This is a genomic window from bacterium (genome assembly GCA_021372535.1).
Taxonomy (GTDB): domain Bacteria; phylum Latescibacterota; class Latescibacteria; order Latescibacterales; family Latescibacteraceae; genus JAFGMP01.
Genome location: JAJFUH010000009.1, coordinates 1 through 43,176 on the forward strand (window position 1 = coordinate 1; position 43,176 = coordinate 43,176).

The window sequence follows — 43,176 nt, forward strand, 5'->3', positions numbered from 1 at the left end:
ATATACTGTGCCATCTGCACCAATTGCCGGTGAGGATTTGATTATACCTCCTGACTGGAATTTCCATTTTACCGTGCTTGACGCAGCTACGGTGGCAATCCCTCTTCCCGTGTGCTGGAGGTTCTGGCCTCTCATCGGCCAGGGTGTGTCAGCGAGTGTCACCGGAGGAGCGTTTTCAGCCTTTTTAACTTCATAGTTGTAACTATAACTATCACCCGAGGTGTTCGTACAGGAAGTTACGAGGACAGCCTTATCCCATGTTCTATGTAAGGCGATATTCTCCTGTTCCGAAGAGAGCGTATGTATCTCATAATCGTAGGGATCGTTGTACAACACGACGGAGCTTTTAAATGTACCTGTTCCGTTCGGCGTGACACGAACATCGAGCGCATCGCCTTCACCCAGCTCACCGGTGACCGAAAGCTCGATATACCTGCTGGTCAGATACGGTGTCGAAAGCGAATCCGCTGCCGGCAACGTATCGTACTGGGCTGCCATGCCGACAGTCGAAGAAAAGAGGTCGCCTTCACGGTAGAAATCCCTGGTGTTCGCACGGTCGCCGGTGAAGTAATTCCAGACCGCGAACTCATGATACGCCGAAGCGAGACCGATGGGAATGACATCATCGAATGTATCGATTGAAATCTCGCCGGTATTCCCTATTTTTTCCCACAGTTCCCTGAGAATGGAATCCCCGAACCGTTTCGAAAGGTACATCGGCCATACGACAGCGCCGAACATGAATATGCCATCGGAGTTATCGAGGGATTTATTCTGTTCATCGAAAAAGAAGTGTATGTAACCGAGGTAGTCGTTAACATCATCCCAGACTCTGTTTTCCATCCAGACCGCCGACTGCTGCATCCACCACATCATATCAAAAGTATCGAGATATCCATATTCAATGGCCAGGGATAACACGTTGGCCGTGGTGACACGTAATGCGTTATAACCTTTGGTATAGTATTGGCTCTCGGAAAAATCGTTATCTATTACCATATAGCATGTATAGTTTTTTTCAACCTTCTCAGGATATGCCGCCCCATACGCCCCTGTGCCAAAATTCTTTATATACACATCGATCTCATTTCCTCCGCCGGTGCCTCCATCGGAAGGAGGGAGAGCAAAACCAAATTCATTGATCTCAATATTCCATGCGTATTCGAGGTAAACGAGCACCGAGTCGATATAATCAGGAATACTGTTCGAATTCTTATCGGACAGTTCCGGCATATTGGTGCCGGTCGTATCATAATGAACGCGGAAATGTCCGCCGGAGGACAAAACCGATGTACCCAGGGTTGTGCCGATCGTCGGACGGGCAGCCGGTTTCGCCAGATTCAGCATGAGGTCAATGCGCGGGTGTTCGGCGGACAAGGCAGATAGATCCCCGGACATGGGGGATATTTTGCTTGTTCCGAAATCCTGAGCAGATAAACCCGGAGATAAGAAAAGCAGAAACAGGATTATAAAGAATGTCGTAATCGTTCTTATCATATAAACCTCAACATCCATTGCATGTGAGGATACATGTCATTAATGCTTACTTCAAATAAGTTTACCGGAGCAGCAGCATCTGTTTTTCCTCTTTACCCGCAGATGTCAGTAACCGGTAAATGTAAACTCCCGAACTGACACGGTATCCGCTTTCGTCGGTACCGTCCCATGTTACCGTATGCAATCCCGGTTGTTCATTACTGCTGATGAGCGTTTTTACTTTCTGGCCGTTGATGTTGTAAACAGTCAGAAGTATGTTTGACGGTTTTTCAATGGCATAGCTGATCGATGTTGCAGGATTGAACGGATTCGGAACATTCTGATGCAGTTTTACGGGAACAGGGAAAACAATGGTATTCGTATCGAAAGGATTGATAGCTTCGATTGAAGGTGTCATCTTTGCGAACGTTTCGGCTTCGACAGCTTCGAGTACTTCAACCGATATTGGAAAGTCCCCTTTATCGCTGACCGGTCGCATTCTCATTCCCGGAAACGATACCGTTTCAAGGCCAGCAGGTTCCATTCTCAACATGCGCAGTTCTCCCGAGGATACGGAACGATCGTTAATCAGGGCATTTTCCGGCGGTCCGGTAATACCCGCATACCGGTAAGCATCAGAATTCCACCTGACAACGACTGATGCCGCGCCGATAAGAACTCGTGATTCTCCCGATTCTATCGAGACTGTGAGAATTATGTCATCTGCTTCCCCCGGATGAACCTGAATATGAGGAAAAGCTGTAGCGCGTGAGAATATCGGAGGCGTCAGAACCAATTTAGCGACCGCGCTCCTCTGCTGTCCGACCCGGGCGGGAAGGCTTGGATAATCCGGCTGGATACCATACCGGGCGCAGATCAATCCGTCGGCAAGATCCGGTTTGCCGTCCGCGTTTACATCTCCATAGTTCAGCACATTGTTTTCATAAGAACCGACCGGTATATCGATGCCATAACTCCCGATGATGAGCCCGTCCGCGCTGTTCACTGTGCCGTTGCCGTTCACTTCTCCCCATATTCCCGATGGCACGATGGAGAACGACTGGTCGCTGACATCGTATATGGCGGCATCTGCGGTCGAGCTTATTCTTATCCTGCAGTTCGAGGATGTTATATCGGGAACCGTCCAAGTATATGATTTGTTCGAGGCACTGACACTCGCGGTTACAACAGACCATGTACTCCCGCCGTTCTGGGAATATTCGATTTTTACTCTGTCGACATTCTGGGATGTCCATGTAATCGCATACTGTGATCCCGCAACCAATGTCTCCCCGCCATTCGGCAACCCCACAAGAATCGAGGTTTGCCCCGTTACGATATAATCATAATTGTCCGTACTGGTCAAAGGTATGAGATCGGTATATGTTCTGGCAGCGGAAAGACTCAATACATCCAGATGAATCACACCGGTTGTATTCGCGTTTCCGATAACATCGAGAACAACATTGAACACATTCACTTTCCCGGTCGAACCCTGCGAATAGATATTCGAACTTTTCAGAATCCCCTGGCCTGTGTTCGTTTCGTTCAACAGCGGATCGCTCCATCCGGTTGTCGAACCGCCGTTCGTTCTGATATATCTCAGCGAAGCGGCAGACCATGACAATGCAATCGAATATTCGCCGAGCGAATAGGAACTGCCCGTCATGTCGATCACTACGGGTACAACGACCTGCTGACCCGATATCACGGGATTCTTTTCGGGATATATCTTTACTTCCTCATTTGCCCACACGTCCGCGGAAATCACCCCTTTGAAGGAGTCCTCTCCGACCCAGAACCATCCGGTGCGTTCGTCAGTATTCTCAGCAGACTGGTTTGTCACCAGAAGACCATCATAAGGCGATTCATATGAAATGACAGCGGTATCATATTTCTGACCGGTTGTCTCTCCGGCGAGGGCCAGATAACCGACTCCGGTACCGTCCGGAGCAAACATGCCGAATGACACGGCGCCCAAATCATAACAGGGGAAAAAGGAAAATCCGTTGTTATCGAAAACAAAATTATATTTATAAGGACCGACATTATAATCATTGCATACCCACGGCTTGGGTGAATCAATCTCGAAATTGTGATCGCCGATATAATCGCCGTTCTGGTTTACCCAGAGAACGGCTTCATTTTCAGAAATGTAGAGAACGTCAAAGAGCATATTGACACACGATGCAAGCGATCCGAGAGCAGCGGCATCACCCCACATGGAAATAAGCGCCGGCCCGTTGTTTGCCTGGGCACCGGCTTCCGCGTCACCCATATTAACCCACCAGGATGACAGATCGTACCGTTTAACCTCTGCTCCCGTATCGACATCCACATAGATCAACTCGGGTTTGGTAGTATTTCCAGACATATCACCCTGTGTTACGAGAAGGTAATCTCCGCCGTTACTGACCACACCGGGTCCATATTCCCATCCGGCCAGGTTAGGTACCGCAAATATATATTCGCCGTCCTCACCCCAGTCCATCTGTTTCTCTGCCTGACCGTTGGGGATCCATTTCCATGCATACAGGACCTTATTTCCATTATTATTGAGACTGCATTTGAAAAATTCCCGGTGATCATCGGGATGCCACGCCAGCCCACCGGGATCGCAGACTTCCCACGATGCGCATGTTTCCAGAAGGGTCGCGTCATAAGGATCATACCCGACAATCCATTTTTTATTGCTGTGTTCCCTGAGAGCCGTATTCGAGGCACTTCCTCCGCCCCGGTCACCGCTGCCTGCCCAGATCACAGGGTGGACAAGAGGAGAACCCTGCTCATCGTGTGTTTCGAGCGTTATGCGGTTCCATGGATTGGGAGTAATCTGCTTTGTCAGCAGTGTCTTGGCACTGAAAGAATCATAACCCCATATGTAGTATGTATATTCTCCTGGAGGAACAATATTTCCATCATTATCCTTGCCGTTCCAGTAAAGAACATTCGTCCCGGTCGCAAGATTGGTCAGAGCCGACATGTAGATACAGGTATCGATCTTGTTGACATAATGCCAGCCCAGATACCCGTTTCGTATATTCCTGATTGACGATGCCTTGTCTTTCGTAAAAACACAAAACAAGGTTGTAGCCGTAGTGCCACTGACATTCAGAGGTATCGTCAGGGTGGAACCATCAAAATTATACTGAATGTTGCCCGGTGCCGATATTTTAAGCTGAGTAGGGACAAAACTTGCGGCGTATGCACAGTGTGAAAGAAGAATGACTGCGATCTGGGCACATATGAGCCTGTACATGGTCAGCCTCCGATATATAAATGGGCTCTTTATATTATTCTATGTTGGTTCAAAAAAAGAATACGATATCAGAAAGCCAAACAAGATAATCATCACTTTATATAAGCCCGTGGATCACACCCCGGATTACCGGAGCAACAGCATCTGTTTCCGGTCACTCCACCCGCTTGTGACAAGCTGATAGATATACACTCCGGAACTGACAATCCTCCCGTCATCATCGGTACCGTCCCAGATAACTTCATGGGTTCCGGAAGATTCGTATCTGTCGGCGAGGATTCTCACTTTCTGTCCATAAACGTTATATAACGTGAGCACTACATGTGCAGGCGCGGATACCGTATATGATATCGATGTGACAGGATTGAACGGATTCGGTACATTCTGTCTGAGTTTAAAAGATACGGGTGACATGCCGGTTAACCCGTCATCGGGATATACCCGCCGGTGATCGGTCTCAAGATATGCAAACATTTCGGCATCAACGGCATCGAGTACTTCCAGACTCACGGAACCTGCATGATTTTCATGGAGAGACTGCAGCCTCACACCGGGAAACCCGAACGCGGTTTCGCCATTAACTCTTATACGTGCTATCCGAAGCTCGCCTTCGCCGGTAAGGGAATCGTTGATAATTATACTTCCCGTAGAATTCTCGTCGATACCGTTATAACGGAATACGTTCGGATCCCATCGGAGTATGACGGAAGCCGCTCCGATAAGAGTTCGCCGTCCCGCCGTACTGACCGATGAGTCGATAATGATATCGTTTGTCTCGGAAACATGCGCTTCTATGGTTGGAATCGCCCGTTCATGCAACACGCGGGCCTGTTCGGGGACCATTTTAGCTACGGTGCCCAGACGTCGTCCGATCCTCGCGGGAAGACCGGAGTAATCCGGCTGAATACCATACCGTGCGCAGATCAGCCCGTCCGCCAGGTCTTTTTTCCCATCGGCGTTGACATCCCCGCATTTGAGAACACCGGATTCGAATGAACCGGCCGGTATATTGATACCGTAGCTTGCAATTATCAGCCCGTCCGCGCTGTTCACCGTTTCGTTGCCGTTCACATCACCCCAGATTCCCTCTTCGGCTGCTCCGGCAATAGTGTATGTATATTCGCCTATCGTCGTTATGGATAAAAGATTGTCATACGACTTCGCAGCCGACAGGCTGATGAGTTTCAGATCAAGCGTTCCGCCGGACCCGGCGCTTCCGATGACATCGAAAACGATATTGAATACATTTACGTTCCCCGAAGAACCCTGAGCGTAGATGCCGGAACATTTCAGCTCTCCCTGCCCCGTTCCGGAATCGTTTACGAGGGGATTGCTCCATCCCGATGTTGCGCCGCCGGATGTACTCACATAGCGGAGCCGTGATGTCGACCATAACACCGACACCGAATATTCTCCGAGGCTGTATGAGCTTTTTGACATATCGATATACACAGGAATGGTGATACGGCTGCTGGCGGCGAATGAAGACTCTCCGAAATATGCTGATATTTCTTCATCGGAAGACGGCACTTCCGCCGACGTGACAACCGATGAGGTGATCGTTCCCTTGATCGAATCCCAGCCTGAATACCAGGTTCCGTCTTCGGTTTTAAGAGTGCCGTCACTCGTTGTTTTAGCGACTGTCGAATAGATGCCGTCAAAAGCAGAGCCGTTGTCACATATGTCAATCCCGTACTTGTAGGCGGCGGTTTCTCCTGCGAATGCATAATAACCCATGCCGGTTCCATCGGGCGCCAAAAGACCGAACGAAACTGCTCCGAGATCGAAAGACGGACTCAGAGCAAAATAATTGGCGTCGGAAACGAAAGTATAGGTATACGGCCCGACATTGTAGTCATTACATACCCATGGCATAGTTGCATCCGGCGCAAAATTATGATCCAGAATGTAATCGCCGTTGCCGTTGACGTAAACGACCAGATCGTTAAAATCATCCAATCCCCTCATCGGATCGATCACCTGTTTGAGACATGAACAGTGACAGCCGAGGAAAAGGAGGTTATTTCTGATGGACATCGTTCCGGGCCCGCCATGCATCTGTCCACCCCTGTCATAATCTTCAATACTTGCCCAGAATTCCGTTATATCGAAAAGTTCCATCAGCATTCCGGAATCGATGTCCACTATCCAGAGTTCATCATGGAAATAGTTTTCCTGGTATGGATTGGCTGTAACATAGAGGAAGATACCATCGGTAACCGCGTTCATTTGCCTGTTCTGTGTCTGATCCCATAGAACAACGCCGCCGTCTCCCCAATCCTTCTCTACCACTGCCTCACCGTTCGGGACCCATCTGTATTTCCAGATGCCTCCTGTATTCCAATCCGGGTTATGCATAGGAAAGAATACATAGTTCCAGTCATCCGGTTGAATGACATACCGTTGCTTCTGAACCCATCCCGATTCGCTGTAAACAGTCATGGTTTCCAGTAACTGTGCATCCACAGGATCGTTACCGATTTTCCATTTGTAATATTTCCCGGCAAAAACAGGATTGGCGAGCGGAATACCATTTTCATCCTTTTCGAGTATCTGAGTATCATAAAACGGGCGAATATTGACTGCATTCGAATTACCGGCCGTGATATTGATTGCCGCAACTCTCGCATTGACAGCGTCATAACCCCACAGATAGTAGGTATAATCTCCGGAGGCACATATTTTCCCGTCGTTGTCACGGCCATCCCAGGTTATTGTATTATTTCCTTCCGACATCATGACGGGAGCCGCGACATATACACAGGTATCGATCTTGTTGACATAATGCCATCCGAGAAAACCGTTTCGTGTACTTATAATTTCCGAAGCCTTGTCCTTCGTGAACACGCACAGGGTCACCAGCGCCGGAGTGCCGGAAACCGTTACCGGTATCGATAGCTGCGTATGATCAAAAGCATAATGAATGGTTTCAGGAGACGATAATGTGAGAGCAGACGGAGTGAAAGAACCTGATGGAGTTGAAATTATCGAGAATGTGCCGTTACTCTTGTCGAAAACGGAGGAATTGTTGCTGTCGGTGATGCGAACAAGACATTTTGATGCGTTATTATTGGGAACCGACCAGGGATAATATCCCTTCGAAGCATCAACATGCGATCCTATTGTTGCCCATGAACTCCCGTTATCGGCAGAGTATTCGATATTGACGGAATTTACCGATACAGTCTGCCATGTTATTACCTTGCGCGTATTCCCCTGCCAATGTTCGCCGCCATTGGGGGAAAGAACGTTTATCGGGTAAACCGTCTGATTGACCGAAAAAACTCGCGATCCTAAATCACGTAATATTCCACTATCATTAGTAATTTTGATATGGACATTTATATTTAAAATATCCTGCGCCGTAAAAGAGGCGCCCGTTTTGAACACACACATGTGAAGAAGCCCGTAATTGCCGGTATTAATACTGCTTCCCTGCCGTACAAAATCTCTTGAATATTTTCCGGTCTGGTTTATTTCCCCTGCCGTTAACAGGTTTCCCCCCAGTACATTCGTCTCACTGGCGAACGTCACGGTCGATCCGTTGAAAACCATGGTGTTTTCCTGCACATCGGTCCCGGAAGATGTCGTTCTATACTCTGCTTTTGAGCCATCCCATGTACATTCAATCGAGAAACCTCTCAGGCTGTCCACATTTTTTACATACACAGCAAATCCGATATAGCTGTTCGGGCCTATACCGGTCGGATTATTCTGTCCCTGATATCCCGCGGATGAAATAACCGTATCAAGCGCAAAAAAAGCCTCGCTGTTATTCTGAGCGACTGCAACATTATGGAAACAGAAGAAGAAAATCAAACCGAGAAATACTCTGATATTGTTCATATATTTCCTCTCGAATAAACGAAGACAGCCGGTTGATCAGAGGAAAAAAATAACTATAATGACATGTTCATGTACCCGCACCTGAACTGAATAATCCCGAAACAACACCAGGAGTGATATTATACAGCCCGAACCGTTATACCATCATCAATCCGGAAGATCCGGGCCCGGGCCGATCGGGGGCAATACCGGTGTTTCTTCCTTGCCGGGCTGTAAAAAATATCCGGCACCTGCAAGACCGACACCCCCGAGAAGAACCTGATACTTTTTCTGGCGGTACCATGGGCTTCGCTTAATGAGCTCATAGGTCATTTCGTTCGTGTTATCAGGTTCTGCCGAAAACGTTGTCATATAATCCTTGTGGCCGGGATTTTTAACCGTGAGAGTATGCATCCCGAGAGGAATTCTGACAAGTTCGAGCGGCGCCCTTCCCAATTCTTTATCATCCAGGAAGACAATCGACTGTTCCGGCGTTCCACGGATCGACAAGAAACTGTAATTGATAACCTTAAGATCGTATGTCAGGGAAGTGAGTATACCGGGGGTTATTTCAGTATTGGTTGTATATTCCTCAAATTTATCCTTCCGGATTTTAACTTCGTAATATCCGGCCTTGATCCTTCTATTCTGTATTGGAGTATTTCCGACGGGCTGCCCGTTGATAAAAACAGAGGCATCACCCGGGTATCCTTCGATATTGAGAGTACCGAAGGTCGGTTTCAAGGAATATATTATTTCATTTGTTTTGCGGCCTTCGATTATGATGATTTTGGCGTATTCTTCATATTCATCTTTTAAAATACGTAACTGATATTCACCGGTTGGAATTTCTCTGAAACGAATCGGTGAAAAACCGAGGTCTTTTTTATCGAGATATACCCGGGCTTCAGTGGGAAGGCCGATAACATTCAGGCTTCCGATTTCATTTGAACCCAGCCGTCTTGATGCCATTTCAAAACGTGCTTCTGCAGAAAGCTGTTTGTTCAAATCTGCCCGCGAAGCCCAATGGATATATTTCTCTTTCCCGGGAGATATACCCTTACCATAATCACCGGTAACCGTTTTGGGGGTATAGTATGATGAACCCCCGTCCTCGGTAACCTTGAACGTAACCTCAAAAAAAGCGTTTGTATCATTATCCAGGAGATCATATTTAATTTCATACCCGTTGTTGTTGCTTTCGGGAATTATCATAATATTTGTAATTTCTTCACAATGGAGTATGGAAAAAGATGTCTGCATCATCATTAAAACAACGGACAAACACCATAGTGATTTCCCGCCCATGGCAATCTCCAGTTATATCGGTATATTATAATATATCACATAGACCGACTTTGCGAAAAAAAACACCCAAACTGGTTATCGCGTTGTAAACATGATTTCAGGAACAAGAATAAACAACAACCAATAACTCTAAGGGTGTATTAAAATAATGAAAAGAAAACAGATGAATTGCAAGGAAAAATTGCTCATAATCTGTATACAGAAAATATTTTTCATACTCTCGTAAAATTAAGTAGAGATATAATCCGGGTTAAGTATACTATACCAAACGATTCTCGAATCAAATCCGAAGCAGGGAGGGATGGCAAGCGATGCAAAACCGACCCATGTGGCATTTCTCAGCGATTCGAATCATCATCGCATCCGCACTTCTGTTTTTTCTTGCACATACAGTCTTTACGCAAAACTATTGCAGTCTCGTGTACCCGGGCGTCGATGGAAAGCTTGTATACATTCCGGATGAGCGGGGCAACATCATTCCCGATTTCTCCCATGCCGGCTATATGGGCGGAGGAGTCGCGCTTCCTTATGTACCGGTCAGGGAAACCGTATGGCCTGTGGAAGGGGACAACACACCTGTTATCCAGGATGCCATCAACCGTGTCTCGAATATTCCATTGGACAAAAACGGCTTTCGTGGAGCGGTACTGCTGAAACAGGGATACTATACGCTCGCATCACCGCTCCGTATCACGGCGAGCGGAGTGGTTTTACGGGGCGAGAGCCAGGGCGACACGGGGACGATTCTGATCGGTCTCGGAACATTCGAGGGCGGATACCGAAACCGGGAAACGGCCAGCCTGATCGTAGTCGGCGGCGAGACCTGCCGGGACGAGGCCGCGGGCTCATCACGCCGCATTACGGATGATTATGTTCCCGTGGGTGCGAAGAGCTTCACAGTGGAAAACACGAAAGATTACAAGATCGGGGATACGGTACTGGTGTGCCGTCATGGTAATCAGGACTGGATCAACGAGCTCGGTATGAATCTTGAAAACAAGGATTGGCGATGGGAACCATTCACCATAAAATTCGATCGTGTAATCACTGAAATCAGGGGTAATACGGTAACAGTCGATGCTCCCCTTGTCTGTGCTGTCGAAACGAAATGGGGCGGCGGCGAGCTGGTGAAATATACCGACAGGGGACGAATCTTCAATGCAGGAATTGAGCATCTTCGCAGAATGTCGGATTTCGATATTACGGTACGTTCCAATTCCTATGGCAACATCGACCGTCAGCCGTACATCGGGGAAGAGTACTATGCCGACGAGAACCATTACTGGAATTTCATCACGCTCGACAATATAAAAAACGCCTGGGTCAGGAATGTCACCGCCCTTCATTTCGCCGGAAGCATGATCAGTGTCGGACAGGGCGCCAAATGGGTGACGGTACAGGACTGCGTTTCACTGGAGCCGGTGTCTGTCCGTGCCGGAGGACGGCGGTTCACGTACCAGATTCAGGGACAGCTCACCCTAGTCCAGAGGTGTATTTCCGACAAGGGACGTCACTCGTTTGTGCTGAGCGGTTATCAGGCGTGCGGACCAAACGTATTCCTCGACTGTAAAGCAATCATACCCTATTCGAGCAGCGAACCTCATTTTAAATATGTGACAGGGGCTCTTTACGACAACGTTCTTGCTCCGCTGACCGCGCGGTTCTGGAAAGGAATTTCCATCGGCTGGGCAGGTGCAGACTGCGTCTTCTGGAACTGCGAGGGACAATACCTCATCCAGAAACCTCCGACTGCGCAGAATTACGCATTCGGACATATCGGAATCCATGCGACTGTGTTCAACACCTATTATCAGGACCTGACCCTGAAGGATGGTTACATCGAATCATGGGATAAACACGTGGATCCTCCGAGCCTTTACCTGAAACAACTCGAGGACAGGCTGGGATCGCAGGGATTGGTTAACATCGGCCAGAATGGTAACCATTGAGTAAGGATGTATGCCGGGAATAAAAATAATAGTTGACTTTATCTATTAAAATGATTATCATATAAGGATAAGGTATATACTTCAAAAAATGTTTTCCCTTTTCCTGCGTTCATTTTCTGCAATGAATCCGAACAATTCGATCAGGGTAATAATCATTGAAGATGGGGAATCTGGCTATAACCCTCGGCTTTGTTCCTCGAAGAAAAATGAGGGTGTATTTGAGGCTTATGGCCTCGTAAAACAAGGAGTGGCGTTAATGCCCACAGGTAGAGTCAAATGGTTCAACGATCACAAGGGTTTCGGCTTCATTACAAACGATGACGGCGGCGAAGACCTCTTTGTCCATCACACGAGTATTGCAGCTGAAGGATTTCGTACCCTTCACGAAGATCAGGCGGTAGAGTTTGAAATTGGCCAGGGACAGAAAGGTCCCCAGGCTATTAAAGTGAAACCTATCTAACCTATTTGTTAGACTATATACTCAGAAGCCCCTGAAAACAGGGGCTTTTTTATTCCCGATCAATTTTTTTCGATTGTTTTTTTATTCTTCATGTGGATTTTGGAAAAAAAATGTTTCTTGGAGACAAATCTCTATATATAATAATGAAGATTTTGCGCACATTATGATAATAATCCGGGAGTACTGTGAAGTAAATGAAAGACCGAAGACAACACAACACATTTATAATATAAATAGTTATATCATAGCCAGGAGAAATGGTCATGTCAAAAGAGATGCGCCGAATGAAAAACGACAGGCGTCAAAAACTGGTCGATGTTGCCCAGGATAAGCGTTCGGGTACTGAACGTCGCTCACCGACCGATCGCCGGTCAGGGAACGACAGACGCTCGAAATGGATTGGTGTCGCACGTGATTCTCGTGATTGCAGAGACCGACGGGCTTTTGTTTGATCAGTATTTATAAATCATGATTATCACATACGCGATACTTCATGACATGGTCTTATTAACGAAAAATACTCCATTTATCATTTATTTGCATTTTACCATTGAGCATTATTATTACGTGTGCCAGTGGTATTTTATTAGTATGATGATCTAATATCTATATACTATGGCGTACTATCCCCCGCCTCATTTCAGACCGCACCCGATAAACCGCACAGCTATCTCAGACATGATTCTGATACCGACCGGGAGCGCCCGATCATCGAAATCATACGATGTGTTATGAATCGGTATACTCCCTCCAACACCGAGCATGAAGAAGCTTCCGGGTACCTTCCTGAGAAAGAACGAAAAATCTTCACCACCCATGGCAGAGGTTTTTATTTCGACCGCGTTCTCCGGCCCCAATGTATCACTTATAACATCACGGACAAGTGCTGTTGACCGGTCTTCATTGATTGTGGGCGGAAAATCGTCGAGAATCGCGAATTCAGCCTCTCCTCCCGATGCCCGTGCCGTTCCTTCGGCCATACGTGCGAGCATGCCGTGGACCGCACGTTGTGTCGCGGGGTCGAGCGTTCGTATGGTTCCGCCGAGGGTAACTTCGTCGGGAATGATGTTAACCGCCGTGCCGCCGTGAACGGTACCCACCGTGACAACAAAAGGTGAGAGCGGATCGGTCATCCGCGACCGAACAAGCTGGATACCCCCGATGATGCGCGCGGCGATGGTAACGGGATCGACTCCGGCATGCGGCATGGCGCCGTGGGTGCCCTTTCCCCTGACAATGATTCTGAAGCTGTTGACGGACGCCATGGCGGGCCCGAACCGGTATCCGACCTTTCCGAGCGGAATATCCGGCCACCCGTGGAGGGCAAAAATCGCTTCCGGTGCAGGATCGCCGAGCACTCTTTGCCGTATCATGGTATCCGCTCCGGTGCCTCCCTCTTCGTCAGGCTGGAAAATGAGCTTCACCGTTCCGGCGAGCTCGTGCTCGAGCTTCCTGAGCACCCACGCCGTACCTAACAGCACCGCAGTATGGCCGTCATGTCCGCACGCATGGCACAGGCCTTCGTGAACCGAGGCATACGGGAGACCTGAAAGGTCAGGCATCTCGAGGGCATCGATATCCGCTCTCAGGGCGACAACATGGCCATTACCGCGGCCTATTTCCGCAACGACGCCTGTTTCGGTACATCGCCGGTGAGTCACACCGATATCGTCGAGAAACGTTTCGATCACCGCGGCGGTCCTGTATTCCTTCAGGCCGATTTCCGGATGCTTGTGCAGATCGTGACGGATTACGATAATCCCTGGGCATATTTCTTCCACAAGCCGTGATATACGTGTATCCATTCAAATCCCCGAAAAAAAGTGAAAAAAACGTATATTTATCTTTGTATTTTTCAAATGTGGGCAGTATATACAATACATTCGTGAAAGTCAACAGTAATGGCAGAAGGCATATGGCACAAGGCATAAGGTAAAACACAAAGGAATATTATTTCTGTTGACAGACAACAGTATCGGAACTTTCTATATAGTAAAACTACAGTCCAAAACCATGATTTAATACATTTTTCAAGGAGAGATAAATGGCTCTACAACACATCTTCAGCCCGATACGGCTCGGGAAAGTAACCGTAGCCAACCGTACCGTGCTCGCGCCGATGGGAATCGGTATCAGCAGCCTCGACGAACCGTATCCGCTCAACAGTATCCGTTATTTCGAGGAGCGTGCCATCGGGGAAATCGGCATGATAATCACACCGTTCACCCCGGTGCATAACAAATTGTCCACGCTCCCTGTCGCCGGGATTACCCATGACCGTTTCATCCCCCATCACAAGCGGTTTGTGGACTGCATTCATCAGTACGACACCAGGGTATTCCTCCAGATTGCCCTTGCGGGAGGGCAGCTGAGCGGCGAGGCTCCCTCGGCGATATACAGCCCCATCTATACCGAAAAGCCGCGCGCCCTTACCACCGGTGAGCTCGATGAGCTTGTCGAGGCATTCGTAATCGCCGCGGGCAGGGCGATCGAGTCGGGTTACGATGGCGTCGAGGTGCACGGTGCACATTCCTATCTGATCGGGTCGATGATGTCTCCGGCACTCAATAAACGAACCGACAAATACGGCGGTTCATTCGAAGGAAGGATGAAATTCCCCCGTGACATAATCTCCGGGATCAGGGGGAAATACCCCGATTTCCCGGTCGGTTTCAAGTTCAGCGCCCACGAGCACCTCGAAGGCGGTGTCGATATCGAACTGGGAAAGCAGATCGCCAGCCACATAGCGCAGCTCGGCGTTGCCTACCTCCACCCTTCCACAACCGCGGTAACATTCGAATACATGGACGATTATTCCGCCGTTCCCGTGCTCTATATGCCCCGGAACAACCTGATTCCGCTTGCCGTGGAGACCAGAAAAGCAGCGCCCGGTGTTCCGATCATCGGGGCCGGGGGAATAACTGTGCCCGAGGAAGCGGAGGAGCTCATCGCATCGGGGAAATGCGACATGGTCGCCCTCGGCCGTCCATCGCTCGCCGACCCCCACTGGGCAAAAAAAGCGAAGGCGGGAAAAAAGGTGGTTCCGTGTATCCGGTGCAACGTCTGCTACCGTCAGCTCTGGGCCGGAGAACCGCTGTGGTGCTCGGTGAATCCGTATCTCGGTCACGAGGCCGAACAGTATCTTTCAACACCCTCGAAAAAGAAAAAAGTCATGATTATCGGCGCCGGCCCGGCTGGTATACGGTGTGCGCTGACAGCATCGAAACGGGGGCATGATGTCACGCTCTTCGAAAAGCGGCCTTACATCGGCGGGATGGTGTATCCCGGCAGCAGGCCGGACTGCAAGAAGGATGTGGCACGCCTTCTCGACTGGTACAACACCGAGCTCGGCGAAAGCACGGTCAGACTCAGGCTCAATACCGAAGTCACACCTGAGCTCGTCGAGCAGGAAGCCCCCGATGCGCTCGTTATCGCGGTTGGCGCCGAGCCTTCGGTGCCCGGTGTTCCCGGTATCGACATGCCTCATGTCGCATCGGCGGTCGATGTTCTCCGCGATGTGTCACGTTATAAAGGCAAAAAAGCCGTGGTTGTCGGGGGCGGCGATGTGGGCTGCGAAACCGCATGTCATCTGGCTGACAACGGCTGGAAGGTTACCATCGTCGAAATGCTCCCGCGCCTCATGGAGGAGAATGTGGTCATGGATGTGAAATTCCCCATGCTCGCGCTCCTCGAAAAGAAACATGTCACCGTAAGAACAGGGACAAAGCTCAGCAAAGTCACCGATGAAGGTATCGAAGCGATTCTCCCGAGCGGTAAAAAGGGAGGTATCGAGGCCGATATCGTGGTCATTGCGACCGGATTCAAAAAACCGCTGACATTCAATCCGGAAGACGTGTCCATGCATATCGCGCCGATGAGCGGAACACTGGGCAAACTCGCCATCAAAGCGGCGGAGTTTCATATCATCGGCGACTGCGCCAGACTCGGCCGCATCCGTGAAGCCACGGAAGCCGGAGAACGTATCGGCCGCTGGCTGTGACAATATCTGCGATCCGACAGGATGCGGAATAGCGCCACATGCAGAAAAGCCCCCGATTAAGGGGGCTTTTTTATTTTGATCTCGTTATGCACCAAAAAAACATGGTATATCATAGGTTATATGACGCTTTGAGGAAAATGATTTTATTGCACCATTAAAAGATGTATATTATTTTTTCGATATCACTTCGAATAATTTGCTTTTCCATAGGTATATAAACCTGCAGGGTTTATTATTTTTGCCCATTTACAGAGCACTAACAGAAATAGATGAAATTGATATTGAATGTGACAGTATCTACTTATAAGGAGGCTTTTTAATGAGTGAACTTGCAATTTTCGGCGGACAGCCGACCATAACCGGTTCCTGGCCCAAATGGCCCTTTGCCGGAAAACGCGAACGTGAGCTCCTCGATGAGGTTCTTTCAAGCGATCTCTGGGGAGGCACCGGATTAGGCCCCAAGATACGTGAACTCAACGACAAATTTGCCCGGTACTGCGATTGCAAATACGGCGCAGCGGTGGCAAACGGGACGGTATCGATGGAGCTTGCCCTCAAAGCATGGGACATCGGCCCCGGAGACGAGGTCATCTGCCCGGCGGTCACCTTCATGGCGACAGCGACCGCACCTCACCATGTCGGAGCCACCGTCGTGTACGTGGACATAGACCCGAAGACGCTCAATATCGACCCGGCAAGGATCGAGGAGGCAGTGACTCCGAAAACACGGGCAATCATTCCCGTTCACATCGGCGGACACCCCTGCGACATGGACCCCATCATGGAAATAGCCCGGAAGCATGGAATTAAAGTGCTCGAAGATGCCGCTCAGGCGCACGGTTCCATCTATAAGGGCCGTAAATCCGGCTCACTGGGCGATGCGGGTTCTTTCAGCTTCCAGCAGTCGAAAAACATGCAGAGCGGTGAAGGCGGAATCGTTGTCAGCAACGACCGTGATTTTATCGATCTCATTCACTACAGCATCGGCAAATTCGGCCGGGGAGTCCGTGAAAAATATGCGGGCCATATTCACTACCGGTTCGGCTGGAATGCTTGCTATACCGAACTGCAGGCAGCCCTTGCCCTTGCCCAGCTCGAACGTCTCGAGGAACACACGGAAAAACGCGCAGCAAACGCAAAACTGCTCTACAGACTGCTCGATGGCATCGAGGGTATCGAACCGCTCGTCTGGCAGCCCTACTGCGATCGTCACGGCCACCATCTTGTCAACCTCCGCTTCATAAGCGAAGAATTCGATGGTGCCAGCAGGGCACAGTTTCTGGCGGCTCTCAACAAAGAAGGTGTCGTGTGTTCGTCATTCTATCCCATGCCGCTCTATGAGCAGCCCTTATACAAAACGGACAAAACCCTGTCCATGCGGTATCTCCCGAGCCCCGTTTCGGAACGGACATGCAGGGAAATCGTTTTCCTCGAACAGAACCTGTTCCTCGCCGAAAGCGGACGAATCGAAAAAATCGCCGAAGCAATCAGGAAGGTGCGTAAAAATGCTTCCGAGCTTCACGATATCGATGTGACTGAAAACGATTTCATGGGTTCCGCCGTGCTCAAGAAAGCCCGTGAAAACGCGGCATGACCCGTACGGGCAGCTGGCAGGGCGGATGACTATAAAAACGATTTTTGAGAATCATATACGATTTATTGCTCAGGTGATTAAACAGTGACATCGGTTGACGTCATGCCGGACTTGTTTCGGTATCTATTCCGAATGTCAGTATAATTATTTATTCGCCGGAGCAATAAAATGTTAACGTGATTAATTCCGGAGGAAAGTAATGTCAGAGAAATTCGGTTTCGGGATAATAGGCGCCGGGGTTATAAGCACCTATCATGCAAAGGCAATCGAAGCACACCCGGACGGGAAAATCGTGGCTGTTGCCGATGTCGTCAAGGCAAACGCCGAAAAATTCGCCGCAGAACATCACTGCGATGTCTATACCGACTGGCGTGAAATGCTCAAACGCCCCGATATCGACGCCATCAATGTCTGCTCCCCCTCCGGACTCCATGCCGAACATACAATAGGCGCCGCCCAGGCTGGCAAGCATATCATCGTCGAAAAGAGCATGGCAATCAATGTGAAGGACGCAACCCGCATGATCCGGGCTGCAAGAGACAGCGGAGTCAAGCTCGCTGTCATCTTCCAGAAAAGGACGGAAGAAGCACCGAACAGGATAAAGAAAGCTATTGCGGACGGCGTATTCGGTAAAATGGTGTTCGGCGATGCTTCGATCAAGTACTGGCGGAACCAGGCCTACTACGACAGCGCAGACTGGCGCGGGACATGGGCGCAGGAAGGCGGCGGCTCCACAATGACCCAGGGGATTCACGGCATCGATCTTCTCCTCTACATGATGGGTGACGTCGAAAAGATTTATGCAATGATGGATACAGTCGCCCATGTCAGAATCGAGGTGGAAGACATCGCCCTCGCCCTGCTCACTTTCAAGAACGGCGCGTACGGTCGTCTCCAGACAGCGACTGCATGCAATCCCGGCCAGGGAAATGTGTTCGATATCAACGGCACCCTCGGAACGGCGATCCTTGTCGAGGACACCATTACAAGCTGGGCGGTCTCCGATTCCAAGGAAACCGTGGCGCAGGAAACGATTACCGGTGTCGCCGGTAAAGCGGGCACCGCTGCCTCGTCCTATAAAACATTCCCCGTCGAGGGCCACATCATGCAGATGGCGAATTTCATCTCTGCGGTCAGGACAGGCGAAGAGCTCATATGCAGCGGCGAGGAAGGGCGACGGTCACTCGTGCTCATCGAGGCCCTCTATACATCGGCCCGCCGTGGCCAGGAAGTGTATCTCGAGGAAATCCTCGAAGGCAACGAAATCTGATTGGTGAAACGTTGACAGAAAATGCTGAATACATCATGGTGGTATACCAGGAAGGATAACGGGGCATGAGCGAGAATCTCTTTGACCTGACCGGGAAAACGGCGATTGTAACGGGATCGAGCCGTGGACTCGGACTCTACTTTGCACGGGCGCTTGCACGCGCCGGCGCCGATCTTGTGGTCACGAGCCGTTCTATCGCCTCTCTTGCGCCCGTCAGGGAAGAAATCGAAGCTCTCGGCGTCCGCGTATTCCCCGTCGAGCTCGATGTCCGTGAGTACGGGAGCATCCGGAAGGCGGTGGATGCGGCGTACGACCATTACGGCAAAATCGACATCCTCGTGAACAACGCGGGGTGCAATGTCCGCAAACCGGCGGTGGATGTAACATGGGATGACTGGAACCTCGTGGTCGACACGAACCTCCGGGGGCCGTTTTTCATGGCGCAGGCCGTTGCGCAGAAGATGATTCCGAGAAAATACGGAAGAATCGTCAATATCGGGTCGGTCACCTCCGTGTTCGGGTATGCCGCGCTCGGGCCGTACTGTGCAAGCCGCGGCGGAATCAAGCAGCTTACCATGAGCCTTGCGGATGACTGGGGATTATACGGGATAACGGTCAACTGTCTCGCTCCGGGCTGGTTCAAGACCGCACAGACCGCGGTGCTCTACGAAAACAAGGAATGGGTCGATTACCTCGTCGACCGTATCCCGCTCAAACGCCCGGGACATCCGAACGACCTCGACGGCACCATTGTCTTCCTGTCTTCCGATGCAAGCGCGTACATGACCGGCCAGACAATCCTCGTGGACGGCGGCATTTCAACCGGAGCAACCCGCGCCACAGCGCAGAAAAGAAGCGTCTGAGCACATGGAGTGATACATAACGGCATGCTTCGATGGATAAAGAGCAGAAGCTGATCTGTTACCGATACAGAACACTATCATTGCATAATAATAAAAAAAGCGCATGACCGGATTTTCCCGGTTATGCGCTTTTCGTGTATTACGGCTATCGTACAGTTTTATTCTCTCCGGTTGCGCTCAAAGTACATGGTATTTATCCCACATCTCGCGCATTGAGGCTCCACTCTCGAGCCTTGACCGTATTTCATTCTCGACCTTGACCCGTTTTGCCGCCTCCTGGATCACATCCATCTCAACAACCTGAGGAATGAACACCATCCCGTCGAGATCGGCAAACACAATCTGGCCCGGTTTAACGCGACGGCCGCCGATAATGACGGGGGAATCGTATTCAACAACGGCCGAGCGGTCGGTGGAATCGATGGGCGAAATTCCTCTTACAAACGTCGGAAATTTCAGATTGATCAGTTTACGGGCATCACGGGTATAGCCGTCCACGATGACACCTCTCCCGCCGCGTTTCATCATGGCAGCAGCCGACAGCTCACCCATGATCCCGGTTTCGATGGGCTTGTCGGACGAAGCGACAGCCACCTCTCCGGGTATAAGGCTGTCGAGCAGCTCGATGGCGAGCTTGTACGGATCGGATGTCCCCGTCTTCATGGGAGCGTTCAGCAGCGTACGGACACGTCCGGCGCATACTGCCTCCGAGAAAAGGGGACGAATCATCGCGGCAGGACTCACCGCGCATTCCGGGTAACCCATTTCATCGAGAATATCCGAAAGCGCTCCCGCATAAAAGAACTGTTCCATGAACTCAAACATCTTTATTTCATTTTCAAACTCCATACCGAGTTCCTCCTATAGTATCTCAGCCCGGATTATTTATGAGAATATTTAACCACAAAGACACAAATAGATATAATATATTATTTATACTATATGTTAGCAATTATTATTCGTTAACTTCCTGAAAGATATAAATAAAAGACAAATCCGTGAAAATCCGCCTGATCCGCGAGAATCCGCGTTCCATTAAATTTTTTATGATAGGTCGGATCAGATACGTTGTCTTCCTATGAAACGGTAAAACCGCACCACTTTTTTATAAAGAGGATCATGACGGCCGATTCGACCGGGATTTCATCGAGCCTGACACGTTCATATGCGGTATGAGCAGTTCCGATCCCGCCGCAGCCGGTCAGAACCCCGGGAATCCCCGCGATATTGGTATAAAACCACGTATCCGCCGAGGCCGGAAGAGCGGCGATTTCCGAATGAATTCCCATTTCCTCGAAGCACTGCCCAAGAAGCTTGACAAACGGGAGCTCCGGATCGATCCTGCTCGTGTCGTGACGGTAATCGAACGTGATTTCGAAATTCCCGCTCAGCCATTCCGATCCACGGGTTTTCAGCCGGTCGATCATCTCAGCCATAACTTTTTCTTTCGGCGTTGTCAGAATGCCGAATACACCCTTGAATACCGCCATCTGCGGCGCCATGGCAGGCCAGTCGCCCGCCTTCATCTGCCCGAATGTCACCGGCATGGGATTTTCGATCTCCGAGAAGAGAGGGTCGTCGCGGTGTGTCCCGGCCAGCAGGTCGTCATGGTATTCCTCGATGATACTCATCGCCTCGAAAGCCGTTTTAAGTGCGCTTACCGTCATCTGAGCCGACCCGGAATGACCAGCTCTGCCGTAACAGGTGCAGGTGAACCACAGCGCGCCCCGGACTGAGGTATGCAATTTCCCTATCCCGCATCCCTCGAGATTGATGCAGCAGTCGGCTTTTTCACCGTGTCTGATGAGCGCGAGCGTGCCGTTGCCGCCGGTCTCTTCCTCGATGACTATGTGGAGTATCACATCGCCGTGGGGCCTTAAGCTCAGCTTTTTCATGGCTTTGAGCATCATCCACATGACCGCGACAAGCCCCTTGTCGTCTATGGCGCCGCGACCGTACATCTCACCGTCCCGGATGAACGGGTCAAACGGCCGTTCGTGGCCGGCAGACGGCGGGACGACATCCACATGGGCGTTGAAGACAACGCTTTTCCCGGCGCCGTCTCCCTTGAGAACAACGCGGAGATTCGGCCTTCCCTCGTACGGACGCTCGTCAATTCTGAAGGCATAATCGGGATCGTGTATGATGTCTTCGGGCACGGGAACCTTTTCGCACACATCGGCGAGGTCCTTGAACTGCCCGTACAGACATTCCATCGCGGGGCCTTCGTATCCGGGCGTCGATTCGAACCGCACGAGCCTGTCGAGAAACGCTGTCGTTTCATCGAGGAGACCTTCGCAGGTCTTCCTTATTGTGTCGTTATCGATCATGTAACACTCCTGTTCTTGTGGTAACTGCGTATAAGCGAAAAAACAAAATCCGGATATTCAATCGATGACTCCCGGGGATGAATCCCTGGGCTATTACCGAAAAGTGCCTCCGGCACTCACCTGAACATATCGGTGGTTCAAGGAGTCCCGTCAGGGACTTATCGACAATAGACCGGCATTTGAATGCCGGGCATGAAGAGATGTCTTCTCGATCTTATTTCAGGGTTAGTGCATAAAACTTACGCATGAGATGTTTTGCACATCAAAGTGTCATTTCCTTGAAAGACGCCACTTTCGAGTCTTTAATCAGGGGCGGGAATCCATTTTTATTTTTCATCACAGAGCGAAGTTACAACTGGATACCCGATTCACTCCGTTTCCGGGAATAACAATCCTCGTTCGATAAAGCAGCTAATATAAGCTAATTTACTAACCAGAAAACGAAATATACTCATACTGTATTTTTGGAGACTCCAATCCCCGCACTTTCACTTCTTCAATTCGATCGATCCCTGTCCCGCAGGTACTCCGAGCGAAACAAATCCTGTCTCGCGGTCGTATTTCCAGCCTTTTATCTTCTCGCCGTTCACCATAACAGCGTGTACCCGCTCCGGGGAGAGGATTTCGAGCGCAGCGGGTTCAACAGTACTGTAGGAGACGGCATCCTGCTCAATGAGAACCGTTATCGGCCTGTCGGAATTCACCACGGTTTTCCCTTTAATCGAGCCGAATGTCGCACCGGCAAGCAGAAAGCCGCCATCGCGGGACAGCGCCGCACACAGGCCGTCCGTGCCGATCGATCCGTTATCCGCAGCGGTGCCCGACCGGTTGATGAGCACATCAACGTCGTCAAACTCGATGACCATATATTCCCCGAAGCTCTGCGATTTCCTTACATGAAGCTCGGTTGACAGGATTACGGCGGAGACCGCTTTCCCGCCTGATGTTGCAAGGTTCACGGTCACACGGCCGAGCGGTTCGATTGGATTATCTGTGAGCATACCGAGCTTGACCGGATCGGCATCGAGGGTCAGAGAGGGTCTGGCATCCTGACCGAGCGCGATTCCCGCAAGTCTGGTAATACCGGAACTGACGGTGAAAACATCCTCATCGGCGAGCACCATGTCAGACAGCTTCGGGCCATGAAACAGCACATCCATCGATGCTTCCCCCTGCTGGGTCTCAAGCCTGTCGATAACGACAGCCGTACGGGGAGCTATATAGAGGATACCGCGTTCGAGCCTTTTTACGTTGCCCAGATAGAGCGGGGTGAGATCGCCCAGAGCGAACGCCATGTCACGGCCGTTGACGAAGGATGTTATCCGCGCATGATCGTTCATTCCGGCCGCATAGTCGCCGTGATCGCCCGTTCTCTGGCTCTGCGGGTTATGATCGACGAGAACGCAGTTGTGCCCGATGGGCTGGATTATATGACTCTGGTAAAAAGGATCGTTATAATAGTCGCTGTATTCCTGCTCGGTTATAAGGAGTCTGCCGCGGTCGGAGAGAAAAAACGTTCCCTGGTCGAGGTGCTGATGATTGCCGAAAGGACCGCACCTGAAGGTCAGGACAAATGGCTCCGGGCCGGGTCCCGAGCGGAACACCACCGTGCCGGTTTTCCTGAACCACTTTGCGCCCGTGAGATTTCCCGGCTGTTTGCGCGGGATATCGTCGATATCGTACAGAACGGTATGAAACGTGTAGTAGGACGGCGTCGGCGGATTGAGATCGTAGAACCAGGCAAGCTCGGGATCGCGGAATTTTTCGAGCAGCCAGGGGAAAGCCGACATATCCGGCGGCGTAATCCGGGCATCGCCGAAGGTGAAATAGAGCCCGGCGTCATGGTCGGCTGCCCAGAATCCCTCGGTATACTGACGGTCGAGCATTGGCGACATGTCGATATTGAGGCATTTCTCGAAAAAGGGCAGTATCTCGGTATAGATACGCATGGTCCCGTACCCGTAGCCGTACCCTTCGAGGCAGCCGCTGTCGCCGTCATACACGGTATTCATGTGCGCTCTCAGTTTGTACAGGCACCCGCTCAGCATGGGTTCGAGACCGGTCGTGTCACCCGTTTCCCCGAGGATCGCAGTCGCGCCCGCAAGAGCCCCGCCGACAATCGCGGGTATCCAGTTCGACTCGTTGCACGTGCACTGGTCGGCAACAACATACGTCCTGTAAGCCGGTTCGAGACCGTTACGGATCATCGCCTGCCGGACTGTGTCGCGTTCCTCTTCGGTCAGGCGGTCGTAGAGAATATCGTAGGTCAATGCCAGATTGCAGGTCGTATAGTATTGGTAGAGGTAGATATGATGCCCCCGGTTGACCATCCACGGGTGTGTCCATGTCGGCCAGCGGCAGAGCGCAATGAGCGCCTGTTTCGCCCATTCCGCCGCTTCCTCGTCGCCATCGACAACCGAGACGATGGCATTTGCCTCGGCCCGCTGGGGTATGGTCGCTATCCGCGTACGGTACGGCTCGAACGATGAGAGCCACCCCTTTTCGGGGAAATAATCGAGATCATAGGGAAGCTCTGTGGAGTATTTTTCACGGCCTTCGCGGGCATCGGACCTGATTTTTTCGAGAAAGGCGGCGTTTTTCGGTTGTTTGAGACGCGCGACGAACGCTTCCCTGCCCTCACTGTCGAACCAGAGCCGTGGATGGGAAGCGAAACGCCGGTCATCCATTACCATGAAGGTAAATATCGACCGTGCGACAATCTCTTTTTTCCGTTCGCCGGTCAGCGTTACTTCGTACATTCCCGCCGGAAACCGTTTCCCGTCGAGGGCAGGCGGCTTATGGAGAGTCCATGAATCGCCATCCTTGTCGAGTTTTTCGGTGTATACCGTTTTCTCCGGCCTGTCGAACCGGGTTATACTTACGGTGACGTTGTCCGGGGATGAGGAGGCGCATGTCCCCCTGATAGACAGCGTATCGCCCTCACGGTAATGATTGAGGGCAATCGCGGAATCCCACTCGTCGAGCGATTCCGTTCGCGGCTCCACGAAGGTAAACTGCGCTTCACGGTATCCCGAGACGGAGAAATCGTCGAAACCGGCTGCTATGGGTATGTCGGGATCGGCGCTCTCAAAGCGCACGGTGACGGCCAGGGCGGTTATATCGAGCTCTCCTGCAGGGGCACGGCCCGCCGCTTTCAGAATGTCGGCGATACCGAGGTCGAGGAGCACCCACCGGTTCGTTTCGGGATTCATGAACCGCGACCGCACCCTGTCGCCGTTCGCCATGGGAAGATCGATGCCGAGCCATGATGGTTTGACCGTACTCTTGATATAGTACCTGAACCGTACGCGGCTCCGGTCATCGAGCCTCATGCTGAGCCGTTTGACCACGCCGGTAAGCTGCGGGGCGTTCCACTGCGGGTAGATAATCTTGCACAGAACTGTTCCCTGCTCGCCGGGCTGAATGGTTCCCGGATAGATGTACGGCGCTTCATAGGCGGCGTCCTGTATGGGCGGATAGCTCGACCATCCCATTGTCTCACGGGTCTCGAAATCCTGGCGGCAGGTCCACGGCTCGTAATCTATCGCTGAAACAGGCGTGACAGTGAAAATCAGCCCCGCAATACACCACAGTATTTTCATGACTATCTCCATCTCCAATGAAAAAAGTTGTCTTACGGGAAATTGAAGAAAGGCTCATTCCTGAATATTCATTCTCAGCAGGGGGCTTTGATACACCTCTGGATTGACCACATACCTCGGCGGTTTCCCCGCGAGAAACGCCCGGACATCATCCATGATCATATAACGGATATCCCAGCCGCCTTCTTCGCTGTACCATGCGATATGCGGGCTCATCACCACGGTATCGAGCGAAAACAGATCGCTGTCCGGCGGAGGCGGCTCAGGTTCGCAGACATCGAGCCCGGCGCCGGCGATTGTACCGTTTTTGAGCGCCGCGATGAGATCGTCGGTCCTGATGACCGGCCCGCGGGATGTATTGACAAGGACTGCGGTCTTTTTCATGAGTGAGAGCGTGCGGGCATCGATCATACCCCGTGTTTCGCCGGTTACCGGAACATGGATGGTGACTATGTCCGACCGTTCGAGGAGTTCCCCGAGCGGAGTATGTATGATACCCAGTTCATTAAGCCGTTCCTGAGAAAGATAGGGATCGCAGACCAGAATATGCATGCCCATGGCGCTCATTTTTCTGAGCACCTTGCTCCCGATGTTGCCGCACCCGATGATACCGAGCGTTTTCCCGGCCATGCGGTACAGCGGCGCTATCGGCTCGGAGCTCCATTTCCCCGTTTCCGTCCATGTCCGGAGCATCCTGTTCTGGATATTCTTCTTGCGGTACGCCTCGAACATGAGCATGATCGCCTGCTCCGCGACATCCTCGCTCGAAGCGGTCGCCTCGTTGGCGAATAAGATACCGTTCCTCGTTGCGGCGGCGACATCGACATTGTCATATCCAATCCCGTGCCTGAGGATTACCCTGACATTTTTCAGGGCATCGATAACCTCGGCGGGAAATTTCGCCATATTGACCAGCAGAATATCGGCGTCATGCACATGCCGGACGATCTCATCGGGCGGCGCCGTTTTGAGCCGGTAATAATCGAAATCGATACCGAGCTTCGAACACTCGGACTCTTCCCATGCGAGGTCGCGCTCGATGTAATCGGTTATTTTAAAGACAATTCGCTTTTTCATGGCAGGATCATTTCCTTCGTTATAGTCCGTTTCCCGGTACAAAGTGTTCATAGTTCCCTTCTCCCATGAATGGGAAAGGTATACGGAATGTCTTTCACATACCTGCCTGCATACCCCGTTTTTCTCTCGATAAGAGACGGAGCGCGCCGCCCAGGAGAATGATAAAGAGCCCGACGATCAAATCGAGCCTGAAAGCCCTGCTGTCATGGTAAAAGATAAGCACAACCGCCGAAATCAGAACTACCGAACAGCCGAACATGAACAGGGTAAGTCCGATAATTCCGAACGGCGACTTCCTCGCTTTCCCTTCCTTTTCGATTTCAAACGGCGTTTCGAGATCGACGAAGAATTCCTTCACCCGCTCCTGCTCGTCACGGGGCGTTTCTTTTGAGATTGTACCAATCCACATTCCGAGAATCGTCATCATGATATTGAGCATGGTCGCGGCGGAATTCCAGCCGCTTCTCAGCCAGAAATCGACGCGGGGACTGGAAGCCATGAGAGCGGTATATTTCTGGACGAGAACGATATTGAAGATGATAAGAAACACCCCGGTAAGCGTACCGGCGATAATTCCCCAGATGACGCCGCGCGAGTTGCATTTCCTCCACAGAAGCCCCGCAATGAGCGGTATCATGATGGGCGGTCCGAACGCGCTGAAGAACCTGAACATGATGTCCATGAGCGTGAATCCCTTGAGAGAATTAAGCAGAATCGCCAGCAGCATGGTCACCGTGCCGATGATGAGCGTTGCGAGACGGCCGAAGAGTATCTCGCGCTGTTCAGTGGCTTTCGGATTGACGATCTTCGTATAGAAATCGCGTGTCAGAACTCCCGAAAGGGTGTTGTATTCAGAGCCGAGTGTCGACATTGTCGCGCTGAGCATCGCGGATATGATGACACCCATTAGGCCGATGGGAAGTATCTTCAGACTGATTGCCGCATAGACATACCGCGAATTCTCAAGGTTGGGAAGAATTACCCGCGCAGCCATACCGGGAAAGAAAAATATCGGCGGGAATATGAACATGAGAAGGGCGATATAATACACCATCTTGCGGGCGTCCTGTTCGCTTCTCACACAATTGTATTTCTGCACAAGAGACCAGCTCGCACTGTAGGTGAGCAGGGTCAGTGCAAAAACGGTGAACACGAGATACGACCAGTCGTACGGTTTCCGCAGGGGACTCAGGAATCCCTGGGGGAATTGTGTGATAAATCCGCCGAAATCTCCGATATAATGGAAAGTAAGTATAAAAAGCACGATCACTCCGATGGCAAGAATCACCGCCTGTACAAAATCGGTGATCATGACCGCGAGCTGGCCGCCCAGATAGGTATAGGCGATCATCATAATCCCGACAAAAATCACGAACCGGTTGAACGTTACACTCTGGTTCTGGAGGGCAACCATAAGAACAAGCGCCGTCGAGTATATTTTCAGGGCATTATCGAACAGGCGAAGCGGAAAGCCTGTCCACACGAATATCTGGTGAACCGTTTTATTATAGCGTTTCTCCATGAAACCTATCGGCGTCAGGATACGTGCCCGGCGCCAGCGGTGAGCGATAAAATACCCTCCGAGCAGGACACAGACAGGACTGATCCAGCATATGGTAACCGCCACGAATCCGTATTTATACGAAATCTCATTGTAGATCACGAGCAGGAGCGTGCTGAAGGAGGCCATGTAAAACGATGTTCCCGCCAGCCACCACGGCATGATATTTCCGGCGGCGAAAAAATCCTTTGCCATCTTTATATGCCGCGAGAAATATATCCCGGCAAATATCATGAGGGCAAAATATGAAAAAATAACAAGATAATCCGGAAGTTGTATGCCGGTCAGATTGTCCATGTGCGATTCCTTTTCAGTGAGTTAAATATATCCATAATCGTTTCAGTGCGCGGGCAATGTGTCCCGAAAAGTACCTGGCATAAGGTGTTTTCGGCTGCCTCTGTCCCTCTGTCCATTTGTCCCTTTACCACTTTGTCCCGTCTTAACACTCTTACAGAGGCAGTAGGGTACCGATACCCGAAGAGCGGGCTTTCGAATAGACAGTTATCGCCACAGCCATATCATCGAGCGCGATACCGAGATTGATGCATATATTCCGTTCATGTTCCGATTCCCTGGCAGGTTTTTTTCCGGCCACGATTTCACCGAGGTCGGCATATGCATGGGGAGTCTCGCTGAAATATCCTTCCTTACGGTAGTATTCCATCTGACGGATATCATCGGTGGCGAGCTTGTCTGCTTCACCGAGCGCGGCTCCCTGCCAGTACGAATCGAAGTCGACCGGACTTGCAAATCCGCCCTGTTTGAGCCAGCCCGGCTCGATGACAGGCGTGGGTTTCCTGAGAATCGGTCCGCTCGTCACCACGATATCGAGACCCTTTACCGCTTCCTCAGGCGTACTGACAACCTCGATTTCGATACCGAGCCGTTTCTCCATATCACGGACGAATGAACGTGCAACCTCCGGGTAGAGATCAAATGCCTTGACTTGTTTAAGGTCGAAAACACAGCTCACCGCTTCGAGATTCGCCCTGCCCTGGACACCGCAGGCAAGAATGCCCAAGGTCGTACTGTCTTTCCGGGCAAGGTATTTTGCCGCGACAGCCGAAGCCGCTCCTGTACGCATCGCGGTGATCCATGTGCAGTCCATGACCGCAATCGGGAATCCTGTTTCCGGGTCGTTCAGAATGAGAAGACCGCTGATATAGGGAAGCCCCTTTTTCTGGTTCTGCGGGTAGCCGGACACCCATTTCATTCCAGCCGAACCGAGACTCGGTATATACGCGGGCATCGCATGGATAAATGCATCGGGCAGCGGATGTATCCCCGGTTTCGGGGGCATTTCGACCTTACCTTCGCCCTTTTCCCGGAACATCCTCTCCAGCGCGTCGATGATCTCACCCATGGAGAGATTGACCGTTTCCACATCCTCCCGTGACAGATACAGAATATCAGACATTTTCACCTCATCATTTATTATAAAAGTAAAGGTAATCCGGTTATTCAATTTACTTATAATCAATGAGTTATTATACGAATATCGTCATTCCCGGAAACGAAGTGAACAGGGATTCCGGTGTTAAGATATCTATACAATGAGCATTATATATTGGATTCCCGTTTTCACGGGAATGACATTATTCATAACCGGTAACACCGTATCATAACCGAATCCCAACGTTACTTTCCGACTGTCACTTCCCCCTCTCCGGCGGGAAGCTTCATGCGTACAATTTTTCGCTCGGCATCGTAGCTGAAATCTTTCACCGGTTTCCCGTTAACGGTTACAGCAGATGGCCGGGCGGCAGCTCCGAAAGCGACACTGCTTTCACATGAGAGACAGTATGTATAACCGTTTCCCCCTGTCTCGCACGTTATCGGCGCGGATGATTCGATCAACACCGTTCCATTCCTGAGAAGCGATGTACAGAGCGCGGCGAAGACACTCGAATCGTCCCATGTCACTGCCAGTGCATCGGTTGCAATATCCCCGGCAGTATAGATACAACCAGGCCGGGTTGCAAACGCGAATTTCGCTCCCCGGATCGTGCCGGATATGCAACCGTCGCCTTTAACGGTAACAACGTCCGGCTCAACCACGTCATCGGTGGACAGGAGATTCGCCATGACAAGCGGCACCCGGTCGGTACGGGCGGTTACCGTGAGCATACCCTCTCTTCTCAGGGGTTTCTCGTTCTGGAGAGTATAGAGATAGTGCGGTGTTTCGACCGCTCTCACATCGAGGTGATCCGGATACAGGTGCCTGATGTTGAGTGTCTTTTCGCTTGTTGGCGTTTTTGTGGTTTTAACCACTTCGCCGCGCATTTTCTCCGGGTCTTCGATGAGCTTGAGCTTGTCGTGGAGGGTGATGGCCGAAACCGTGTCACCGGCCGTTATATCGTCAAGATAGTTCGTCTGGAAAAGAAGCGTCACATCGACATCACGGTCGCCGGGGACCGCAGTATCGAGCATGAGCAGTGTCCGGGGCTTGAGATACAGGACATTCCGTCTCAGGCACTTAACCTTCCCCCAGTAGAGACGTCCGATATCTCCCGAGGTGAAAGCGGCGTTCTTTCCGTCAAGAAACTGGTTGATGAAGGCATAGTCATCGAATCCGTCCACATGCCAGAGGAGGTCACCCACACGCTGGCTCTGGTGATTTCCGTTGATAAGGATGGTCGAATGACCGACCGGCTGGGTATACCATGGCTGATAGAGGGGATCCTCGTAATAGGTGCTGCCGTGACGCTCCTCGATGAATATCCCGCCGCGGTCGGCGAGCCAGAACGATCCCTGGTCGATATGCTGGTGGTTGACAAAAGGTCCGGTACGCAGAACAAATACGAAATCATCGGGATTCCAGCCGCTCTTGAACACCGTGGTGCCCACATCCCTGAACACCATGACTGGATTCTCGTCGAACGGATCGTCCTGAGACACATCCTTTGTTTCGTAGAGCACATCCATGAAGGTTTCGCCTTCCTTCATGAAGTTATAAAACCACCCGAGCAGCGGATCCTTGTATTTGGGCAGCATCCACGCAAAGTTGGTTAGAGGTCGCAGGTTTTCTCCCGAATCGCCGAAATAGAAGGCCTTTTTGTCCTTGACGATTCCCGCCCAGACAGTTTCTTTATATGACCCGTTAAGCTTCCCCGACATATCGACCCTGAACACATTTCCCACTGCCGGAAGACTCTTCGACCACGAGAGCATCGAGAAATTGTAGTACCCGTATCCTTCGCCGTAAGCACCGTCACGGTCGGTGACTTTCTGGATGAGATCGTAATCTTTCAATATGGCGCCCGTAAAGTACGGTTCGAGCTGTGCGACATCGGGGCCGTCGCCGTACATCGCGGCCTGGCACATGAGCGACCCGCCGGTGATATGGGCAACCCAGTTCGAGGTGTTCGAGGTAACGAGGTCGTCCTCCACATATCCCTGGTGGCAACCGAGAACGATGAACCGCATCATGCCGTCGCGGACAGCCTTACGCTCGGTGTCGCTCATAAGATCGTACGTCAGGTCATAGGCCATAGCCATGTCCATGCCGAATTCACCGACCGGATAGTAGATATGCCTCCCCCGCTTGACCATCCAGGGATGAAGGATATAGGGAAACGAGCTGATTTTCACCATCATGTCTTTTGCATATATACCCGCCTCACGGTCGCCGGCGAAGGCGTATGCGAGCGCATTGCTATAGAATGCAGAACGCCATGTGTGAATTCTCGCGCTCGACCAGCCCCGGAGGGTCGGAATCCAGTCTTCATCGGGGAACTGGTCGATATCGAACACGACCTTGTCGAGCGGGGTTTCGCTGCGGGATGATTGAGCCTGTTTGACAATAGAATCGTATACCGATTTGAAACGGTCTGTCTTGAGGCGGGCATCGACCCAATTCTTCTTCTTTTCGGCATCGAACCAGAGGCGCGGATGGCTGCCCCCGATGTTTTTCGGGGCTATGTAGATCGTAAATTCGGTGTCGGAAAGCCGTTCGCCGCCCTTGAAGGCTTCGAGCACTGCATGATACAGCCCTTCCGGGAAAGACAGCCGAAACGAAGTGCCCCATTCGTCGCCTTTTTTCTTCAGCTCGCCGGAATACACCGTTTTCGTGCTGTCGGTAAACAACTTTACGGTCAGGGAAACGCGGTTCACATCGAGTGGCCAGTTCCCCCGGAGCGTGAACGTGTCGCCGGCATTATAGTGCCTGTCGGGTATGTATGGCTTCCATTCGGAGAGCTTGAACACCTTCGGCTCGGCGAACTGGAATGCCAGTGCTCTCGCGCCCTTGACCGTAATATCGTCAAGGCCGAAAAATATGGGCATCGCGGGATCGGCATCCGGAAATTTCGCAAGCACCGCGAGAGCATTCACCTTTATCCTGTCACGGCCTGCGAGACGGGGATTCTCACGGATAAAATCATTGTACGAGAGCGCAACCGGCACCCAGCGGTTGGTCGGAGGGTCGGGTATGGTAACATCCACCTTTTTATCCGGTCCGGCGGCAAGCCTCACCTTGATGTATTCAGGGCGGAGCTCCGTTTTCAGATAGTACCTCAGGGAAACGGTCGAACCGGGCACGAAATACATATCGAGCTCTTTCTGTGCGCCCGCGTAATTGTCCACATTCGTATAGGGAGTGACTTTCTGGACGAGCGCTATGTTGGGATCGCCGGGCACCATGGTATTCACCCGTATGTTGGGATCGTATGCAGTATCCTGCCAGAGGGGATACGAAGCCCATGCCGACAGCTCCCTGGTCTCGAAATCCTGACGGTAGGAAAACGGCTCGAGCGCGGTATCGGCGGAAATATCCCGTGCAGCCGCGAATACAAGCATGCATGACATAATCAGAACAGCGAATACTTTCATGACACCTTCCTTTGTTGTATGGGTACCATTTTAAACCGATTTTATCTGAAAATATACATAAAATATTTCACCACGGAGACACGGAGATCACGGAGAAAGAAAAACTTTGTAATGACATGTTTTATTGGATATTATCTGAAAATACATTTTCATCCTTCGTTGTGACCATGTATGGTCATGATGGTTATTCATGAAAAAAATTCAACGCAAAGACACGGAGTAGGGGAAATTCATGAAGTACCCCTACAATGTTACATCGGTCAGTTACGAAAAAACAAATCCGCAAAAATCCTCGTTCTACTGAATTTTTTGAACAGATCGGGCTGAGTACGGACGCTTGATATTCAGAAAAAGAATATTCTCTATCATCACACAAAGATATCATTGTCACCGCCCTTTTTTCCCCGCCTGATAACTATCTGCTGCTCTCGTTCAAGACAACGGACAACCTCGATGATACGCGCCTGCGATTCTTTAACCACAGACAATCTCATCGGCCCCATGTACTCAATTTCATCATTGATCATCGTTTTGACACGGTTTGAAACATTCCCGAAGATCAGGTCCTTCAATTTCTGTGAAGCGCCTTTCAGGGCAACCGCCAACTCCTTTATATCGACTTCCTTGAGAACGAGTTGAATGGCTCGGTCATCGAAACCCAGAAGGTCCTCGAAAAAGAAGAGTCTTTCGTGTATCTTATCCACGAGGGCTTCGCTCTCCTCGTTCATCCTGGCAAAAATGTCGTTACGAATGTCGCTGTCGAGGGATTCGAATATCGGCGCGAGAAAGACAATGCCAGCTTCGGGCTCGGGAAAGCCATGGGGAATATCCGCCAGCATCTGCTGGATCGAACCGATCTGGTCCGGAGACATTTTCTCCATGGCGGCGACAGACAGAATAATGTCCGTCGGCGAAATAGCGTCGAGCTGCGCGATGCGCATAATCAAATCGACCTGAAGGTCCCCGGGCATGGTACTCAGCAGCCGCGCCGCTTCGACCGGATCAATCTGTGAGAGCATGACCGCGACAAGCTGAGGAAACTCCTGCTCGCTTCGCCGGAAGTCGCCGTTGAGCACCTTGCTGGTAAAGTTCATATCATGCGCGGACTGGTACACAAGCTTGATGGCTTCCTCTTCCGTCAGGGCAGTGACCTCCCTGGTATTCTTGTCGAAGGAAATCCAGAGGTCCGAGGTCGTCCGGTAGAGCATGACAGCCTCGTTTTCGTACATAAGCTCAATGCGGTAGTCCATGTTGTTTGCCCCGGCGGTTATATATCAACCTGAATTTACCTGAAAATACATTTGGAATAAAATCCTCCTGTCCTTCGGACATCCCCCCGAAAAAGGGGGACACGGTACAGCTGAGGGGGGCCTGCGGTCGACAGGGAACTCAGCCCCCAGTACATCGGTATCACGTACCGAAATTCAAGATTCAAGTTCTCAACTACACATCACGGGGGACGAACGACGCGAAAGCCGCGAAAAAGGATTCCCCCGTGCTTCCTGTAGATGCCTATTGAAACACCACCGTTCCTTCACCGGCGGGCAGTTCGATGATACACGCCTTTCTTTCAAGATCATATGTCCATTCCGTCACCCGTTTGCCATTCAGGATAACCTGCGATGGCCGCGATCCCGCACCCAGCGCGACTGTACCGGTGGTGCGGTGATAGTACTTCACAGTTCTTTCACCGATTTCGCAGGTTACCGGTTTCTTCGCATCGAGCAGGAGGCCGCTGTCACGGGAAAGCGTCGTACACACAGCCGCGAAAACTGTCGCGCCTTGTTCGGTAATCGCACAGGCATCGGTATCGAGCGAACCGAAATGGTAAACCGCGCCGGGCCGCGTTGAAAAAGCGAACGGAACACCGTCGATCGAACCGTACATGCAGTTTCCTCCTTTCACTGCCTGTATGTCGGGTTTACCGCCGTCCGTCGTTTTCAGAATATTGGCCAGAACGAGGGGAACGCCTGTTGTTCTCGATGTCACGGTCAGCATGCCCTCGCGTTCGAGGGGCTTTTCATTCATGAGCGTTTCGGTGTAATGAGGAGTTTCCACCGCGGCAATCTCACGCTGTTCGGGACAGAGGTGCGCAATATTGAGTGTTTTGCCGTCAATGGTGATTCCCGACAAATCATTTCCTGCGGCAATATTTTTCAGGAACGGCGTCTGGTACAGGAGGGTGACATCGACATCATTATCCTCCGGTATGACCGTATCGATCATCAGGAGCGTGCGGGGTTTGAGATAGAGGACATTACGCCTCATTTCCTTCACCTTCCCCCAGTAGAGCCGTCCGATGTCGCCGGACGAAAAGGCAGCCGATTTCCCATCGAGAAAATGATACAGAAACGCATAATCATCGAACCCTTTCGCCATTTCGAGCGGATCACCCACGCGCTGGCTCTGGTGGTTATGGTCGATGAGAATGGTGGAATGGCCGATGGGCTGCGTATACCATGATTGATAGAGCGGATCGGTATAGTAGGAGGCGCCGTGACGTTCCTCGATAAAACTGCTGCCACGGTCGGAGAGCCAGAACGATCCCTGGTCAAGGTGCTGGTGGTTGTAGAATGCCCCGGTATGCATGACGAACACAAAATCGTCCGGTTCCCATCCGCTCTTGAACACGGTGATCCCCACATCGCGGAATACCCTGACGGGAGGCTCGTCGAACGGAGGTTTCTTCGGAACATCCCATGTCTCGTAGAGGGCATCCATGAAAGTTTCTCTGGCGTTCTTCGCGGAGGGTGCATCGGCAGTTTTTGTTTCAGGCCCGTATGATACATCGTATTTCAGGAAATTGTACAGCCATCCGAGCTGCGGGTCCTTGTATTTGTCAAGCAGCCACGCCCAGTTGGTCAGCTCCGTGATTTCGCTGTCGGAATCGCCGAAAAAGAAGGCTTTTTTCTTCTTCACGATTCCCGCCCAGATGAGTTCCGCATATGAACGGTCGATCTTCCCGGACATATCGATTTTGAAAACATTCTCGACAGCCGGCAGCGAATACGACCAGGAATACATGGAAAAATCGTAATACCCGTACCCCTCTCCTTGCGAGCCGTCACTGTCAAATACTTTCTGGATAAGATCGTAATCTTTCAGTATGGCGCCGGTGAAATACGGTTCGAGGTCGCCGAGTCCCGTATCGTCACCGTATATGGCTGCCTGGCACATGAGCGAGCCGCCGGTGATATGAGCCACCCAGTTCGAGGTGTTGTTCGTGACGAGATTGTCCTCCACATATCCTTTGTGGCAGCCGACAACGACATTCTTCATCATGGCGTCCCGGATAATTTTCCGCTCGTTTTCACTCATGAGATCATAGAGGAGGTCGTATCCAACGGCGAGCTCCATGCCAAACTCACCGATGGGATAGTATATGTGACGGCCCCGCTCGATGAACCAGGGGTGGAGCCAGTATGGGAACGCACCCAGTTTGATCATGAGATTTTTCCCGTACTCTCCCGCCTCGTTGTCGCCGAGGAGACCGTACGCAAACGCACTGTAATAGACTCCCTGTCTCCAGACTCTGAGACGGTCGAACCAGGGATAAATCGAGGGCAGTTGATTACCCGTGTGAAGGACCGTATTGAACTGGTCGATCTCGAAGATGATTGAATCGAGGGGATTATTCTCACGGGTGTCACGGGCCTGTTTGAGGATATTATCGGCGACCTGTTTGAAACGCTCGCTTTTAAGACGGGCTTCGACGCGTTTCTTTCCCTCGGAATCAAACCATACACGGGGATGGTTCCGGCCGAGATTCTCCGGAGCTATGTAGAACGTACATTCGGTCCCGGAAAGTATTTTCTTACCGTCATATGCCCGGAGATCCGCATGGTAGAGACCCTCGGGAAATGACAGCGTAAAAGCCGCTGACCATTCATTTCCCTTCTTTCGCAGTTCCGCAGTGTACACTTCCTTCGTGCGTTCGGTAAACGGCGTCACCGTAATGGTCGCTCTGTCCGCATCGAGCGGCCACTGTCCCCTTACCGTAAAGGTTTCCCCTTTCCGATAATGTCTGTCGGGAATATACGGCGCCCACTCCGAAAGCTTGTGCATGACAGGTTCGGCAAACTTGAAATGCACGGCCCGGGCGCCTTTGAACGTTATATCGTCAAGACCGAGATAGAACGGCATTTCCGGGTCCGCATCGGGGATTTTCACCAGTACCGCGAGGGCATATACCGGAACAGCTTTCTTCCCGGCAAGCCGTGGATTCTCAAGAATGAGGTCATTATATGAAACGGTTATCCATTCCCATCGGTTTGTTGCGGGATCGGTGATTGTATAGTCTACTTTGCCGTCGTCACCCGCGGCGAGGCGTATTTTCAGAAACTCCACGGGAAGATTTGACTTGAGATAGAATCTGAGTGAAATGGTCACCCCCGGAGTCATATACATGTCGAGTTTTTTCTGAGCGCCGGCATAGGTATCGACATTGGTATAAGGGGTAACCTTCTGAACGATGGAAATGTTCGGATCGCCGGGGACGATCATCCCGACCCTGAAATTGGGATCATACGCCGTATCCTGCCAGAGAGGATATGACGCCCAGGCCTGAAGCTCCTGCGTTTCAAAGTTTTCCGCATACGTAAAAGATTCCAGAGATTCATCGGCATGAACCGTAATAATTGACATCGCTCCTAATAGTACGAGCACAACAGCGGCACACAGGCAGGTTTTCATATACTAAATCCTTTTCTACAGGGATTCCCCGCTTTTGTGAGGCGCAATCCGAACACAACCGGTAATCCGGCCCGTCCGGATGGTCATTACACATTCAACAGCAAGCCGGGTAATATTGATAAAGAATATTCATAATCGATACGCTAATCAAGACATATTACATAAAATTTGGATAAGCAAAGATTTTTTCACTACGATATGGAGAGAACATTTATACCTACAATCTATATTCCCCATATTGAACCAATAAAATGCCTGATGATACTTTCGTATGATGTTATAATACAACAATTAACAATCGTATACGACCGATAAATCATGATCACCCGGAGGGTGAAAGCATGAAAATGGGTTTTTGATGGAGTAGTGAATTACCAAGACAATTGGTGCTCCAAGAAAAAACAAACATTAGTCGCTTCGCAGCCTTCTCGTAAAACTGATTAAGATTGGAGCCAAGATTGTCAGGAACAGCAGATATGACACATTTCAAATGGCTGAAGATGCAATAGGAAAAAGGTTGTTTGCCAAGATATTATACCGGATAGAACGATTGCGCTACCATTCTCTCTATCCAGAATGTTATTAGAATTGATTTAATGGATACATGTCTTTGAAACGTAGTATTTCAATGCATAACACACATGTACATAATAAAATTTGTCGGTAGTATGAAAAAAATAATTGCAAATGCATTATTTGAAAGTATTATTCGGTTATCAATAAGTTTCCAAGGTATTTTTTACTGCTCGAAATATTGGTATGGGAAATCCCGGATAATGATTTTTATGCACTGATGATGCCCTTGATTTTCAAGTGGAAGGCAAACAGGAAAATGATTAATAACACTACCCACTTCAACTTACTGAGTAATAAGAAGTCCGTCATGATACTGTTAATCCATAGCGTCTCGGTTGTACTTCTCATATTTTTTATACTGCCGCTACAAGTTCACGCTGAAAGGATTTATACTCACTACTACTCAGAACCCTCAATAAGCGAAATCGGCGATATTGCGATTGATTCAAACTGTGTCTGGCTCGCATCCGTAAAAGGTATTGCCCGATATGACAAAAAAACCGGTATGATCACGAAATACTCTATTTTCTATTCGGCGTATGACTGGCCTTATCAATGGGCGACGTCTATTATTGTCGATGCAAGCGGGACTGTTTGGGCGGGCACCTATGGGGCCGGACTCATGCAATTCGATGGTGATGGTTTTTCATTCTATGACGCTGCTGATGAGCCGGAAGATAAGGAGATCCGTGATATTGAAATGGATAAGGACGGCACCCTCTGGATGGTTACGGAAAAAGGTGTAATCGCCTATGATGGGACTGAATGGCATATATATGATGGAACCAATGGCCTGCCTTCAGCAACAATATTCTACGACGTCTCTATCGGTGATGACAATACGGTCTGGGTTGCTTCAAGCAGGGGGGCTTTGCCGGAATCGTGATGGAAGATGGACATTATTTCGAGCGGTTGAGGAAAGCTCTCCGAACAATTATTTCATACATGTGGCTATGGATAAAAACGATACTGCCTGGATAAAAACGCTTCAGCGGGGAATGGTGCGTTTCGATGGTTCCGGATTTACATTTCTATCGGGAGATGAAAACTTTCCGGAAAATTCAACAACCAATATTGAAATCGGGCCCGACGGAAATGCATGGGTGGGGACGTTAAACGGATTGTATAAGTATAGTGGTGAATCGTGGGAAGCGGTCATACCAGCAGAAATTGAAACTTCAGCCGACACTTTTAAGAAACTGGCGTTCGATATCAACGGCGATATTTATATTGGTCTGGGATTTGGACTGGCAGTGTATAATGATGAAGGATTTACACAAATCAATCTGGAAACGGCTCCTCCAACAAATACAATCATGTCTATGGCGTCCGGGAATTCAACGGTTTGGATTGGGTATAATATGGGTGACGGTGTCGGATGCTATGACGGTTCCTCTTGGCGACGGTTCACCATGGACCACGGACTTCCCGGTGATTACGCTCGGGATATTGCCGTCACCGATGACGGTGTTCCCTGGTTCGCGATCCATGATGCTATCGCATATTACCAAAATGGTTCATTTTTCAGTAAAAAAGTATTCCATGATCTTTCGGGTGACGAGCAATACGTTGAAGAAATCGCTATAGCTCCCGATGGAAAGGTATGGTTCAGGAATGGGTATAACCATATAGGTTTTTATGATGGTGAAACATGGAATTATGAGAATTTGAACGGTCTGATTCCATATTCCTACGGCCTCAGCGCAGTTTACATCGACAGTAACAACGATGTCTGGGTCGGAACTGACAACGGGGTTTCAAAATACGATGGGAATTCCTGGCATACTTTCAGCGTTGCTGAAGGATTCCTCCCGGGAGGTGTCAACAGAATCGCGGAAGACCATGCCGGTGTCATGTGGTTTACATCACCTCGCGGAATCGCACGGTTTGACGGTCGCTCATGGACAACATTTGACACTATATTGGGTGAGCGTCTTGAGTATGTCCTGTCTATAGCAATTGACAACGATAACGTTAAATGGTTTGGAACACAATATCGAGGAATTTTCTGGTTCGACGATAAGGTCTGGTATAATAAAGAAATGAAAAATGGATCGAAGTATATCAATACGTCCGATATTACTGTCACGGAAGACAATACGATATGGTTTGCCACAGCTGAAGGTCTTTTGAGCAGCAAAGATAAAGATGAGAGCAGTGTTTCAGAGCAGACAGCATTTCCCCGCGTACAACTTTCTTTTCCCTCCCCAAACCCATTCAACCCCTCGACCACCATCGGATTCACCCTACCGGAGCGGATGAACGCCACGGTCGCAGTTTACAATGTCGCCGGGCAACGGGTCACAGTGCTTCACGACGGTTTCCTTGACGCAGGCAGCCATTCACTCGTGTGGAACGCCACCGGGCAAGCCGCAGGAGTGTATTTCTGCCGTCTCACCGCAGGGGAATATACAGCGACGCAGAAAATGCTTTTCGTGAAATAGGGTGCGACTGACGCGGGGAAAGAAAAAACCGGGCCTCACGAGTGGGATTGTCGTGTCAGGTTCCCCGGAGCATGACGAATGCGAGACAAAATTAAAGGAAAGAGAAATCATATATTTCTGATGAAAGTTTCTATGCATATCAAAAAGGATAGCCAGTTTAATTTTTCATAATATATACGTGTATATCATTGTTCCCGATAATTTTTTTACCTCTATTATTTATGGTAGTTATAGATAGTATATAAATCCCGATCTGTTCACAAGATTTTGATAGAACACGATTTGCGCGGATCGTACGGATTTATTGCTATTTTACTGTCAACAAATCCTCAACATATTGCAATTATGTATGTTATACTTTTTAGTGCCAGCGAAATTATTTTTACGAATTATCGGGGATAGATACGATGCATTCGACAAATAAATCTGCGCTTCGTGGTAATTCTTCAAATCCCGTTGTATTTTCTTGACATTTGTTCAAATAAAAGATATTTTTTAACAATCGGAGATATAGATGAAACCACTGGATGATCTCGATATTAAAATAGCCACATTCCTTGGCAATAATGTCCGGGCCTCAAACCGTGAGATAGCCCGCCAGCTTGGCATTGCTCAGACCACAGTCCGCGACAGACTCAAAAACTTGTTTGAAAGCAGAAAACTCAAGATTTCTGCACTTTTCGATATAGAAAAAATTCCGGAAATGCCGGCCATCGATCTTGCGATAATAGGAATTAAACAGACCGGCCCCCCGGATTATACTATTCAAAAACTTTCCAGAATTCCTTCCGTTTTATTCGTTGCTTCGGTTACCGGCTCATATGATATCGTTGTCGGTGTCGCTACTAATTCACGGAAAATGCTGTTACATATCATTGCCAATGAAATAGAGAGCATTGATTCGGTGTTCGATTCGGAAACATTCGTTGTGCTTTACAATACCGGATTGTATGTTCCCGCCGAGACTATGAATTATTTGAAAAGATACGATGAGATATCAAAAAACCCACAGGCGACTTTCCCAGATGCGGATACCGATAATAAGCAATAAAATCCATATTATGAATTTCTGACATTTTTTATTACTGTACCCGATGTCACATCCGATTTTCCGCTTTAATTTCCAAAATAGTGCACCCCACAAGAATCTACTGCGGTTATAGTGGAATAACCGTTCCCCTGCTCCCATAGGTAAATACAAATAAATATAAGTGTTATAATCGATGCGAATAACCGGTTTTTTTTCTTGACATTATATCAAATGAAAGATATTTTTCTATATAGGGGTGCATATGAAGCATTTAGACGATTTGGATATTAAGATTGCAACATTTCTCGACCAAAACGGCCGCGCCTCAAACCGTGAAATCTCACGTCAGCTCGGTATCGCGCAGTCGACCGTAAAAGACAGACTCGCACATATGTTCGATAGCGGCAAGCTGAGAATATCCGCTCTTTTTGATATAGAAAAAATTACTGAACTTCCGGCGCTTGATCTTGCTATAATCGGTATTAAACAAACGGGTCCACCTGATTATACCACTCGAAAATTATCTCTGATACCGTCGGTCATTTTTGTAATGTCCGTAACCGGAACCTATGATATAATAGCAGGTATAGTTACAAATTCACGAAAAATGCTTTCGCATATCATTACTAATGAAATCGAGTGCATTGATTCGGTATTCGATACCGAGACATTTATTGTTCTCAACAATATCGGTTTATATGTCCCAGCTACAGTAATGAGCAGCTTGATGGGATGTAACGAGGAAGCGAAAAAATTTAACACACAAGAACAGGGGGTGATAGCGGAAAAAACAGTATGAACTACTTTTTGGTAAAGTAACATGTTCACTATGTGGCATTAATCGATCAGGGGGAAATGTATGAAGAAATTTGCAATTCTTATGTGTGTTCTTGTTTTTGTAGCGACGCAGGCATTTGCTGCGAATTTTGCGCCGACGCTGCTGAAAATTTCAGCTCCGTCCGTCGTGCAGTACGCTTTTGACGGGAAAGACGTGAAGATACCGGTGAAGGTAACGGGCACGCCTGCGAAC

At 50.0% G+C, this 43,176-nt stretch carries 24 protein-coding genes and 1 pseudogene; 11 read left to right on the forward strand and 14 right to left on the reverse strand.

The window, feature by feature from the left end; all coding sequences use genetic code 11:
• From LLG96_00765 to LLG96_00780, 4 genes are all read right to left on the reverse strand, one after another.
• The coding region (locus LLG96_00765) for a hypothetical protein (GenBank protein ID MCE5248728.1) at window positions 1–1,377 on the reverse strand (1,377 nt) is incomplete at its 3' end.
• Window positions 1,378–1,558: 181 nt separating this feature from the next.
• Complete coding sequence (locus tag LLG96_00770; GenBank protein ID MCE5248729.1) at window positions 1,559–4,735, reverse strand: T9SS type A sorting domain-containing protein; 3,177 nt, start codon at window positions 4,733–4,735, stop codon at window positions 1,559–1,561.
• Window positions 4,736–4,861: 126 nt separating this feature from the next.
• Window positions 4,862–8,581, reverse strand: coding sequence for a hypothetical protein (locus tag LLG96_00775; GenBank protein MCE5248730.1), 3,720 nt, complete (start codon window positions 8,579–8,581; stop codon window positions 4,862–4,864).
• A 147-nt stretch (window positions 8,582–8,728) separates the two neighbouring features.
• Window positions 8,729–9,775, reverse strand: a complete 1,047-nt coding sequence (locus tag LLG96_00780) for a PEGA domain-containing protein (GenBank protein ID MCE5248731.1) — start codon at window positions 9,773–9,775, stop codon at window positions 8,729–8,731.
• A gap of 404 nt (window positions 9,776–10,179) precedes the next feature.
• On the opposite strand from LLG96_00780, the gene LLG96_00785 reads away from it, so the two are divergent.
• Both LLG96_00785 and LLG96_00790 read left to right on the forward strand, forming a co-directional pair.
• The gene (locus tag LLG96_00785) at window positions 10,180–11,817 is read left to right on the forward strand and encodes a hypothetical protein (protein ID MCE5248732.1); all 1,638 of its coding nucleotides are present in this window, start codon (window positions 10,180–10,182) and stop codon (window positions 11,815–11,817) included.
• 256 nt (window positions 11,818–12,073) lie between these two features.
• Window positions 12,074–12,277, forward strand: a complete 204-nt coding sequence (locus tag LLG96_00790) for a cold-shock protein (protein MCE5248733.1) — start codon at window positions 12,074–12,076, stop codon at window positions 12,275–12,277.
• A 635-nt stretch (window positions 12,278–12,912) separates the two neighbouring features.
• On the opposite strand, the gene LLG96_00795 is transcribed toward LLG96_00790, so the two are convergent.
• Entirely contained in the window at window positions 12,913–14,082 is a 1,170-nt protein-coding gene (locus LLG96_00795; protein MCE5248734.1) for a M20 family metallopeptidase, read from the reverse strand.
• A 239-nt stretch (window positions 14,083–14,321) separates the two neighbouring features.
• Between LLG96_00795 and LLG96_00800 the strand changes: the two genes are divergently transcribed.
• The 4 genes from LLG96_00800 (at window position 14,322) to LLG96_00815 (ending at window position 20,004) form a co-directional block, all read left to right on the forward strand.
• Window positions 14,322–16,277, forward strand: coding sequence for an NAD(P)/FAD-dependent oxidoreductase (locus tag LLG96_00800; GenBank protein MCE5248735.1), 1,956 nt, complete (start codon window positions 14,322–14,324; stop codon window positions 16,275–16,277).
• Window positions 16,278–16,596: 319 nt separating this feature from the next.
• Window positions 16,597–17,871 (forward strand): DegT/DnrJ/EryC1/StrS family aminotransferase, encoded by a 1,275-nt coding sequence (locus LLG96_00805; GenBank protein ID MCE5248736.1) that lies wholly within the window; start codon window positions 16,597–16,599, stop codon window positions 17,869–17,871.
• Window positions 17,872–18,070: 199 nt separating this feature from the next.
• The gene (locus LLG96_00810) at window positions 18,071–19,141 is read left to right on the forward strand and encodes a Gfo/Idh/MocA family oxidoreductase (protein ID MCE5248737.1); all 1,071 of its coding nucleotides are present in this window, start codon (window positions 18,071–18,073) and stop codon (window positions 19,139–19,141) included.
• Between the two features lie 65 nt (window positions 19,142–19,206).
• Window positions 19,207–20,004, forward strand: a complete 798-nt coding sequence (locus LLG96_00815; GenBank protein ID MCE5248738.1) for a glucose 1-dehydrogenase — start codon at window positions 19,207–19,209, stop codon at window positions 20,002–20,004.
• A gap of 177 nt (window positions 20,005–20,181) precedes the next feature.
• Here LLG96_00815 and LLG96_00820 read toward each other — a convergent pair whose 3' ends face one another.
• The 9 genes from LLG96_00820 to LLG96_00860 all read right to left on the reverse strand — a co-directional run bounded on the left by LLG96_00820 (window position 20,182) and on the right by LLG96_00860 (window position 38,096).
• Complete coding sequence (locus tag LLG96_00820) at window positions 20,182–20,853, reverse strand: RraA family protein (GenBank protein MCE5248739.1); 672 nt, start codon at window positions 20,851–20,853, stop codon at window positions 20,182–20,184.
• Between the two features lie 227 nt (window positions 20,854–21,080).
• Window positions 21,081–22,334, reverse strand: a complete 1,254-nt coding sequence (locus LLG96_00825) for a M20/M25/M40 family metallo-hydrolase (protein MCE5248740.1) — start codon at window positions 22,332–22,334, stop codon at window positions 21,081–21,083.
• Window positions 22,335–22,822: 488 nt separating this feature from the next.
• The gene (locus LLG96_00830) at window positions 22,823–25,936 is read right to left on the reverse strand and encodes a heparinase II/III-family protein (protein MCE5248741.1); all 3,114 of its coding nucleotides are present in this window, start codon (window positions 25,934–25,936) and stop codon (window positions 22,823–22,825) included.
• A 54-nt stretch (window positions 25,937–25,990) separates the two neighbouring features.
• Window positions 25,991–27,064, reverse strand: a complete 1,074-nt coding sequence (locus tag LLG96_00835) for a C-terminal binding protein (protein MCE5248742.1) — start codon at window positions 27,062–27,064, stop codon at window positions 25,991–25,993.
• Window positions 27,065–27,107: 43 nt separating this feature from the next.
• Window positions 27,108–28,871, reverse strand: a complete 1,764-nt coding sequence (locus LLG96_00840) for a hypothetical protein (GenBank protein ID MCE5248743.1) — start codon at window positions 28,869–28,871, stop codon at window positions 27,108–27,110.
• Between the two features lie 151 nt (window positions 28,872–29,022).
• Window positions 29,023–29,991, reverse strand: coding sequence for an ornithine cyclodeaminase family protein (locus LLG96_00845; protein MCE5248744.1), 969 nt, complete (start codon window positions 29,989–29,991; stop codon window positions 29,023–29,025).
• A gap of 221 nt (window positions 29,992–30,212) precedes the next feature.
• Entirely contained in the window at window positions 30,213–33,404 is a 3,192-nt protein-coding gene (locus LLG96_00850; GenBank protein MCE5248745.1) for a heparinase II/III-family protein, read from the reverse strand.
• Window positions 33,405–33,772: 368 nt separating this feature from the next.
• Window positions 33,773–34,654, reverse strand: coding sequence for a hypothetical protein (locus tag LLG96_00855; protein ID MCE5248746.1), 882 nt, complete (start codon window positions 34,652–34,654; stop codon window positions 33,773–33,775).
• Between the two features lie 262 nt (window positions 34,655–34,916).
• The gene (locus LLG96_00860) at window positions 34,917–38,096 is read right to left on the reverse strand and encodes a heparinase II/III-family protein (GenBank protein MCE5248747.1); all 3,180 of its coding nucleotides are present in this window, start codon (window positions 38,094–38,096) and stop codon (window positions 34,917–34,919) included.
• A gap of 412 nt (window positions 38,097–38,508) precedes the next feature.
• On the opposite strand from LLG96_00860, the pseudogene LLG96_00865 reads away from it, so the two are divergent.
• From LLG96_00865 to LLG96_00885, 5 genes and pseudogenes are all read left to right on the forward strand, one after another.
• A pseudogene (locus tag LLG96_00865) lies at window positions 38,509–38,682 on the forward strand (transposase).
• A gap of 297 nt (window positions 38,683–38,979) precedes the next feature.
• On the forward strand, window positions 38,980–39,558 hold the full coding sequence (locus LLG96_00870; GenBank protein MCE5248748.1) for a hypothetical protein: 579 nt from the start codon (window positions 38,980–38,982) through the stop codon (window positions 39,556–39,558).
• 67 nt (window positions 39,559–39,625) lie between these two features.
• On the forward strand, window positions 39,626–41,116 hold the full coding sequence (locus LLG96_00875; protein MCE5248749.1) for a T9SS type A sorting domain-containing protein: 1,491 nt from the start codon (window positions 39,626–39,628) through the stop codon (window positions 41,114–41,116).
• A gap of 514 nt (window positions 41,117–41,630) precedes the next feature.
• Window positions 41,631–42,167, forward strand: a complete 537-nt coding sequence (locus tag LLG96_00880; protein MCE5248750.1) for an Lrp/AsnC family transcriptional regulator — start codon at window positions 41,631–41,633, stop codon at window positions 42,165–42,167.
• Between the two features lie 241 nt (window positions 42,168–42,408).
• Entirely contained in the window at window positions 42,409–42,945 is a 537-nt protein-coding gene (locus LLG96_00885) for an Lrp/AsnC family transcriptional regulator (protein MCE5248751.1), read from the forward strand.
• Window positions 42,946–43,176: the final 231 nt, after the last annotated feature.

What these genes read in the sequence shown, in the direction of transcription:
- LLG96_00770 (MCE5248729.1), bottom strand. Translation starts at nt 4,735, where the DNA reads ATGTACAGGCTCATATGTGCCCAGATCGCAGTCATTCTTCTTTCACAC.
- LLG96_00775 (MCE5248730.1), bottom strand. Translation starts at nt 8,581, where the DNA reads ATGAACAATATCAGAGTATTTCTCGGTTTGATTTTCTTCTTCTGTTTC.
- LLG96_00780 (MCE5248731.1), bottom strand. Translation starts at nt 9,775, where the DNA reads ATGATAATTCCCGAAAGCAACAACAACGGGTATGAAATTAAATATGAT.
- LLG96_00785 (MCE5248732.1), top strand. Translation starts at nt 10,180, where the DNA reads ATGCAAAACCGACCCATGTGGCATTTCTCAGCGATTCGAATCATCATC.
- LLG96_00790 (MCE5248733.1), top strand. Translation starts at nt 12,074, where the DNA reads ATGCCCACAGGTAGAGTCAAATGGTTCAACGATCACAAGGGTTTCGGC.
- LLG96_00795 (MCE5248734.1), bottom strand. Translation starts at nt 14,082, where the DNA reads ATGGATACACGTATATCACGGCTTGTGGAAGAAATATGCCCAGGGATT.
- LLG96_00800 (MCE5248735.1), top strand. Translation starts at nt 14,322, where the DNA reads ATGGCTCTACAACACATCTTCAGCCCGATACGGCTCGGGAAAGTAACC.
- LLG96_00805 (MCE5248736.1), top strand. Translation starts at nt 16,597, where the DNA reads ATGAGTGAACTTGCAATTTTCGGCGGACAGCCGACCATAACCGGTTCC.
- LLG96_00810 (MCE5248737.1), top strand. Translation starts at nt 18,071, where the DNA reads ATGTCAGAGAAATTCGGTTTCGGGATAATAGGCGCCGGGGTTATAAGC.
- LLG96_00815 (MCE5248738.1), top strand. Translation starts at nt 19,207, where the DNA reads ATGAGCGAGAATCTCTTTGACCTGACCGGGAAAACGGCGATTGTAACG.
- LLG96_00820 (MCE5248739.1), bottom strand. Translation starts at nt 20,853, where the DNA reads ATGGAGTTTGAAAATGAAATAAAGATGTTTGAGTTCATGGAACAGTTC.
- LLG96_00825 (MCE5248740.1), bottom strand. Translation starts at nt 22,334, where the DNA reads ATGATCGATAACGACACAATAAGGAAGACCTGCGAAGGTCTCCTCGAT.
- LLG96_00830 (MCE5248741.1), bottom strand. Translation starts at nt 25,936, where the DNA reads ATGAAAATACTGTGGTGTATTGCGGGGCTGATTTTCACTGTCACGCCT.
- LLG96_00835 (MCE5248742.1), bottom strand. Translation starts at nt 27,064, where the DNA reads ATGAACACTTTGTACCGGGAAACGGACTATAACGAAGGAAATGATCCT.
- LLG96_00840 (MCE5248743.1), bottom strand. Translation starts at nt 28,871, where the DNA reads ATGGACAATCTGACCGGCATACAACTTCCGGATTATCTTGTTATTTTT.
- LLG96_00845 (MCE5248744.1), bottom strand. Translation starts at nt 29,991, where the DNA reads ATGTCTGATATTCTGTATCTGTCACGGGAGGATGTGGAAACGGTCAAT.
- LLG96_00850 (MCE5248745.1), bottom strand. Translation starts at nt 33,404, where the DNA reads ATGAAAGTATTCGCTGTTCTGATTATGTCATGCATGCTTGTATTCGCG.
- LLG96_00855 (MCE5248746.1), bottom strand. Translation starts at nt 34,654, where the DNA reads ATGGACTACCGCATTGAGCTTATGTACGAAAACGAGGCTGTCATGCTC.
- LLG96_00860 (MCE5248747.1), bottom strand. Translation starts at nt 38,096, where the DNA reads ATGAAAACCTGCCTGTGTGCCGCTGTTGTGCTCGTACTATTAGGAGCG.
- LLG96_00870 (MCE5248748.1), top strand. Translation starts at nt 38,980, where the DNA reads ATGATACTGTTAATCCATAGCGTCTCGGTTGTACTTCTCATATTTTTT.
- LLG96_00875 (MCE5248749.1), top strand. Translation starts at nt 39,626, where the DNA reads ATGGATAAAAACGATACTGCCTGGATAAAAACGCTTCAGCGGGGAATG.
- LLG96_00880 (MCE5248750.1), top strand. Translation starts at nt 41,631, where the DNA reads ATGAAACCACTGGATGATCTCGATATTAAAATAGCCACATTCCTTGGC.
- LLG96_00885 (MCE5248751.1), top strand. Translation starts at nt 42,409, where the DNA reads ATGAAGCATTTAGACGATTTGGATATTAAGATTGCAACATTTCTCGAC.